Source organism: Pseudomonas sp. TE3899 (assembly GCF_056279105.1).
The window spans coordinates 4,244,669-4,302,103 of sequence record NZ_JBWBQR010000001.1 but is presented as its reverse complement, the minus strand read 5'-3'; the positions used below and the strand labels follow the sequence as shown (position 1 = coordinate 4,302,103).

At 61.8% G+C, this 57,435-nt stretch carries 47 protein-coding genes and 2 pseudogenes (2 of these 49 only partly in view); 19 read left to right on the top strand and 30 right to left on the bottom strand.

All coding sequences use genetic code 11. The features are described from left to right. The 7 genes from ACZ89E_RS19640 to ACZ89E_RS19610 all read left to right on the top strand — a co-directional run. Positions 1 to 1,114, top strand: partial view of a branched-chain amino acid ABC transporter substrate-binding protein gene (locus ACZ89E_RS19640; RefSeq protein WP_149660597.1) — the 3' portion only. It extends 20 nt beyond the left edge of the window; 1,114 of the gene's 1,134 nt are visible here — the last part of the coding sequence; its start codon lies beyond the left edge, outside the window; the stop codon is at positions 1,112 to 1,114. Between the two features lie 169 nt (positions 1,115 to 1,283). Continuing rightward, on the top strand, positions 1,284 to 2,198 hold the full coding sequence (locus tag ACZ89E_RS19635; RefSeq protein ID WP_123402406.1) for an ABC transporter permease subunit: 915 nt from the start codon (positions 1,284 to 1,286) through the stop codon (positions 2,196 to 2,198). 3 nt (positions 2,199 to 2,201) lie between these two features. Continuing rightward, on the top strand, positions 2,202 to 3,485 hold the full coding sequence (livM, locus tag ACZ89E_RS19630) for a high-affinity branched-chain amino acid ABC transporter permease LivM (RefSeq protein ID WP_149660598.1): 1,284 nt from the start codon (positions 2,202 to 2,204) through the stop codon (positions 3,483 to 3,485). Further along, entirely contained in the window at positions 3,482 to 4,357 is an 876-nt protein-coding gene (locus ACZ89E_RS19625; protein WP_213940975.1) for an ABC transporter ATP-binding protein, read from the top strand. The genes livM and ACZ89E_RS19625 overlap by 4 nt, the downstream gene beginning before the upstream one ends. Beyond that, a complete protein-coding gene (locus ACZ89E_RS19620) occupies positions 4,354 to 5,070 on the top strand; it encodes an ABC transporter ATP-binding protein (protein ID WP_123513958.1) in 717 nt (238 codons plus the stop codon). The genes ACZ89E_RS19625 and ACZ89E_RS19620 overlap by 4 nt, the downstream gene beginning before the upstream one ends. Before the next feature lie 849 nt (positions 5,071 to 5,919). Then, positions 5,920 to 6,690 (top strand): SDR family oxidoreductase, encoded by a 771-nt coding sequence (locus ACZ89E_RS19615; RefSeq protein ID WP_054044081.1) that lies wholly within the window; start codon positions 5,920 to 5,922, stop codon positions 6,688 to 6,690. Positions 6,691 to 6,949: 259 nt separating this feature from the next. Beyond that, positions 6,950 to 7,855 (top strand): cation diffusion facilitator family transporter, encoded by a 906-nt coding sequence (locus tag ACZ89E_RS19610; RefSeq protein ID WP_463259249.1) that lies wholly within the window; start codon positions 6,950 to 6,952, stop codon positions 7,853 to 7,855. Between the two features lie 129 nt (positions 7,856 to 7,984). On the opposite strand, the gene ACZ89E_RS19605 is transcribed toward ACZ89E_RS19610, so the two are convergent. The 7 genes from ACZ89E_RS19605 to ACZ89E_RS19575 all read right to left on the bottom strand — a co-directional run bounded on the left by ACZ89E_RS19605 (position 7,985) and on the right by ACZ89E_RS19575 (position 13,179). Then, positions 7,985 to 9,112, bottom strand: a complete 1,128-nt coding sequence (locus ACZ89E_RS19605; RefSeq protein WP_476256284.1) for an AGE family epimerase/isomerase — start codon at positions 9,110 to 9,112, stop codon at positions 7,985 to 7,987. A gap of 98 nt (positions 9,113 to 9,210) precedes the next feature. Then, on the bottom strand, positions 9,211 to 9,783 hold the full coding sequence (locus ACZ89E_RS19600; protein ID WP_463259251.1) for a HupE/UreJ family protein: 573 nt from the start codon (positions 9,781 to 9,783) through the stop codon (positions 9,211 to 9,213). Positions 9,784 to 9,812: 29 nt separating this feature from the next. Beyond that, positions 9,813 to 10,427: an urease accessory protein UreG gene (gene ureG / locus ACZ89E_RS19595; RefSeq protein WP_463259252.1), complete on the bottom strand. Its 615-nt coding sequence runs from the start codon at positions 10,425 to 10,427 to the stop codon at positions 9,813 to 9,815. 23 nt (positions 10,428 to 10,450) lie between these two features. After that, positions 10,451 to 11,125: an urease accessory protein UreF gene (locus tag ACZ89E_RS19590; RefSeq protein ID WP_149660605.1), complete on the bottom strand. Its 675-nt coding sequence runs from the start codon at positions 11,123 to 11,125 to the stop codon at positions 10,451 to 10,453. Then, positions 11,122 to 11,622: an urease accessory protein UreE gene (gene ureE, locus ACZ89E_RS19585; protein ID WP_149660606.1), complete on the bottom strand. Its 501-nt coding sequence runs from the start codon at positions 11,620 to 11,622 to the stop codon at positions 11,122 to 11,124. Before ureE ends, ACZ89E_RS19590 begins: the two co-directional genes overlap by 4 nt. Before the next feature lie 335 nt (positions 11,623 to 11,957). Further along, positions 11,958 to 12,590, bottom strand: coding sequence for a TetR family transcriptional regulator (locus ACZ89E_RS19580; RefSeq protein WP_149660607.1), 633 nt, complete (start codon positions 12,588 to 12,590; stop codon positions 11,958 to 11,960). Positions 12,591 to 12,756: 166 nt separating this feature from the next. Beyond that, positions 12,757 to 13,179 (bottom strand): hypothetical protein, encoded by a 423-nt coding sequence (locus ACZ89E_RS19575; protein ID WP_476256283.1) that lies wholly within the window; start codon positions 13,177 to 13,179, stop codon positions 12,757 to 12,759. 387 nt (positions 13,180 to 13,566) lie between these two features. Here ACZ89E_RS19575 and ACZ89E_RS19570 point away from each other — a divergent pair, with 387 nt between their 5' ends. After that, a complete protein-coding gene (locus ACZ89E_RS19570; protein ID WP_463259256.1) occupies positions 13,567 to 15,642 on the top strand; it encodes an AsmA family protein in 2,076 nt (691 codons plus the stop codon). A gap of 53 nt (positions 15,643 to 15,695) precedes the next feature. Here ACZ89E_RS19570 and ACZ89E_RS19565 read toward each other — a convergent pair whose 3' ends face one another. Together ACZ89E_RS19565 and ACZ89E_RS19560 are read right to left on the bottom strand one after the other, a co-directional pair. Continuing rightward, entirely contained in the window at positions 15,696 to 16,226 is a 531-nt protein-coding gene (locus ACZ89E_RS19565; protein ID WP_149660609.1) for a ferritin-like domain-containing protein, read from the bottom strand. A 135-nt stretch (positions 16,227 to 16,361) separates the two neighbouring features. Next, positions 16,362 to 17,288 (bottom strand): LysR substrate-binding domain-containing protein, encoded by a 927-nt coding sequence (locus tag ACZ89E_RS19560; RefSeq protein ID WP_476256282.1) that lies wholly within the window; start codon positions 17,286 to 17,288, stop codon positions 16,362 to 16,364. Between the two features lie 130 nt (positions 17,289 to 17,418). Here ACZ89E_RS19560 and ACZ89E_RS19555 point away from each other — a divergent pair, with 130 nt between their 5' ends. From ACZ89E_RS19555 to ACZ89E_RS19545, 3 genes are all read left to right on the top strand, one after another. Further along, positions 17,419 to 18,057, top strand: coding sequence for an FMN-dependent NADH-azoreductase (locus ACZ89E_RS19555; RefSeq protein WP_476256281.1), 639 nt, complete (start codon positions 17,419 to 17,421; stop codon positions 18,055 to 18,057). Beyond that, positions 18,058 to 18,363, top strand: a complete 306-nt coding sequence (locus tag ACZ89E_RS19550) for a DMT family transporter (protein WP_149660613.1) — start codon at positions 18,058 to 18,060, stop codon at positions 18,361 to 18,363. Positions 18,364 to 18,460: 97 nt separating this feature from the next. Continuing rightward, positions 18,461 to 19,351, top strand: a complete 891-nt coding sequence (locus ACZ89E_RS19545) for an esterase/lipase family protein (protein ID WP_149660614.1) — start codon at positions 18,461 to 18,463, stop codon at positions 19,349 to 19,351. A 102-nt stretch (positions 19,352 to 19,453) separates the two neighbouring features. On the opposite strand, the gene ACZ89E_RS19540 is transcribed toward ACZ89E_RS19545, so the two are convergent. Then, positions 19,454 to 20,329, bottom strand: a complete 876-nt coding sequence (locus ACZ89E_RS19540) for a DMT family transporter (protein WP_463259258.1) — start codon at positions 20,327 to 20,329, stop codon at positions 19,454 to 19,456. 98 nt (positions 20,330 to 20,427) lie between these two features. Between ACZ89E_RS19540 and ACZ89E_RS19535 the strand changes: the two genes are divergently transcribed. The 3 genes from ACZ89E_RS19535 to ACZ89E_RS19525 all read left to right on the top strand — a co-directional run bounded on the left by ACZ89E_RS19535 (position 20,428) and on the right by ACZ89E_RS19525 (position 22,786). Continuing rightward, positions 20,428 to 21,216, top strand: coding sequence for an AraC family transcriptional regulator (locus tag ACZ89E_RS19535; protein ID WP_476256280.1), 789 nt, complete (start codon positions 20,428 to 20,430; stop codon positions 21,214 to 21,216). Positions 21,217 to 21,288: 72 nt separating this feature from the next. Beyond that, positions 21,289 to 21,594, top strand: coding sequence for a PsiF family protein (locus tag ACZ89E_RS19530; protein WP_003221193.1), 306 nt, complete (start codon positions 21,289 to 21,291; stop codon positions 21,592 to 21,594). Between the two features lie 178 nt (positions 21,595 to 21,772). Then, positions 21,773 to 22,786, top strand: a complete 1,014-nt coding sequence (locus ACZ89E_RS19525; RefSeq protein ID WP_149660617.1) for an AI-2E family transporter — start codon at positions 21,773 to 21,775, stop codon at positions 22,784 to 22,786. Positions 22,787 to 22,889: 103 nt separating this feature from the next. Here ACZ89E_RS19525 and ACZ89E_RS19520 read toward each other — a convergent pair whose 3' ends face one another. Continuing rightward, positions 22,890 to 24,158 (bottom strand): Hsp70 family protein, encoded by a 1,269-nt coding sequence (locus ACZ89E_RS19520; RefSeq protein ID WP_476256279.1) that lies wholly within the window; start codon positions 24,156 to 24,158, stop codon positions 22,890 to 22,892. 299 nt (positions 24,159 to 24,457) lie between these two features. Between ACZ89E_RS19520 and ACZ89E_RS19515 the strand changes: the two genes are divergently transcribed. Together ACZ89E_RS19515 and ACZ89E_RS19510 are read left to right on the top strand one after the other, a co-directional pair. Then, positions 24,458 to 25,417, top strand: coding sequence for a DnaJ C-terminal domain-containing protein (locus ACZ89E_RS19515; RefSeq protein ID WP_476256278.1), 960 nt, complete (start codon positions 24,458 to 24,460; stop codon positions 25,415 to 25,417). Between the two features lie 27 nt (positions 25,418 to 25,444). Continuing rightward, complete coding sequence (locus ACZ89E_RS19510; RefSeq protein ID WP_149660622.1) at positions 25,445 to 25,750, top strand: chaperone modulator CbpM; 306 nt, start codon at positions 25,445 to 25,447, stop codon at positions 25,748 to 25,750. Between the two features lie 63 nt (positions 25,751 to 25,813). Here the strand turns inward: ACZ89E_RS19510 and ACZ89E_RS19505 are convergent, their stop codons facing one another. Continuing rightward, a complete protein-coding gene (locus tag ACZ89E_RS19505) occupies positions 25,814 to 26,938 on the bottom strand; it encodes a sensor histidine kinase (RefSeq protein ID WP_149660623.1) in 1,125 nt (374 codons plus the stop codon). Positions 26,939 to 27,170: 232 nt separating this feature from the next. Here ACZ89E_RS19505 and ACZ89E_RS19500 point away from each other — a divergent pair, with 232 nt between their 5' ends. Together ACZ89E_RS19500 and ACZ89E_RS19495 are read left to right on the top strand one after the other, a co-directional pair. Further along, on the top strand, positions 27,171 to 30,176 hold the full coding sequence (locus ACZ89E_RS19500; protein ID WP_476256277.1) for a dermonecrotic toxin domain-containing protein: 3,006 nt from the start codon (positions 27,171 to 27,173) through the stop codon (positions 30,174 to 30,176). Then, positions 30,121 to 32,439, top strand: coding sequence for an NEL-type E3 ubiquitin ligase domain-containing protein (locus ACZ89E_RS19495; RefSeq protein WP_476256276.1), 2,319 nt, complete (start codon positions 30,121 to 30,123; stop codon positions 32,437 to 32,439). The genes ACZ89E_RS19500 and ACZ89E_RS19495 overlap by 56 nt, the downstream gene beginning before the upstream one ends. A 55-nt stretch (positions 32,440 to 32,494) precedes the next feature. Here ACZ89E_RS19495 and ureC read toward each other — a convergent pair. The 11 genes and pseudogenes from ureC to urtA form a co-directional block, all read right to left on the bottom strand. After that, a pseudogene (gene ureC / locus ACZ89E_RS19490) lies at positions 32,495 to 34,196 on the bottom strand (urease subunit alpha). A 180-nt stretch (positions 34,197 to 34,376) separates the two neighbouring features. Then, positions 34,377 to 34,682 (bottom strand): urease subunit beta, encoded by a 306-nt coding sequence (locus ACZ89E_RS19485; RefSeq protein ID WP_149660627.1) that lies wholly within the window; start codon positions 34,680 to 34,682, stop codon positions 34,377 to 34,379. Further along, complete coding sequence (locus ACZ89E_RS19480) at positions 34,679 to 35,215, bottom strand: GNAT family N-acetyltransferase (RefSeq protein ID WP_149660628.1); 537 nt, start codon at positions 35,213 to 35,215, stop codon at positions 34,679 to 34,681. Before ACZ89E_RS19480 ends, ACZ89E_RS19485 begins: the two co-directional genes overlap by 4 nt. A 6-nt stretch (positions 35,216 to 35,221) precedes the next feature. Next, positions 35,222 to 35,755: a GNAT family N-acetyltransferase gene (locus ACZ89E_RS19475; protein ID WP_463259262.1), complete on the bottom strand. Its 534-nt coding sequence runs from the start codon at positions 35,753 to 35,755 to the stop codon at positions 35,222 to 35,224. 9 nt (positions 35,756 to 35,764) lie between these two features. Next, on the bottom strand, positions 35,765 to 36,067 hold the full coding sequence (gene ureA / locus ACZ89E_RS19470; protein WP_033055605.1) for an urease subunit gamma: 303 nt from the start codon (positions 36,065 to 36,067) through the stop codon (positions 35,765 to 35,767). Between the two features lie 164 nt (positions 36,068 to 36,231). Then, on the bottom strand, positions 36,232 to 37,071 hold the full coding sequence (locus ACZ89E_RS19465; protein WP_476256275.1) for an urease accessory protein UreD: 840 nt from the start codon (positions 37,069 to 37,071) through the stop codon (positions 36,232 to 36,234). A gap of 30 nt (positions 37,072 to 37,101) precedes the next feature. Beyond that, complete coding sequence (gene urtE / locus ACZ89E_RS19460) at positions 37,102 to 37,800, bottom strand: urea ABC transporter ATP-binding subunit UrtE (RefSeq protein WP_463259264.1); 699 nt, start codon at positions 37,798 to 37,800, stop codon at positions 37,102 to 37,104. A gap of 116 nt (positions 37,801 to 37,916) precedes the next feature. Beyond that, positions 37,917 to 38,786, bottom strand: a complete 870-nt coding sequence (gene urtD / locus ACZ89E_RS19455; RefSeq protein WP_149660633.1) for an urea ABC transporter ATP-binding protein UrtD — start codon at positions 38,784 to 38,786, stop codon at positions 37,917 to 37,919. 10 nt (positions 38,787 to 38,796) lie between these two features. Beyond that, a complete protein-coding gene (gene urtC / locus ACZ89E_RS19450; RefSeq protein WP_476256274.1) occupies positions 38,797 to 39,876 on the bottom strand; it encodes an urea ABC transporter permease subunit UrtC in 1,080 nt (359 codons plus the stop codon). Continuing rightward, positions 39,876 to 41,372 carry an urea ABC transporter permease subunit UrtB gene (gene urtB / locus ACZ89E_RS19445; RefSeq protein ID WP_463259266.1) on the bottom strand — a complete coding sequence of 499 codons (1,497 nt, stop codon included), beginning with the start codon at positions 41,370 to 41,372 and terminating at the stop codon, positions 39,876 to 39,878. Before urtB ends, urtC begins: the two co-directional genes overlap by 1 nt. A gap of 130 nt (positions 41,373 to 41,502) precedes the next feature. After that, positions 41,503 to 42,715 (bottom strand): annotated as a pseudogene (urtA, locus tag ACZ89E_RS19440) (urea ABC transporter substrate-binding protein). Positions 42,716 to 43,051: 336 nt separating this feature from the next. Between urtA and ACZ89E_RS19435 the strand changes: the two are divergent. Continuing rightward, complete coding sequence (locus ACZ89E_RS19435) at positions 43,052 to 47,545, top strand: hypothetical protein (protein WP_476256273.1); 4,494 nt, start codon at positions 43,052 to 43,054, stop codon at positions 47,543 to 47,545. Between the two features lie 38 nt (positions 47,546 to 47,583). Here ACZ89E_RS19435 and ACZ89E_RS19430 read toward each other — a convergent pair whose 3' ends face one another. The 7 genes from ACZ89E_RS19430 to ACZ89E_RS19400 all read right to left on the bottom strand — a co-directional run. Further along, the gene (locus ACZ89E_RS19430) at positions 47,584 to 48,594 is read right to left on the bottom strand and encodes a FecCD family ABC transporter permease (RefSeq protein ID WP_149660638.1); all 1,011 of its coding nucleotides are present in this window, start codon (positions 48,592 to 48,594) and stop codon (positions 47,584 to 47,586) included. Further along, on the bottom strand, positions 48,591 to 49,538 hold the full coding sequence (locus ACZ89E_RS19425) for an ABC transporter substrate-binding protein (protein WP_476256272.1): 948 nt from the start codon (positions 49,536 to 49,538) through the stop codon (positions 48,591 to 48,593). The genes ACZ89E_RS19430 and ACZ89E_RS19425 overlap by 4 nt, the downstream gene beginning before the upstream one ends. Continuing rightward, a complete protein-coding gene (locus tag ACZ89E_RS19420) occupies positions 49,535 to 50,323 on the bottom strand; it encodes an ABC transporter ATP-binding protein (protein ID WP_476256271.1) in 789 nt (262 codons plus the stop codon). The genes ACZ89E_RS19425 and ACZ89E_RS19420 overlap by 4 nt, the downstream gene beginning before the upstream one ends. Before the next feature lie 185 nt (positions 50,324 to 50,508). Beyond that, entirely contained in the window at positions 50,509 to 52,629 is a 2,121-nt protein-coding gene (locus ACZ89E_RS19415; protein WP_476256270.1) for a TonB-dependent receptor, read from the bottom strand. 675 nt (positions 52,630 to 53,304) lie between these two features. Beyond that, a complete protein-coding gene (locus ACZ89E_RS19410; RefSeq protein WP_476256269.1) occupies positions 53,305 to 54,681 on the bottom strand; it encodes a PepSY-associated TM helix domain-containing protein in 1,377 nt (458 codons plus the stop codon). Positions 54,682 to 54,833: 152 nt separating this feature from the next. Continuing rightward, positions 54,834 to 56,909 (bottom strand): TonB-dependent copper receptor, encoded by a 2,076-nt coding sequence (locus tag ACZ89E_RS19405; protein WP_476256268.1) that lies wholly within the window; start codon positions 56,907 to 56,909, stop codon positions 54,834 to 54,836. Positions 56,910 to 57,186: 277 nt separating this feature from the next. Then, a protein-coding gene (locus ACZ89E_RS19400; RefSeq protein WP_476256267.1) for a DUF2946 domain-containing protein crosses the window boundary here: on the bottom strand, positions 57,187 to 57,435 show its 3' portion. It continues 174 nt past the right edge of the window; only the last 249 of its 423 coding nucleotides appear in the window; its start codon lies off the right edge, out of view; it ends in the stop codon at positions 57,187 to 57,189.

Genomic DNA, 57,435 nt, shown 5'->3' with positions numbered 1-57,435 from the left:
GAAAGGCTTTCTGGCCCTCGCAGTGGCAACTGCGTTGGGTGTTTCTGCGTTTGCACAGGCTGATGTGAAAATCGGTGTGGCAGGTCCAATGACTGGCGCCAACGCGGCATTTGGCGAGCAGTACATGAAGGGTGCACAGGCAGCAGCCGATGCGATCAACGCATCGGGCGGCGTCAACGGGGAAAAAATCGTACTGGTCAAGGGCGATGACGCCTGCGAACCGAAACAGGCTGTGACGGTCGCCAAGGACCTGACCAACCAGAAAGTCGCCGGCGTCGTCGGTCACTTCTGCTCCTCATCCACCATCCCGGCTTCCGAGATCTACGACGAAGCGGGCATCATCGCGATCACGCCAGGTTCCACCAACCCACAGGTGACCGAGCGCGGCCTGAGCGCCATGTTCCGTATGTGCGGGCGTGACGACCAGCAAGGCATCGTGGCCGGCGACTACATCGTCGACGTGCTCAAGGGCAAGAAAGTCGCCGTACTGCACGACAAAGACACCTACGGCCAAGGCCTGGCGGATGCCACCAAGGCTCAACTGGTCAAGCGCGGTGTAACGCCAGTGCTGTACGAAGGCCTGACCCGCGGCGAGAAAGACTTCAGCGCCGTGGTCACCAAGATCCGGGCGGCCGGTGCCGACGTGGTCTACTTCGGTGGTCTGCACCCAGAGGCTGGTCCACTGGTTAAACAACTGCGTACCGAAGGCCTGAAAGACGTGAAATTCATGTCCGACGACGGCATCGTGACCGACGAACTGGTGACCACCGCTGGCGGCCCGCAATACGTCGACGGCGTGCTCATGACCTTCGGCGCCGACCCGCGCCTGCTGCCAGACAGCAAGACCGTCGTGGACGAGTTCCGCAAGAAAGGCACCGAGCCTGAAGGCTACACCCTGTACGCCTACGCGTCGGTCCAGACCCTGGCTGCCGCTTTCAATGGCGCCAAGTCCAACAAGGGCGAAGAAGCGGCTGCCTGGCTGAAGAAAAACCCGGTCAAGACCGTCATGGGCGAGAAGACCTGGGACAGCAAGGGCGACCTGAAAGTCTCCGACTACGTGGTTTACCAGTGGGACAAGGACGGCAAATACCACCAGCTGGAAAAACAGAAGTGATATGAACCGCTGATTGCCCGGTGCCTTGTGCGCCGGGCAGTCAGAGAACATGTCCGTGCAGTACCTGTCTTTTCTCGTAGAGCTGCACACACCGTGTTGCACTGGCGGCTGAACCCCGGTCCGTTGCAACCCGCTTCTGTGCAGTCTCTCAAATGCGTGAGATTGCGTTATGGATGGTATTTTCCTGCAGCAACTGGTCAACGGTCTGACCCTCGGGTCGGTCTATGGCCTGATCGCCATCGGCTACACAATGGTCTATGGCATCATCGGCATGATCAACTTCGCCCACGGCGAGGTTTACATGATTTCCGCTTACCTCGCGGCAATCAGTCTGGCTCTGCTGGCTTACTTCGGTATTGAATCCTTCCCTCTGCTGATGCTCGGCACACTGGTCTTCACCATCGTCGTCACGGCGGTGTATGGCTGGGTCATCGAACGCGTCGCCTACAAACCGCTGCGCAACTCCACACGACTGGCACCGCTGATCAGCGCCATCGGTATTTCCCTGATCCTGCAAAACTATGCACAAATCGCCCAAGGTGCGCGGCAACAGGGTGTACCCACACTCCTGACCGGCGCATGGCGCGTGGATGTCGGCACTGGCTTCGTCCAGCTGACCTACACCAAGATCTTCATTCTGGTCGCAGCGTTCGCCGGGATGGCCCTGCTGACCTATGTCATCAAGTACACCAAGCTCGGCCGCATGTGCCGTGCCACCCAGCAAGACCGCAAGATGGCCTCGATCCTGGGGATCAACACCGACCGCGTGATTTCCTACGTATTCATCATCGGTGCAGCGATGGCGGCTCTGGCCGGCGTGCTGATCACCATGAACTACGGCACGTTCGACTTTTACGCAGGCTTCGTCATCGGGATCAAGGCGTTCACCGCCGCGGTACTCGGCGGCATCGGTTCGCTGCCTGGGGCGATGCTCGGCGGGATCATCCTCGGGATTTCCGAGTCGCTGTTCTCGGGCCTGGTGAACTCGGACTACAAAGACGTTTTCAGCTTCTCGCTGCTCGTTCTCGTTCTGGTCTTTCGGCCCCAAGGCCTGCTCGGCCGTCCTCTTGTGTCGAAGGTGTAAGCGATGTCTTCAACCACTAAAAAAACCATTGATCTCAAAAGAAGCCTGGTTGACGCGATTCTTGCCGGCCTCGTTGCCCTGATTGTGTTCGGCCCGATTGTCGGCGTGGTCCTCGACGGCTACGGCTTCAACCTGCAACCGACCCGTGTGGCGTGGATTGTCGCCATCGTCATGGCTGGCCGTTTTGCCCTGAGCCTGTTCCTGCAAACCCCCAAGGGCCTGAAAATCCTCGAAGGTTTTGAAAGCACCGGTTCCGGGGTTCATGTACTGCCGCCCGATTACAAAACCCGCTTGCGCTGGATCATCCCGCTGGTAATCGTCATTGCCGTGGTGTTCCCGTTCTTCTCCAACTCCTACCTGCTGGGCGTGGTCATCCTCGGTTTGATCTACGTGTTGCTGGGCCTGGGCCTGAACATCGTGGTCGGCCTGGCCGGCTTGCTCGACCTGGGTTACGTGGCGTTCTACGCCATCGGTGCCTACGGCCTGGCGCTCGGTTATCAATACCTGGGCCTGGGTTTCTGGACGGTGCTGCCGCTGGCGGCGATCACGGCGGGACTGGCCGGGTGCATTCTCGGTTTCCCGGTGTTGCGCCTGCACGGTGACTACCTGGCGATCGTGACCCTGGGCTTCGGTGAAATCATCCGCTTGATCCTCAACAACTGGCTGTCCCTGACCGGCGGCCCGAATGGCATGGCGGCGCCACTGCCTACCTTCTTCGGCCTGGAGTTCGGTAAACGCGCGAAGGACGGCGGGGTGCCGTTCCATGAGTTCTTCGGCATCGCCTACAACCCGGACGTGAAGTATTACTTCATCTATGCGGTGTTGTTTCTGGTGGTCCTGGCCGTGCTGTACATCAAGCATCGCCTGGTGAAAATGCCGGTCGGCCGCGCCTGGGAAGCCCTGCGTGAAGACGAAATCGCCTGCCGCTCCATGGGCCTGAACCACGTACTGGTCAAGCTCTCGGCGTTCACCATCGGTGCCTCGACCGCCGGTCTGGCGGGTGTGTTCTTTGCGACCTATCAAGGTTTCGTCAACCCGACCTCGTTCACCTTCTTCGAATCGGCCCTGATCCTCGCCATCGTGGTACTCGGCGGCATGGGGTCGACCATCGGCGTGGTTATCGCTGCCTTCGTGCTGACCGTGGCCCCGGAACTGCTGCGTGGCTTCGCGGAATACCGCGTGCTGCTGTTCGGCATCCTGATGGTGTTGATGATGATCTGGCGACCGCGCGGCCTGATCCGGATCAGCCGTACCGGTGTGACCCCGCGTAAAGGAGTAGCGCCATGAGCGAAGTCGTACTCTCGGTCGAGAAGCTGATGATGCACTTCGGCGGCATCAAGGCGTTGAGCGATGTCAGCCTCAAGGTGCACCGCAACTCGATCTTCGCCCTGATCGGCCCCAACGGCGCCGGCAAGACCACCGTGTTCAACTGCCTGACCGGGTTCTACAAGGCCTCGGGCGGCAAGATTGAACTCAATGTGCGCGGCGAGCAGACCAACGTTATCCAGTTGCTGGGCGAGTCCTTCAAACCGGTGGATTTCGTTTCGCCGAAATCTTTCCTTAGCCGGATGTACTACAAGATGTTCGGCGGTACCCATCTGGTAAACCGTGCCGGTTTGGCGCGCACTTTCCAGAACATTCGCTTGTTCAAGGAAATGTCGGTGCTGGAAAACCTGCTGGTGGCCCAACACATGTGGGTCAACCGCAACATGCTCGCGGGCATCCTCAACACCAAGGGCTATCGCAAGGCTGAAAGTGATGCGCTGGACCATGCGTTCTACTGGCTGGAAGTGGTGGACCTGGTGGACTGCGCCAACCGTCTGGCGGGCGAGCTCTCCTACGGGCAGCAACGTCGCCTGGAAATCGCCCGGGCCATGTGCACGCGGCCGCAGATCATCTGCCTCGACGAACCGGCCGCCGGCCTTAACCCTCAGGAAACCGAAGCACTGAGCGCGATGATCAGGCTGCTGCGCGACGAGCACGACCTGACCGTGGTGCTGATCGAGCACGACATGGGCATGGTCATGAGCATTTCCGACCACATCGTGGTACTGGACCACGGCATCGTCATCGCCGAGGGCGGGCCTGATGCCATTCGCAACGACCCGAAAGTGATTGCGGCCTACCTGGGCGCTGATGAAGAGGAAGTGGTGCTATGAGCCAACCCATCCTCGAACTGAAGGATCTGGATGTGTTTTACGGGCCGATCCAGGCCCTGAAGAAAGTCTCGCTGCACATCAACGAAGGCGAAACCGTCAGCCTGATCGGCTCCAACGGCGCCGGTAAGTCGACCCTGCTGATGTCGATCTTCGGCCAGCCTCGCGCCGCTGACGGGCAGATCATCTATCAAGGGGTGGATATCACCCACAAGTCGTCCCACTACATCGCGTCCCACGGCATCGCGCAGTCGCCAGAAGGGCGGCGGGTGTTCCCCGACATGACCGTCGAGGAAAACCTGTTGATGGGCACCATCCCGATTGGCGACAAGTACGCCAAGGAAGACATGCAGCGCATGTTCGAGCTGTTTCCACGGCTCGAAGAGCGGCGCACACAGCGGGCCATGACCATGTCCGGCGGCGAACAGCAAATGCTCGCCATCGCCCGGGCACTGATGAGCCGGCCGAAGTTGTTGCTGCTTGATGAGCCGAGCCTGGGCCTGGCGCCAATCGTGGTGAAACAGATTTTCGCGACTCTGCGGGAACTGGCAAAAACCGGCATGACCATCTTCCTGGTCGAGCAGAACGCCAACCACGCGCTCAAGCTCTCGGACCGGGCGTACGTGATGGTCAACGGCGAGATTCGCCTAACAGGCACCGGCAAGGAGCTGCTGGTGAACGAGGAGGTGCGTAACGCGTATCTCGGCGGGCACTGAGCCTTCGGCCCCATAAAAAACGCCCTGACGCACTCCACGTCAGGGTGTTTTTTTATGCCCACACAAATCCCCCGGAGCTGTCGAGAGAAACGAGGCTGCGATCTTTTGATCTTGCTTTTAAACCGCAAAAGCAAAAGATCGCAGCCTTCGGCAGCTTCTATACGGGGCCGCGATTCAAGGCAAATGGAAATTGTGGAAAACAATATTCGCAAGCTCTCAAACCGCGACATAAAGCCGCTGCAAATAGTTGTTTTGTCACGGTTTTGACTTGTCCCCGTTTGCTGTGGAGCTGGCTGTGAATAACGTGGGAGTAGCTGGCTGAGAGCCTTTGAAACCGTGGCTTGCAGACGTGTGGTTGTTTTTTGATCAGACATTTTTCCCGGACCATGAGCTGTGGTTGTCAACCTTTTTGTTGTGGGCGAAAACGGCAGGAATGCAGGTGTGCCAGCCTGTGGATAAGTCTGTGGTTAAACTCTGGAAAGACTTGGCTGAGGGCCGTCGTTACTGGCTTGGCGCCATCGTTCTTGGGTGTGGCCAATCGTGCAAAATGCCATGGGGCTACACGGCGAGCGGTCGAGGGTCAAGCAAAAAACTTTCTGTGCTGCTCGCAAAGCCTTATACACAGCGGCTTGCAGCTTTTGCACTTGCCCCCAAAGACTGTGGACCGGCCTGTGGATAACGTGCGCGCACATGGCTGCAAGCCACGGTGGGTAAGGCGCCGCTTCGGCTGGTTGTTTTTTGTACAGAAAACACCGGGGAACGAGGTTGCCGGTCAGCGCCGCGCCGGGCATGCTGGCTGCTGATTTTCTATTCCAATGGCTGCCGATCAGCCGAAGCAAGGAGAACACGATGTCCAACACCCTGTTTATCACCGGCGCAACGTCCGGTTTTGGCGAAGCCTGTGCCCGTCGTTTTGCCGAGGCGGGTTGGAAACTGGTGCTGACGGGCCGTCGTGAAGAGCGCCTCAACGCCCTGTGCGCCGAGTTGTCGAAGCAGACCGAGGTCCATGGCCTGGTGCTCGACGTGCGTGATCGCAAGGCCATGGAGGAGGCGATTGCCAATCTGCCGCCGTCCTTCGCCAAGCTGCGCGGGCTGATCAACAACGCCGGCCTGGCCCTGGGCGTGGACCCGGCGCCCAAGTGTGACCTGGACGACTGGGACACCATGGTCGATACCAACATCAAAGGCCTGATGTACAGCACTCGCCTGCTGCTGCCGCGCCTGATCGCCCACGGTCGTGGCGCCGGCATCGTCAACCTCGGCTCCATCGCCGGCAACTACCCGTACCCAGGCAGTCACGTGTATGGCGCGAGCAAAGCGTTCGTCAAACAGTTCTCCCTGAACCTGCGCTGCGACCTGCAAGGCACGGGCGTACGCGTCAGTAACATCGAGCCGGGGCTGTGCGAAAGCGAGTTCTCCCTGGTGCGTTTCGCCGGTGACCAGGAGCGCTACAACGCCACCTACGCCGGGGCCGAGCCGATTCAGCCGCAGGACATTGCCGACACCATTTTCTGGGTCCTCAATGCCCCGGCGCATATCAACATCAACAGCCTGGAGTTGATGCCGGTGAGCCAGACCTGGGCCGGGTTCTCCATTGAGCGTAATGGTGGCAAGGCTTAATTGTGGCGAGGGGGCTTGCCTGTGGTGAGGGGGCTTGCCTGTGGCGAGGGGGCTTGCCCCCGTTGGGCTGCGTAGCAGCCCCTGAGCCAAACGCCACGTTTTGTCAGATATGCCGCATTCTCAGGTTTGCGGCTGCTGCGCATCCGAACGGGGGCAAGCCCCCTCGCCACAAAAACCGGGCAAAACAAGGCATAAGGTAGACTCCCGCCCAACAACCCCACCGCACCCCGCGGTTTCCAGGGTTTTCAGAGGAGGCTACGTGAGTAACCGAGGTGAGCAGTCACTGCTCAAACAATCGACCATCCTGATGTTCGCCGTGGCGATCGCCGGGATCGTTACCGGTTTTGTTTCGGGTGCCCAATCCATCCTGTTCGATGGTTTTTTCTCGTTGATCGCGACCTTTATCAAGGTCTTGATGCTGATCACCGCCAAACTGATCGCCAAAGAAAGTAACCACCGCTTCCAGTTCGGCTTCTGGCACCTGGAGCCCATGGTGTTGCTGATCGAAGGCAGCTTCCTGTTCCTGATCGCGATCTACGCCTTTCTCAACGGTGTGTTCGGCATCATCAATGGCGGCCGCGAGATCGAGCTGGGGTTGGTGATCATCTATGCGGCGGTGTTTACCGTCGTTGAGTTCGCCTATTTCTTCTACGTGCGCCATCGCAATCGCAAGCTCAAATCGACGCTGATCCAGTTCGACAACATCAGTTGGCTGGTGGACGCGATGCTTTCGGTGGGCCTGTTGGTCAGTTTCCTGACCGCGCTGCTGCTCAAGTCCCAGGGCTATGGCGAGTGGGCGGTGTATGTCGACCCCTTGATCCTGATTCTGCTGGCCCTGAGCATGCTGCCACCAGCCTTCAAAATCCTGCGTCCAGCGCTGCGCGATGTACTGGGGATTGTCCCGGATCAACTCAACGACAAGGTGCGCCAGGTGATGGACGCGGCGAAGGTCGAGCATGGTTTCGACGACTACATTTCCTACGTGCAGAAGCACGGGCGGGCGCGGTTTATCGAAATTCATGTGGTGTTGCCGGCGGACTATCCGCTGCACGGCGTGGGGCAGCTGGATGTATTGCGCGAGGAGATTTCCGCGAAGTTGGGCAAGGCGGATGCGGCGCGATGGCTGACCATCAGTTTTACCGGGGATCGGAAGTGGATTGCGTGATTGGCCGGTGACCGCTTCAAGGCCATTCGCGGGCGAGCCTCGCTCCTACAGGTTATGTGTCGTTCGCATTACCGCGTTCAAACATAAATCCTGTAGGAGCGAGGCTTGCCCGCGAAAGCGATCTCGAACTCAGCGCAAATATTCAACCAGCCCGCGGTAACAAGTCGCCAAGTGATAAGGCGTAGTCGAAGGCATGTCCTTGCGGCTGACTTCGCCTTCCTCATCCCGACACTCATACCAACCGCCAACATGCAGAAACCGCTGCTGCAACGCCTGCAATTGGCGCAGCACCGCTGCCTCGCCGTCCGGCCGCAACGTCAGTGCCCGCAGGTATTCAGCCTGGGCCCAGATTCTTTCAGTGCCGTCCTTCGCGTGGCCATCCAGATCGAGCATCGCTCGAACAGCGTTTGTCTGTGGATCAACACCCAGGTGCTCAGTGAAAGCAAAGGCCCGGTCCAGCGAGGCATGCAGCTTCGATCCGCGCAGCAATGGCGAGGACTCCAGCAGGAAATACCATTCGAATTGATGCCCCGGTTCAAACCAGTTATCCACAGCCCCCAGCGGTTTTTCCATCAACACACCGGTCTGTGGATCGATGAACCGCTTGTGCATGGCTGTGCATAACTTGACGAGCGCAGCTTGGGCGCCAGCGTCTTCGCGTACCGACAGGGTGGCGAGGAAGGCTTCGGCCAGGTGCATCAACGGGTTTTGCAGCGGGCCGGTGTCGAGGGATGACCAGTCGCGCTCAAGGCACGCTTCGTACAGACCGTCGTCCGTGGCGAAGCGCTGGGCCACGACTTCCAGCGCGGCATTGAGCACCGATTCCACCAGCGGTTCGCGCACCTTGTCCCAGTAATGGGCGCAGGCGAACAGGATGAAGGCGTGGGTATAGAGGTCTTTGCGCTGATCCAGCGGCGCGCCTTGCGGGTCGATGCTGTAGAACCAGCCACCGTGCTCGGCATCGTGGAAATGCTGCTGCAAGGAACGGAACAACGCCGCCGCGCGTTCTTCGGCCGCTGGCACCTGGCCGATCAGGCTGGAAAACAGATACAGCTGGCGGGCGCAGGCCATGGCTCGATAGCGTTGTGGCGCCAGCGGTTGATGCCCGGCGTCCAGCGCTTCATACGGCAGCGCCATGTCGGCGTTCCAGCCGGGGACTTGCCAAAGCGGCACGATCACGTCCTGGAAATGCTGTTGCACCGAAGCGAACAGGGCGGTTAATTCAGGCTGGGAGGCAGAGCGGGAAGCATGGGGCATTGGCTGGCGTCGTCACGGCAGGGGCGATTGCGCGACATGGTAGCAGAGTGAGCGGGTCGATCGTTCCCATGCTCCGCGTGGGAACGATCTCTGGGGGCTTAGCCCGCCAACAACCAGACCCCGGTCGCCGCGGAAGCCGCACCCGCGACGCGAATCAACGGCGCCGCCGCCTGAGGCAGCACGCGCACCACCGCATAACCGGCTGCATGCAATGCCGCCGTCGCCGCCACAAACCCTGCGGCATACGCCCAAGGGCTGGACATGTCCGGCAATTCCAGACCATGGGCTACGCCGTGGAACAGCGCAAACAACGCCGTCGCACCCACCGCGACGCTCAACGGCGGACGCACCGCCAAGGCCACGGCCAGGCCCAGCGCCAGCACCGAGGCCGCAATCCCGCTTTCCAGCGCCGGCAGGTTCAGCCCTTCAAACCCCAGTAAGCCGCCGATCAGCATGGTGCCGACAAAGGTGCATGGCAGAGCCCAACGCGCCGCGCCTTTTTGCTGCGCGGCCCACAAACCCACCGCGACCATCGCCAGCAGGTGATCGATGCCACCAATCGGGTGGCTGATGCCGGCGATCAAACCGTTGTCGCCATGCCCCGGGTGGGCGAAGGCGATGGCTGGGGTCAGCAGCAGGGCCAAAGCGCCCAGGATGCGTTTGAGTGTCATGGATAAGCTTCCTTGTTGATAAGTCGTGATCAGGCTGCGATCAGCAGGCCTTGGCGTTCGATGAAGGCAATGATGTCTTCCAGGCCCAGGCCGGTTTTCTGGTTGCTGAAGACGAATGGCTTGCCGTTGCGCATGCGTTTGGTGTCGCTGTCCATCAGCTCCAGCGAGGCGCCCACCAGCGGCGCGAGGTCGACCTTGTTGATCACCAGCAGATCGGATTTACAGATCCCCGGCCCACCCTTGCGTGGCAGTTTGTCGCCGGCGGAAACGTCGATCACGTAGATGGTCAGGTCGGACAGTTCCGGGCTGAAGGTCGCCGAGAGGTTGTCGCCACCGGACTCGACAATGATCAGGTCCAGCCCCGGAAAGCGCCGGTTCAACTGGTCGACGGCTTCGAGGTTGATCGAGGCGTCTTCGCGGATCGCCGTGTGCGGGCAGCCGCCGGTTTCCACGCCGATGATGCGTTCCGGTGCCAAGGCTTCATTGCGCACCAGGAAGTCGGCGTCTTCGCGGGTGTAGATGTCGTTGGTCACCACCGCCAGGTTGTAGCGGTCGCGCAGAGCCAGGCACAGGGCCAGGGTCAGGGCGGTTTTTCCGGAACCGACCGGGCCGCCGATGCCGACGCGCAGGGGTTGAGTGTTCATATGCTTCTCCAAAATAAAGGGCCCTAGGAGCGAAACAGACGGCTGTACTGGCGTTCATGGGCCATGCACGCCAGGGACAGGCCGAAAGCGGCGCTGCCATAGTGTTCGGGGTTGATTCGAGTGGCGTGCTGCTGGGCTTCCTGCAGCAGCGGCAGCAATTGGCTGGTCAGGCGCTGGGCGGCTTGCTGGCCCAGGGGCAGGGTTTTCATCAGCACGGCCAATTGGTTTTCCAGCCAGCTCCAGAGCCATGCGGCCAGCGCATCTTGAGGACTGATCCCCCAGGCGCGAGCGGCCAGGGCCCAACCGAGGGCGAGGTGCGGTTCGGGGCGTTGCTCAAGAAAGGCCCGGGCCGGCGCATCGAGTTCGGGCAAACCGTTGAGCAATTGCTGCAACGAATAGCCCATCTGCCGGCTTTCCTGATGCAACTCGCGGGTTTCGCGGCTGGCGCGATGTTCCTCGCAGCGTTGCAGCAAGTCTGCCCAGTTTTCGTCCGCCGCCGCTGTGCAATGGGCAAGCAGCAACGGCGCTTCGAAACGCGCCAGGTTGAGCAGCAATTGATCGCTGATCCAGCGTCGCGCGCTGTCGGCATCCGTCACTCGCAAGTTATCCACCGCCATTTCCAGGCCTTGGGAATAGCTGTAGCCGCCAATCGGCAATTGCGGACTGGCCAGGCGCAGCAGCGCCCAGGCTGGGTTCATAAGCGCACGCCGAACTGGTGCAGTTTCGGCGGGTAGTTGAAATCTTCATCGCCGTGGCGCGAGTGGTGATGGCCGCCGCCATAGGCGCCATGTTCCGGCTGGAACGGCGCCTCAATGTTTTCCACCTTGGCATCCAGCTGTTCGAGCATGGCCTTGAGCACGTAGTCGTCAAGCAGGCGCAGCCAACCGTCACCGACTTGCAGGGCGACGTGGCGATTGCCCAGGTGATAAGCGGCGCGGGTCAGTTCGAAGGCATTGGCGCAGGTGACGTGCAGCAGTTGCTCAGGACGGGCGCAGACGCGGACGATGCGCCCGTCTTCGGCCTGCAGGCATTCGCCGTCATACAGCGGCGGCTGGCCGCGCTCCAGAAACAACCCGACGTCTTCTTGTTCGGCACTGAAACAGCGCAAACGGCTTTTGCTCCGGGCTTCGAAGGTCAGGTGCAACTCGGCGGCCCAGACGGGTTGAGGCTCGATTCTGCGATGAATCACCAGCATCGGAATGCTTCCAGCAAAGGACAATGCTCAGGCTAGAGCAAGGGGCTTGCCAATCGGGGTGATGCGTAGGAAAACCCTGTCGGAGCTTAGTAGTTGTTGCAGGATGTTGCGGGGTTTTGGTGCATGTTGGTGCGTGAAGGATTCTTCATGCACCAAATTGGGGGGGGGTATGTGTGGCGAGGGGGCTTGTCGGAATGCCGCACCACCCCGTTCGGCTGTGAAGCAGTCGTAAAATCTGAGAAACGCGGTGCGCTGATAGGACGCGAGGGAGCGCTTCACACTCCAGCGGGGGCAAGCCCTCTCGCCACACAAGCCGCTCCCACAGAGGATGTGTGTTATTCCGTACTGCCGAGCCCCTGCCAATGCTTCAACCCAATAAAGATAAAACGCAGTTGCTGAGTGATCTTCGCCTGGGGCGTCAGATGCTCCGGCAACGCTTCCACCGGCGGATCGATAATGTCCGGCAACGTGGCGAATACGCTTTTAACGATCAGGTCGGCCATGACGCTCAGCCCGTCGATGCCCAGATGCTGCAATTTCGGCATCAGCGATAAATCGGAGGCAAGATCGGAACTGATGCCTTCGCGCAAACGGCCAATGGCCTGGCGCACCGGCAGCGAACCACCGTATTGCTCGCGGGCCAGAAACAGGAATTGCGAGCGATTGGCGCTGACCACATCGAGAAAGATCCGCACCGACGCATCAATGATGCCGCCCATGACGAATTCGTTGTGGCGTACCAGGCGGATGGTTTCGCGGAAGGTCTGGCCGACTTCGCTGACCAGCACCAGGCCCAGTTCGTCCATATCGGCAAAATGCCGATAGAAACCGGTGGGGACGATCCCGGCGGTTTTCGCCACTTCGCGCAGGCTCAGGCTGCCGAATCCTCGGCCGCATTCCATCAAATGGCGGGCGGCGTCCATCAGGGCGTTGCGGGTCTGTTGTTTCTGTTCGGCGCGGGGCAGCATCGCAAGGGTGTTTTCTGGACAGGACAGCGGCGCACTCTAGCAAATCGGCTTTGCCGGCGTCGAACGGGGATCAGGGATCAGGGATTCAAGCGAGGAAGAAGGGCGCTGCTGTAAAAGTCAAAAGCCCAATCCAGTGATTGGGCTTTTTTTCAGGGCCGCCACAGGCTCAGCTCACAGCGCTGTTGCGTTCGATAACACGGTCACCACCACCTTCGGCAACGGCTTGGCCTTGTGGGGTTTTGTCGTAGCCATCTTCAACCAGGCCTTTTTCTTCAAGACGGTTGCGGCCGTTTTCAGCGACTTGGCCTTGTGGGGTTTTATCGTAACCGTCTTCGGCTACAGCCTGACCTTGTGGAGTTTTGTCGTAGCCATCTTCAGTGATCAGGCCTTTCTCTTTCAGGCGATCATTACCACCTTCAGCAAGGGTCTGGCCTTGTGGAGTGCGGTCCGAACCATCGGCGGCAACGGTTTGGCTGAATACAGAGTGATTGTCTTTGACTTGCGGAGTGGCCTGATCAGCGGCTGGCAGAGCAAAAGCGGTGCTGGCTAGCATCGAGAGGGTCAGGCTAAGCAATAATTGGCGTTTCATGATGGGTTGCTCCTTGGGAGGGCGATAAAGTGGGTACGAGGGCAATGCTACTCTCGATAAGTCGATATAAAAGTTCATAAACGCAATGGTAATAATCAACAGAATTGATTGTTCCGCGTAGAGGCTCTAGATCGGGCTTCTCCGGCCGGTGGTTTTGCACCGAGGTGGGTATTTTCGACCCACTCGTGCCGCACAAAAGTGCGGGGCCGGTAACGTCGGTAGCGGGCGCACTGTGTCGCCGGACGATTATTTGAGCGTTAAGGAGACTTTCGGTTAAACCTGCGAGCCGTTTTCCAGTCGTAGATTTCATGGCGCGCCGCTTCTGGCCCGCCGTTTCAAACGTGCGTCGCAGTCAGGGCGCTCAGTCGTATTCAGGAGCCCTGTGCAATGACGCGCACTGCAAAAATAATCAGCTGGACCGTCGCCAGCCTTGTTGTACTGCTGGCGGTACTGGTTCTGGTCATCGTGTTCTTCGATTGGAACCGGATCAAACCCACCCTCAACACCAAAGTATCCGAAGAGCTGCACCGTCCGTTCGCCATTAATGGCAACCTCGCGGTGGTCTGGCAGCGTGAGCCCGATGAGGGCGGCTGGCGGGCCTGGGTGCCATGGCCGCATGTGGTGGCCGAGGACTTGAGCCTGGGCAACCCGGACTGGTCGAAAAAGCCGCAGATGGTCACGCTCAAGCGCGTCGAACTGCGGATTTCGCCGCTGGCCTTGCTGGCGCAGCGCGTGGTCATCCCGCGCATCGACCTCACCGAACCCAATGCCGACCTCCAGCGCCTGGCCGACGGCCGCGCCAACTGGACCTTCAAGTTCGATCCGAAAGACCCGAACGCCGAACCGTCGAACTGGGTGGTGGACATTGGCGCCATCGGCTTCGACAAAGGCCACGTGACCCTCGACGACCAGAGTCTGAAGACTCAGCTCGACCTGTTGATCGATCCACTGGGCAAACCGATTCCGTTCAGCGACATCGTCGGCGACAAAGCGGCAAAAACCGCGGTCGAGAAGGGCGGCGCCCCCCAGGACTACGCCTTCGCAATCAAAGTGAAGGGCCAATACCACGATCAGAAACTCGCCGGCGAAGGCAAGATTGGCGGCTTGCTGGCCTTGCAAGACGCGGCCAAGCCGTTCCCGCTGCAAGCCCAGGTCAAGATCGCCGACACCAGCGTCGAACTCGCCGGCACCCTGACCGACCCGCTGAACCTCGGCGCGTTGGACCTGCGCCTGAAACTGGCCGGCAGCAGCCTGGCCAACCTGTATCCACTGACCGGCGTAACCCTGCCGGACTCCCCGCCCTATGCCACCGACGGTCACTTGATCGCCAAACTGCATGACGCGGCAGGTGCACAGTTCCGCTACGAGGGTTTCAACGGCAAGATCGGCGCCAGTGATATCCACGGCGACCTGGCCTACGTCGCCAGTCAGCCCCGGCCGAAACTCAGCGGTGCGTTGGTTTCCAATCAATTGCTGTTTGCCGACCTCGCGCCGTTGATCGGTGCCGACTCCAACGCCAAGCAAAAGGCCCGTGGCGGTGAAAGCAAACAGCCGACGGACAAGGTGTTGCCGGTCGAGGAATTCAAGACCGAGCGCTGGCGCGATATGGACGCCGACGTCGAATTCACCGGCAAGCGCATCGTCCACAGCGAGAAGCTGCCGTTCACCGACCTCTATACGCATCTGGTGCTGACCGACGGCGTGCTGAGCCTCGAACCCCTGCGTTTCGGCGTCGCCGGCGGCAAGCTCGATGCACAGATTCGCCTCAATGGCCGCACCGAACCGCTGGAAGGCCAGGCCAAACTCACCGCGCGCGGTTTCAAACTCAAGCAGTTGTTCCCGACCTTTGAACCGATGAAAACCAGTTTCGGCGAGTTGAACGGCGACGCTGATATCGCCGGTCGCGGCAATTCAGTGGCCAAGCTGCTGGGCACAGCCAACGGCAAGCTGAAAATGCTGATCAATGACGGCGCCATCAGCCGCGAGTTGATGGAGCTAGCCGGGCTTAATGTCGGCAACTACGTGGTCGGCAAGATCTTTGGCGACAAGGAAGTGAAGATCAACTGCGCGGCGGCGGATTTCGACATCAAGACTGGCCTGGCGACCACGCAGTTGTTCGTCTTCGATACCGAGAACGCGATTATCTATATCGACGGCACGGCGAACATGGCGACTGAACAACTGGACTTGACCATCACCCCGGAATCCAAGGGCTGGCGTTTGATTTCCCTGCGCTCGCCGCTGTATGTGCAGGGCAAGTTCATCAAGCCGAGCGCGGGCGTGAAAGCCGTGCCGCTGTTGTTGCGCGGGGCCGGGATGGTTGCGCTGGGCGTGATTGCCGCGCCGGCGGCGGGGTTGCTGGCGTTGGTGGCGCCGAGCGGTGGCGAGCCGAACCAGTGTGCGCCGTTGCTGGAACAGATGAAGCAGGGCAAGGCGCCGGTGACCGTCAAGCCCACCCGATAAATGTGCGGCGTCTACAAGATCGTTCCCACGCGGAACGTGGGAACGATCAGGGGTTAGAGGTCTTTCAGAATGTCGGCCATATCATCCGCATGCTCTTCTTCCTGGGCCAGGATGTCTTCGAAGATGCGGCGGGTGGTCGGGTCTTTTTCGCCGATGTACTGAATGATTTCGCGGTAGCTGTCGATGGCGATCCGCTCGGCGACCAGGTCTTCGTAGACCATCTCCTTGAGGTCTTTCCCGGCCACGTATTGGGCGTGGGAGTTTTTCGACAGCAGGTCGGGGTTGAATTCCGGCTCACCGCCCAGTTGCACGATGCGCTCGGCCAGGCGGTCGGCGTGTTCGGCTTCCTGGGTCGCGTGTTCAAGGAACTCGTCGGCGGCCACGTGGGCCTTGAGGCCGTTGGCCATGAAGTAGTGGCGCTTGTAGCGCAACACGCAGACCAATTCAGTGGCCAGCGATTCGTTGAGCAGGCGCAGCACTTCTTCGCGGTCGGCGCTGTAGCCTTCGGTCACGGCGCCGTTCTCGACGTTCTGGCGAGCCCGTGCGCGAAGGGTGGTTACATCAGACAAATGCATGTCGCTCATCTCGATCTCCTGGAGGCTAATCCGGTGGGCGTCACGCCTCTGGGGACGTGATCGCTACTTAAGATGTGAGTAATGAGCGTCGCGAAAAGTTTGATGTATTTGACGGGCGTGAAAGATCGCAGCCTTCGGCAGTTCCTACGGGGAGGTGGGTTGAGCCTTTGATCTTGGCAATAGACCAGACGCCGCTGCTTCTTCCTGCAACCACGCAAAAAATGCGCGTACCGGTGGATGCCGTTCACGCCCCGGCACACACAACGCGGCATAGCCGGCGCCATCCACTTGAACCTCGCCCTTGTAAGGCACCAGCAACCCGCTGGCCACGCTTTCGGACACCAGGATATTGCTCGCCAGCACCAGCCCTTGCCCGGCAATCGCCGCTTGCAGGGCGTAATGCTCTTCGTCGTATTCACGCACCGCCGGTCGCCCGGCCAGCCAGGTTTCGCCGGACTTCGCGCACCAGGCTTCCCAACCGTGGGCGTAGAGCTTGGAGTTATGCCAACGCACGCTGATCAGCGTCGGCACCCGACTGGCCGCCGACGCTACCTGCTCGGGAGAGCCATAAACGCCGAAGGATTCATCGAACAGGCACAGCCCATACAGGTTCGGGTAATCGTCGAGGCTGTAGCGCAGCACCAGATCGACGCTGGCGTCCTGATGCAAATCGATGACTTCGCAATGGGTATCGAGCCGCAGGCTGATGGTCGGGTGCCGGGCATAAAAGCGCCCGAGTCGCGGTACCAGCCACAACGCGGCGAAGGCGGCGGTAGTGGAAAGCGTCAGGCTGGCGCCGCTGCGTTGCGGGCGCAGGGTGTCGACGCTCTGCGCCACTTCCAGCAAGGCACCGTGCAGGCTTTGGAACAGGCGTTCGCCGCCGTCGGTGAGGCGCACCTGACGTGGCAATCGCTCGAACAGCGCAATGCCAAGCCAACTCTCCAGCGAACGAATCTGATGGGAAATCGCCGTGGGCGTTACCGAGAGTTCTTCGGCGGCGGCCTTGAAACTCAATAGGCGCGAGGCGGACTCAAAGGCGCGCAGGGCGGTTAGCGGCAGTGAGGCAAACATGGGAACTCCATGGATGAAATGAATTCATCCTGACTGACTTTTGTTCATTTGAAGAGGAACAGCTACGAGCTGCAAGCTGCAAGCTGCAAGCTGCAAGCCTCAAGCAGTTTAGCCATTAAGGAGTTTTCAGATGAGCACAGTTCTTGCGGTTCACGCCAGTCCCCGTGGGGAGCGTTCCCATTCCCGGCGTTTGGCCGAGGTGTTTTTGTCGGCGTGGCAGGCCCGTCATCCGCAGTCGCAGTTGACCCGACGTGAAGTCGGTCGGGCGTTGATCCCACCGGTCAATGAGGCGTTTGTCGCGGCGGCGTTTTACCCCGAGCCGGAGGCCCGGCCGTTGTCGATGCAGGCCGATCTGGCGTTCAGCGATGAACTGGTGGGTGAATTGCTCGGCCACGATGTGCTGGTGATTTCCACGCCGATGCACAACTTCAGTGTGCCCAGCGGCCTCAAGGCCTGGATCGATCAGATCGTGCGGCTCGGGCTGACCTTCAATCACACCCTGGACAATGGCGTGGCGCAGTACGAACCGTTGGTGCGGGGCAAGAAAGCCCTGATCGTCACCAGTCGCGGCGGCTTCGGTTTTGGCCCGGGTGGTGAGCTGGAAGCGATGAATCACGCCGATTCGTTGTTGCGCACCGCGCTGGGTTTCATCGGCATCACCGACATCACGGTGGTCGCCGCCGAAGGTGAAGAGTCCGCCGAACGTACTTTCCAGATCTCCGCCGCCGAGGCCGAACAGCGTCTGTTGGCGCTGGCCAGGGAGTTCTAGATGGCCTGGGTGTTTCTGCTGATCGCCGCCGGCTTCGAAGTGACCTTCGCCATGGGCATGAAGTACGCCGAAGGTTTCACCCGGCTCTGGCCGTCGCTGATCACGGTGGCGGCGGCGGTCGGCGGGATTTATTTCCTGACCCTGGCCATGCGCGAGTTGCCGGTGAGCATCGCCTACCCGATCTGGACAGCCATCGGGTCGCTGGGCACGGTGTTTCTCGGGTTTGCGCTGCTGGGCGAGAGCCTGACGGCGCTCAAACTGGTCTCGGTCGGGTTGATCGTGGCGGGGGTGGTGGGCTTGAAGTAACGCGGATGTCATAGACTGGTCATGTTCGGTGGCGATGCTTGGCTGATGTCTTGCATCCCGCCTTGCGTCATCTCACCGATCACAAGGATGTCCGCCCATGTCGCAAGGTTCCGCCACGCGTTACCCGTTGGTGCTGGTTCCCGGAATGCTCGGGTTCATCCGTTTGCTGCTGTATCCGTACTGGTTCGGGATCGTCGCGGCGTTGCGCCGTGGGGGTGCGGTGGTGTTTGCGGTGCAGGTGTCGCCGCTCAATTCCAGCGAAGTGCGCGGCGAGCAGTTGCTGGCGCGGATCGACGAGATCCTGCGCGAAACCGGAGCCGAGAAGGTCAACCTGATCGGCCACAGCCAGGGCTCGCTGACCGCGCGTTATGCCGCCGCCAAACGCCCGGATCGGGTGGCGTCGGTCACGTCGGTGGCCGGGCCGAACCACGGTTCGGAATTGGCGGATTACCTGCACAAACACTATCCATCGGACAGCGCCAAGGGGCGCGTACTGGCGGTTTTGCTGCGCCTGATCGGTGGCTTGATGAGTGTGTTGGAAACCGGTTATCGCGGGCCGAAACTGCCGGTGGATATCCATGCCTCCCACGAATCCCTGACGACCACCGGCGTGGCGCTGTTCAACCAGCGTTATCCACAGGGCCTGCCGCAAACCTGGGGCGGGCACGGGCCGGAGGAGGTCAACGGCGTGCGTTATTACTCCTGGTCCGGGACCTTGCAGCCGGGCAAGACCGATCGCGGCGGCAATCTGTTCGATGGGACCAACCGGTTTTGCCGGTTATTCGCGACAACTTTCGTGCGGGAAAAGGGGCATTGCGACGGGATGGTCGGGCGCTACAGCTCGCACTTGGGGACGGTGATCGGCGATGAATACCCGATGGATCACTTCGATATCGTCAACCAGTCGTTGGGGCTGGTGGGGAAGGGCGCGCAGCCGGTTCGGTTGTTTGTCGAGCATGCGGCGCGGTTGAAAGCGGCAGGTCTTTAGACCGCCTGTGGCGAGGGGGCTTGCCCCCGTTCGAGCGCGCAGCGGTCGCAAAATGGGGCCGCTACGCAGCCCAACGGGGGCAAGCCCCCTCGCCACAAAGGATTAGGTGCGCCCCAAAACGGTGGTCCACCGCTCCGACAAAATCACCCCACCCAACGTCAACATCCCGCCGACCAGGTGATACATCGCCAACTGCTCATGCAACACCACCGCCGCAATCAGTGCGGTAATCAGCGGCAGCAGGTTGAAAAACTGCGTGGTCCGGCTCGGCCCCAGGCGCACCACGGCTTGCATCCACGCCAAGGGCGCAATCATTGAGGCCAGCAGGCAGGCGTAGAGCACCAGCGGGATGTTCTGCCAGGTCGGGCCGATTTTTGGCGAGGCCACGAACAGCGGAAACAGCACCACCACCGCCACCAGCACCTGCAAATACAGCAACACCAGCGGCGGCAGGCGCAGCTGCCATTTTTTCAGGAGCGTGCTGTAGATCGCGTAGGCCAGGGTCGCGATCAGCATCATCGCGTCGCCCAGGTTCACCCCGTGCTCCAGCAATGCGCTCAGGCTGCCGGACGACACCACCACCAGCACCCCGGCAAACGACAGCACCGCACCGGCCAGCGCACCGGCCGTCAGGCGCTGGCCGAGGCTGATGATCGCCATCGTCAGTGACATCAGCGGCATCAACGACAGGATGATGCCCATGTTGGTGGCGGTGGTCAGGCTCGCCGCGAAGTACGCCAGGCTCTGATAAACCGCCATGCCGAGCACGCCGAGGACGAAAATCTTCCACAGGTTGGGGCGGATCATCGGCCAGTGGGCGATCACCGGTTTGAGCATGAAGGGCGTGAACAGAATCCCGGCCAGCAGCCAGCGATAAAAACCGATCTCGGCGGGGAAGATCGCGCCGGCCGACATCTTGGTGATCACGGTATTGCCGGCCCAAATGAAAATGGCCAGCAGGGGAAACGCATATTGCATGGGAGAGAAACCAGAACGTTGATGAGGCGCAATTATCCGCCTGTCTGGATGCAAGCCTATACTCCGATCCAGACAATCGGCCCTTGATGACGGACAGCATGAGCAGTAAACACATCGATCTGCTGGATTTCAGCGAACTGCCGGCCCCGGTGTACTTCCGCTACGCCGACTTCGACACCCACGAATACGCCTCGGCCCACCGCCACCCGTGGGGCACCCTGGAGTATTCGGCCAATGGCGTGTTGCACATGGAAATCGGCAGCAGCCGCTTCATGTCGCCGCCGCAGTACGCGGTGTGGGTGCCACCGAAGACCGAGCACAGTTTCTACAGCAACCAGCCAATCAACTACCGCGCGGTGTGCCTGGCGCCGTCGCTGTGCCGGGATCTGCCGCAACAAGCGTGCACCCTGGCCATCAGCGACATTCTCAAGGCGATCCTCAAGGACTTCGCCGCTCGCGACGTGAAGATTCCCGAACAGGACACCGACGTGCGCCTGGCCCAGGTGTTGGTGGATCAATTGCAACAGGCCCCCGAGCACGCCTGTTATTTGCCTTACGCCAGCAGTCCGGGGCTGCTCGGGATACTTGAAGCCTTGCAGGCCGAGCCCGGGGATAACCGGCCCTTGGCAGCGTGGGCGACGCAGATTCACGTCAGCGAACGCACCCTGGCCCGGCAATTCGTGCGTGAATTGGGCATGAGTTTCGGCGAGTGGCGCCTGCGCCTGCGATTTCTCGCGGCGATTGAAGCGCTGGGCAGCCAGCGCAGCATTCAGGACATCGCCTTCGACATGGGCTACAGCACCGGTTCGGCCTTTATCGCCATGTTTCAGCGCCAGGCCGGGTGCACGCCGGAACAATATCGCCGCAGCCACCTCGAGACCAGGTGAAGGTGTTACAGGGTTTGTCTACACTTCAGGGCGAGGCCGCATCCATCGGTGCGGCAACAAGGAGAAAACTCCATGAAGATGTTGCGTGTCCCTTTGTTGATGATCGGTTTGCTGCTCTGCTCCCAGGGCTTCGCCGCCACGGCCCAACAGAACAAAATGACCACCTGCAATGCCGACGCTACCGCGAAAAGCCTCAAGGGCGATGAGCGCAAGACATTCATGAGCACCTGCCTCAAAGCCGCCCCGGCCGCCAATGACGCGAAAGTCCTGACCCCGCAGCAGGAAAAAATGAAAACCTGCAACGCGGACGCCAAGACCAAAGCCCTCACGGGCGATGCGCGCAAAACCTTCATGAGCGATTGCCTGAAGAAGAAATAATCCGGCCCTGTAGGCGCATGGCTCGCCCGCGATGAACGATAACGCGGTGTGTCATGGGTATTCGCGGCGCGCCCATTGCGGGCAAGCCTTGCTCCTACAGGTTATGCACAATTCCTAGTGCTGACCTCGGATCGCTGGCAGACTGCCCATCCTTTTACGCCGTTCGTTTTGAGGCTGTATGCCAACGTTTTCTCAGCGTCATGTATTGCTGTTGGTCAGTTGGGTGATCATTTTTGGCGGGCTGCTGCTGGTGATCCCGCTGCGCCTGTTGCCCAGCCTGCTGGCCGGGTTGTTGGTATTTGAACTGGTCAACATGCTCACGCCGCAGTTGCAGCGGCTGATCGAAGGTCGCCGCGCCCGTTGGCTGGCGGTGGCGTTGCTCGGCACATTGGTGGTCAGCGTGCTGGCGCTGATCTTTGCCGGTGCGATCAGTTTTCTATTGCACGAAGCGGAAAACCCCGGGGCTTCCCTCGACAAATTCATGCACGTGGTCGACCGCGCCCGCGGGCAGTTGCCGCCGTTCATCGATGTGTACCTGCCGGCCAGCGCCGCCGAATTCCGCGTGGCCATTGGCGAATGGATGAGCAAACACCTCAGCGATTTGCAACTGGTGGGCAAGGACGCGGCGCACATGTTCGTGACGTTGCTGATCGGCATGGTGCTGGGCGCGATCATCGCCTTGCAGCGGGTACCGGACGTGACCAAGCGCAAACCGCTGGCCGCCGCGCTGTTCGACCGCTTGCACCTGCTGGTCCAGGCGTTTCGCAACATCGTGTTCGCGCAGATCAAGATTTCCCTGCTCAACACTTTCTTCACCGGGATTTTCCTGGCGGTGATCCTGCCGATGTTCGGCATCAAGCTGCCGCTGACCAAAACCCTGATCGTGCTGACCTTCCTGCTCGGCCTGCTGCCGGTGATCGGCAATCTGATGTCGAACACCCTGATCACCATCGTCGGCCTGTCGCTGTCGATCTGGGTCGCGGTGGCGGCGCTGGGTTACCTGATCTTTATCCACAAGCTCGAATACTTCCTCAACGCGCGCATCGTCGGCGGGCAGATCAGTGCCAAGTCGTGGGAGTTGCTGCTGGCAATGCTGGTGTTCGAGGCCGCGTTCGGCCTGCCGGGGGTGGTGGCGGGGCCGATTTATTACGCGTATTTGAAGAGTGAGTTGAAGCTGGTAGGGATGGTTTAAAAGCAGTTGCAAGCCGCAAGTTTCAAGCAACAAGTCAAAGCAGTGGCGGTGTTCGCTCCTGCTTTTTACTTGCCGCTTGAAGCTTGCAACTTACCGCTGCTTCTCAGCAGCCGTAACGCTTCATGGCTTCAATCGCCAAACCACTGCCGATGCTGCCAAAGATATTCCCTTCCACATGCCGCGCCTTCGGCAGCATCGCCGAGACGCTGTTGCGCAGCGCCGGGATGCCGCTGGAACCGCCGGTGAAGAACACCGTATCGACCTGATCAACCCGCACGTTGGCATCGCTGAGCAGTTGCGTGACGCTGTTGCGCACGCGCTCCAGCAGGTTGTCGATGGCGGATTCGAACAAGGCGCGGGTCAGTTCCACGCTCAGGCCCGGCTCGATGCGGTCCAGCGGTACATGGCGGCTGTCGGCGTGGGTCAGCTGGATCTTGGTTTCTTCCACTTCCATGGCCAGCCAGTGGCCGGCGCGCTGGTCGATCAGCTTGAACAGGCGATCGATGCCGCCCGTGTCTTCGATGTCGTAGCGCATGCTGCCCAGGGCCAACGTCGACTTCTGCGAGTACACCGAGTTGATGGTGTGCCAGGTCGCCAGGTTCATGTGGTGGCTGGTGGGCATGTAGGCGCCGCTCTTCATGCGGCTGCCGTAACCGAACAGTGGCATCAGGCCTTGCAGGCTCAGTTGCTTGTCGAAATCGGTCCCGCCGATGTGCACGCCGCCGGTGGCGAGGATGTCGTCGTGGCGGTTGTCGTGCATGCGCCGCTCAGGGGACAGGCGCACCAGCGAGAAGTCGGAGGTACCACCGCCGATGTCGACAATCAGCACCAGCTCCTCTTTTTCGATGGTCGACTCGTAGTCGAACGCCGCCGCAATCGGCTCGTACTGGAACGACACGTCCTTGAAGCCGATGGCGCGGGCCACGTCCACCAGGGTATTTTCGGCTTCCTGGTCCGCCAGTTCGTCGTCATCGACGAAGAACACCGGGCGACCCAGCACCACTTCTTCGAACTCACGACCGGCTTCGGCTTCGGCGCGCTTCTTCAACTGGCCGATGAACAGGCCCAGCAAGTCCTTGAACGGCATCGCCGTGCCGAGGACGCTGGTGTCGTGCTTGATCAGCTTGGAACCCAGCAGGCTCTTGAGCGAGCGCATCAGCCGGCCTTCGTAGCCTTCCAGGTACTCGTGCAGCGCCAGCCGGCCGTACACCGGGCGGCGTTCTTCGATGTTGAAGAAGACCACCGAGGGCAGGGTGATCTTGTCGTCCTCCAGCGCGATCAGCGTTTCCATGCCGGGGCGTAGCCAGCCGACGGTGGAGTTGGACGTGCCGAAGTCGATACCACAGGCACGGGCTGGGGATGCGTTTTTCATGTCTTTCGAGTTCCGGTTAAAAAACGGCCGCGCAGTGTATGCCAGTGCGGCGAAGATTCGAAGGCCGACTATCCGCTAAATCACCGGCAATAGCGCCTTGATAAGCGGGCACGATGCCCCAAACTTGTCTGCATCGACCCTGGCAGCCATTTGGCGGTCGCAAGAACCGCCCGCCGCTGCCGATAAACTTCTGATGCGCTGCCCGGTCACAAACTTGAGATCGGTCAACCCGACAGCCTGCAATGCGCGCATGCTGTCGGGGTAGCGGCGCGATTTTGATAACGGATGGTGATCCTTAGATGGACTTCAAAGACTATTACAAGATTCTCGGTGTGGAACCGACCGCGGACGATAAGACGATTAAAGCCGCCTATCGCAAGCTGGCCCGCAAATACCACCCCGACGTCAGCAAGGAAAAAGACGCCGAGGCCAAGTTCAAGGACGCCTCGGAAGCCTATGAAGCGCTGAAAAGTGCCGACAAGCGCGCCGAATACGACGACTTGCGCAAATACGGCCAGCACGGCCAACCGTTCCAGGGCCCGCCAGGCTGGCAGGGGCGTGGCGGCGGCGGCGGCGGCGGTGGTTTCGGTGGCGGTCAGGACACGGGCGATTTTTCGGACTTCTTCAGTTCGATCTTCGGCAACCGTGGGCCTGGTTTTGGGGGTGGAGAGTCGCGTCGCAGTGCCGGACGTCGAGGGCAAGACGTGGAAATGGAACTTGGAATTTTTCTGGAAGAAACCCTCTCGAACGAATCGAAGAAGGTCACTTTCCAGGTGCCGCAGTACAACGCGGCTGGGCAGCATGTCAGCAACACCTCGAAAAGCCTGAACGTGAAAATCCCGGCCGGCGTGGCCGACGGCGAACGTATTCGCCTCAAGGGCCAGGGCGCGCCGGGTACCGGTGGTGGCGCCAATGGCGACCTGTTCCTGATCATCCGCTTCGCCCCGCACCCGAAATTCGACGTGGAAGGCGAGAACCTGATCATCACCTTGCCGCTGGCTCCTTGGGAGCTGGCGCTGGGCGCCGAAGTCGCGGTGCCGACCCTGACCGGCAAGATCAACCTCAAGGTCCCGGCCGGCAGCCAGAACGGCCAGCGCATGCGCGCCAAGGGCCATGGCTTGCTGAACAAGAAGGGCGAGCGTGGCTTCCTGTTCGTGCAGCTCAAGGCCGTGATGCCGAAAGCCTCGGACGATGAGGTCAAGGCGTTGTGGCAAGAGCTGGCGCAGAAAGCTGCGTTCGACCCACGGGAAAATTTTTGATCCGCTAGAACCCTGGAGCTACTGACAATGAGCAGTCCCCTGATCGTTCAACTGGACATGGCAGAATTCTGTGAGGCGACCGAGCTGTCGGACGTCTACGTGATCGAAATCGTCGAACACGGCATCCTCGAACCTCAGGGCTCTGCGCCCAAGGACTGGCGTTTCAACGATTACGAACTGGCCCTGGCCAAACGCGCCGCCAAGCTGCGGCGCGATCTGGAGCTGGAGTGGGAAGGCGTCGCGCTGGCGCTGGACTTGCTGGAAGAAGTGCAGCAACTGCGGGCCGAGAACCGAATGCTCAAGCAGCGGTTGGGGCGGTTGGTCGTTGAGTAGCGGCAGGCACTGAACCTGTGGCGAGGGGGCTTGCCCCCTCGCCACAAAAGCGGTCCCAAGTCATCACACCTTCCTGGGCAACACCACCGTAAACAACGTCCCCTCCAATTCGCTGGAGCTGACCTCAATCGTGCCCCGGTGAGCGTTTACCACTTCCTTGACGATAAACAAGCCCAAACCGAGGCTGGTCGACGGCTGCCCGAGTTCTTCGTCGGCGTTGCGCACCAGGGGATCGAAAATGGTGCCGAGCGCCTCTTCCGGAATCGGCACGCCATAGTTATGCACCGTCAGGCGCACCGAGTCGGCCTCGCCGCTGAGCACTACACTGACGTCACGCTTGTTCGAGCCATGCTGTAACGCGTTGCCGATCAGGTTCTGCAACAGCTGATTGATGCGCCCGGCATCCCAGGTGCCGTGGGTATCGCCCTGCACCGTGATCGTCGGATCGCATTCGGGGTTGCCGGCGCAGGCCTGGGCAATGGCTTCGCGCGCGGCGTCGGCCAGGTCCATCGGTTTTGGTTCGATGGGCAAACTCTTGCCCAGGCGACTGCGCACCAGTTCCAGCAAATCACTGACCATCGCCGCCATGTGCCGGGTGCCACGCTTGATGTGGTGCGCGCAGGTCAGGGCGTCACCTTCGAGGTTGGCTTTGCGCATCAGCATTTCGGTGGACATGCTCACCGCCTGCAACGGTGCGCGCAGGTCGTGGCCGAGGATCGCCAGGAAAATATCCCGGGAATGATTGACCTGCTCGGCGTAGGCCGCAGTCGACTCGGCCAGGGCTTCGTCGATGGCTTCGTTGAAGCGGATCATGTCCTGGAAGTAGGCGAGGTCCGGCGATTGCAGGCTCTCGACCCAGAGCCGGATGACACAGGCGCGCAGATGACGGAACTCTGAGGTCATCTGCACCAGGTCAAAGCCGACGTTGTGCCGCAATTCGCCATGGCTGGCGGCGGCCTTGTCCAGGCTGGGGGTTTTCTCCGGGCCGTCACCCTTGGCCTTGGCGGCCTGTTCCTGGGCGGTCTGCGCGGTGGTCATGTCCCGGGCGGCGGCCAGCAGGATGGAGCGGGCATGATCGCGCAAGGTGGCGCGATCCAGGTTGTCGTCAGGGGTGATCGCGCGGGCGAACTGCTCCCATTCATCGACGACACGATCGACCTCTACCACGATGAATTCGCTTAAACGCATGGAGCAGAATCCTGAGCAGGTACGGCGGAAAGTGACCCGCATCTTAGCGCCTTCCCGGTCAGGTAAACACCGCACAAATGGAGAGGCGCCCGGTGGTATTTATATATAGTCGGCTTTTGGAATGTTGAAAGGTCGACGTTGTTTAAGGGCGGGGACACTTCGTGTTTTTGCATTATTGTTGATGAACAATAATCGCTAGCCTGATGGCTTTGTCATCAAGGACGATAGCGATATGCAAGATTCACCAGACACCCGCACGCCAGTGCCTGCTTATATTCCCGGTATTAATGAAAATGCAGGCGCTTATGAGCGTGTTGCACAGTCCCTCCAACATTGGCAGGGGCAGGCTCCCGCGGCCCACCTGCTGGCGGCCGAACCCGTGCGGGGCGCCTTTCCAGACTGGTACCTCAAGGCGCGAAAGATTGATCGAGAAAGTCTCAAGGACTTGTTCAGTCGCCGCTGGTTCTTACAAGGGCAACTCGACACGTTGACCGGCACGTTGCAACAGGATGTTCGCAAGTTTGCCGAACCGTTATTGGTCAACGCACTAAAAGAACACTTAAACCTGACGCTGGATGTGCGCGAAGCCGAGTTGCGCCTGTATATCCCCGATACCTTGATCTTTGGCATTGACCGCGATGCCAGCCGGTTCAGACAACTGAGCCTGCTGGATGCAGCCCTGCACAATTTCGAAGCCAGCGAAGCCGAGCCCAAGGCCTGGCGTGAGGGTTCCGGGATTTTCACCCGCGATGCCGATGGCGCGCCGGTGCGACATGCCCTGACGGTGGCGCAGTTTGTCGCGTTGTGCCGGCGCCTTGACCTGGGGGCGCAGTACCAGGCGCATATCCAGGCGATTTTGCAGCCGGTCGCGACCACGGCCAGGATGACCTTGCAGCAGCAATCGTTGGACAGCGATAAAGCGGCGTTCAAATACGCGGCGTTCCGGGCGTTGCTCAAGGGCGAGATTACCTCCCACGGTTATGCCTGCCTGCTCGCCGTCCACGACGGCACCCCTGGGCAGCAGCTCAATGGCGCGCCCATGCTCAACCATTGCCTGTCGCTGATGGGCTTCAGGATGAGCGGCATTACCTTGTTCAGCGCCGTGGCTGAACCGGGCTGGGCGAAGCAAGCCGTCGACGCCATGGCCGGGCCTTTGCTCAGCGTGGTGCTGGATGTCTCGCAACAACTGCCGATCCTGCCGGGCCAGGAATACGAACGGATCAAACTGCTCAGGGCCTTTTTCGCCAACGGGCCCAGGGGCCTGTCCGAGGCACTGGCGCGCAACCAGGACACGTATCGCCAAAGCCGTTTGGTGGGCAGCCTGCTGGTGTACATCCCGGATGATCCCGACCATCCGCTCAAGCAGTACGACTCGTTCACCGACTTCATGAAAACCCTGGTCAGCCAGTTGAACAGGCCCGACTACCAGGCGTTCTTCAGCCGGTTTGTCGCGCAGAACGACAAGGGTGTGTTCTTCAGCCGGGTCAAGGAACGCCTCAGGACCTTCACCTGGCAGCAGCGCGAACCCCTGGACATGGGGCCATGGTGGCGCGAAACAGCGGTGGAAAATCCCGACCCGGAACCGATCACCAACATCATCACCGGCAATCTGTGGAGCCACCGGTACGTCGAGCGCCGGGACAAGTTGATCAGCGATGCCCGGCTGATTGCCGTACCCACCGGCGACGAGGACGCCCAAAGCCGCTGGAAGCGCCTGACCAGCTACCTCGACATCGCCTGGAATGTCTTCAACTTCGCCGCGATGCTGGTGCCGGGCGTCGGCGAGGCCGTGCTCGTGGTCATGGCGGCGCAGCTCCTCGAAGAACTGGCCGAAGGCCTTGAGGACTGGAGCAAGGGCGACCGCGATGAAGCGGCGGGGCACATTATTTCGGTGCTGATCAACGGCGCCCAGTTGGCGATGATGGGCGCCGGGCATGTGCTGCCCGGCGGCGTCACGCCGATCCGGCCCTCGCCGGTGCTCGACAGCCTGCGCCCGGTGGAACTGCCCGATGGCCAGCCCAGCCTGTGGAAACCCGACCTTGCGCCCTATGCCCATGACCAGCCGTTGCCCGACACTTCTGGCCCCGACGAACTGGGTTTGCACCACCAGGACGACAAAACCCTGTTGCCCCTGGAAAACACCCGCTATCGGGTGAGCACCGAACCCGCAACGGGCGAGTACCGCATCGAACACCCGACCCGAGCCAACGCCTACCGACCCCGACTTGCCCATAACGGCGCCGGCGCCTGGGCCACCGAACTGGAGCAGCCGCTGACCTGGGACGACGCCAAGGTTTGGCGGCGCCTGGGGCATGCGCTGGAGGCGTTTGCCGAGCCGACCCAGGCGCAGATTCGCACGGTCAGCGGCGTCGATCAGCGCGTATTGCGCCGACTGCACGCCGAGCATGAAAGCCCGCCACCGTTGCTCAGCGACACCCTCAAGCGGTTCAAGGCCTACGCCGAGGCCGAAGCCGTGGGGCGGCAGATCCTCGATAACCGGATGTCGGAAACCCTGGAAGGGTTCCTGCCGACCTTTGTCACCGAACTGCCTGGCTGGCCCGAAGCCCGGGCGATTGAACTGTTTGATACGCAGGCCCTGTCCGGCCCCTCGATCAAGTACGGGAATGTCCACGCGACGGCGCCAGACACGATCAAGCTCAGCCGCGCGCATCTCAAGGGCGGGGACTTGCCCGGGCGCGTACTGGATTCGCTCAAGGAACACGAAATCCACGACCTGCTCGGCACGCGGCTGTCGGTGGATCGCAACCCACGCCTGGAGGCATTGCGCGCACGCCTGGCCATGCATGCCGGGCGCCAGACCCGGCGTCTGTTCGATTCGCTTTATCACGCCGCTGAACGGACTCGCGATGCCCGGTTGATCGTGCTTCAGGACAAATACCCCGGGTTGCCGGGCAGCGTCGGCCAACGATTGCTGGAGCAGGCGCATGCCGAGGACTTGAGGTTCATGGCGCAAAAAGGTCGCCTGCCGCTGCGCCTGGACGCCCAGGCACGCCAGGCCCTGGAGGAGGTGCGGGTGGTGCGCGCCTACGAGGGTTTGTACCTCAAGGACCTGGCCAGCGCGGACGCCGATCGCCTGGCGCTGCACAGCATCGCGGCGTTGCCGGGGTGGTCGAAAAACGTGCGGATCGAGGTGCGCCTGTTTTCATTCAATGGCGCGCTGCGTGAACAGCGTCGGCCCGGCGGATGCACCGATTCGCAAAGTACTGGTGCTCAATGAGGACGGCACCTTCGAGACCCGCGATGCCCGGGATCAGCATTTGCACGGCGCGGATGATCTGTACGGTGCGCTGCTGCATGCCTTGCCCGATACCGAACGCAAGGCGCTGGGCTATGAAATCAATCAGGGGGCCCAGCTCAAGTTGCAGGTGCAGCAAGCCCCCTTGGCCCATGATCGACTGGCGCTGATCCTGCAGGACTCACCGCAGCGCAAACCGGCTTACGACCCCCAGACCATGAAGTTGCGCGGCGGCATGCAGAGCGGCCATGGGTATGTGCCGGACGTGGGGATTCTGCGCCATCGCGCCAGGTCCCTGTACCCCGGATTTTCCGAGGCTGACCTCGATTGGTTGATCGCGAAGTTCCAGCAAAGAGGCACTTCGATATCCGTGCAGATGCGCGCACTGGAAGCCGAGTTCAACGACCTGAACAACCGATTGTCCCGTTGGGTCAATTCGAGGGTGTTGAACCTGACCTCGCGCAGCATGGCGCAGTGGGATGCCCGTAACAAAGTGGCGACGGCGCTGCGTCGCTGCTGGCAGCGCCTCGGGCCCCGAGGCCCTGAAGTGATTGGGGAGGATCATCCGCAGTTGCTTGATCTCGACAATCACAACCTGGGCGAACTGCTGGCGACCATGCCGCCGCTCCGGGCCAATTTCGATCACGTGACCGGCCTGAACCTGCGCAACAACGGTTTGCTCACAGGCCAGATGGATTTTCTCAGGCCGTTTGGCCGGGTGCGTTGGCTGAGCCTGACCGGCAATCGGTTGAATCGCCTGCCCGCAGCGGTGGGTGACATGCGTTACCTCACCGAATTGTCGCTGAGCAATAACCAGATCGAGTTGACGGACCTCGCGGTGGCGCAGCTGCGCAAAATGGTCCGCCTGGAATCCATTTCGCTCAGCGGCAATCCATTGCGTCGCCTGCCGGATGTCAGCGGCATGGCGCGTTTGCAGGTGCTGCTGCTCAACAGCACCGGGATCGACACCTGGCCCATGGGGCTGTTTGCCAGCCCGCGCCCGCGCAATATCTACCTCGACCTGCGTAACAACCCCATCAGCCTGGTGCCGGTCGTGGCGCCAGGGTCGGCGCGTGCCGAATTGCTCGCCCGCACCCATGTGAGCCGCAGCCCACAGTGGATGTCGGCCGAAACCCTGGAGCAACTGAGGATGTATATCGAGTCCGTGGGCATGGATCCGGATCGTCCGTATCCGCCTCGCAGTTCCGTGGATGGGGTCTACTGGGCCGCAGGCATGTCCGAAACCCAATGGAGTAGGCGCATGCCGGTGTGGGACGCGCTGGAAGATGAGTGGGGTTCCGAACCGTTTTTCAATCGCATCAGGTCCCTGACCCAGACCGCCGACTTCAAGGCTGCCGGCGCTTACCGTGCCGACCTGACGGCCAAAGTCTGGCGCATGCTGGAGGCCATGGCCGAGAACGCCGAGCTGCGGGAAAAGCTCTTTGCCGAAGCCCTGGCGCCCACCGAGTGTGTGGATGGGCTCACTCAGGTGTTCAACGCGATGGGTATCGAAGTCTTGACCCACGAGGCGTATCAGTTGACCAATCCGGCCCTGATCGAGGCGGAACTGGTGACGCTGGCGCGGGGCAAGTCGCGGCTGAACCAGCTCGATGCCATCGCCCGGCGCCGCGTCTCCGAGCGCTTGGCGGCGGGTGAAACCTACCGCCGTGTCAACGAGCAGGGTGACGTCGTCGGCACGATCGACGTGGTGGAAGTGCATCTGGCGTACATGACCGACCTGGCCGCACGCCTTGATCTGCCCTGGCAGGCCCGGGGCATGCAGTTCCGCAACATCGCCGGAGTCACGCAAGCGATGATTGATGCGGCGTATGAGCGAGTGCTGGCGTTGGAGGAGGGGGATTTGCTGCGCGATGCGATTGCCGAGGTGCCGTTCTGGAAAACCTGGGTCGAGGGGCAGAACCGCGAGGCGTTTGATGTGTTCAGGCGCAAGGTCGACCTCACCACCGAATTCAAGGTGGCGATGGATGAGCGAGCCGACGCTGACGTGACGCCGGACGCCTTGGCACGCTTGAATGAACAACTCAAGGAACTGGCCGCGGCGCTGGATCTACCGGATAGCGAGATTGCCGCGGGGCAGGTCATGACCGACGAAGCCTATGACGCTCAGCTCAAACTCATCCTCGATGACATGGATGCCTTGCTGAAAAAAATGACCCAGGAAGCCATGGACCGGGCCAGGCTGCAGCGGGTTGAATTGCCGTTCACGGTGGTCACCGAATCCTGATCGCCACAAAAAATCTGTGGGAGCACGCTTGCTCCCACAGGGGTTTTGCGGGGTGTCAGAACAGGAAGTAACGCTGGGCCATCGGCAAGGTTTCTGCCGGTTCGCACCACAACAAAACCCCGTCAGCCTTGACCTGATACGTCTGCGGATCGACGTCGATGTTCGGCAGGTAGTCGTTGTGGATCAGGTCGGTTTTCTGCACGTCACGGCAGCCCTTCACCACGGCGATTTTCTTCTTCAAACCCAGGGCTTCGGGCAATCCGGCGTCCTGGGCGGCCTGGCTGATAAAGGTCAGGCTGGTGGCATGCAGCGAGCCGCCGTAGCTGGCGAACATCGGGCGGTAGTGCACCGGTTGTGGCGTCGGGATCGAGGCGTTGGCGTCGCCCATCAGGCTCGCCGCAATGGCGCCGCCCTTGAGAATCAGCGTTGGCTTGACCCCGAAAAACGCCGGGCGCCACAGCACCAGATCCGCCCATTTCCCGACTTCGATTGAACCCACCTCATGACTGATGCCGTGGGTGATCGCCGGGTTGATGGTGTACTTGGCGATGTAGCGTTTGGCGCGGAAGTTGTCGTTGCCTTCGCCGTCGCCCGGTAGCGCGCCGCGCTGTTTTTTCATCTTGTCGGCGGTCTGCCAGGTACGGGTGATGACTTCGCCGACCCGGCCCATGGCCTGGCTGTCGGAGCTGATCATCGAGAACGCGCCGAGGTCGTGGAGGATGTCTTCGGCGGCAATTGTTTCGCGGCGAATGCGGCTTTCGGCGAACGCCACGTCTTCGGCAATGCTCGGGTCCAGGTGATGGCAGACCATCAGCATGTCCAGGTGTTCGTCGATGGTGTTACGGGTGAACGGCCGGGTCGGGTTGGTCGAACTCGGCAACACGTTCGGGAAGCCGCAGGCCTTGATGATGTCCGGCGCATGACCGCCGCCCGCGCCTTCGGTGTGGTAGGTGTGGATGGTGCGGCCCTTGAACGCGGCGAGGGTAGTTTCGACGAAGCCGGACTCGTTCAGGGTGTCGGTGTGGATCGCCACTTGCACGTCGTACTGATCGGCGACGGTCAGGCAGTTGTCGATGCTCGCCGGGGTGGTGCCCCAGTCTTCGTGCAGCTTCAGGCCAATGGCGCCAGCCTTGACCTGCTCGATCAACGGCTCCGGCAGGCTGGCGTTGCCCTTGCCGGTGAGGCCCGATGTTCATCGGGAACGCATCCGCTGCCTGGAGCATGCGCGCCAGGTGCCACGGCCCAGAGGTGCAAGTGGTGGCGTTGGTGCCGGTGGCCGGGCCGGTGCCGCCGCCGATCATGGTGGTGACGCCGCTCATCAGCGCTTCTTCGATCTGCTGCGGGCAGATGAAATGGATGTGGGTGTCGATGCCGCCGGCGGTGAGGATCATGCCTTCCCCGGCGATGACTTCGGTGCTGGCGCCGATGGCGAGGGTCACGTTCGGTTGCACGTCCGGGTTACCGGCCTTGCCGATGCCGGCGATGCGTCCGTCCTTGAGGCCGACGTCGGCTTTGACGATGCCCCAGTGATCGATGATCAGGGCGTTGGTGATGACCGTGTCGACCACTTCGGCCGCGAGCAACTGGCTCTGGCCCTGGCCGTCGCGGATGACTTTGCCGCCGCCGAACTTCACTTCTTCGCCGTAGGTGGTGAAGTCTTTTTCCACCTCGATCCACAGCTCGGTGTCGGCCAGGCGCACCTTGTCACCGACGGTAGGGCCGAACATGTCGGCGTAGGCCTGACGGGAAATCTTCAATTACTCGTTCCTCGTAATTGAGTTGCAAGCTTCTAGCTGCAAGCCTCAAGTAAAAGCGGATAGGGGGGGCCGCAAACTGCTCTTTCTTGCAGCTTGCAGCTTGCAGCTTGCAGCTTGCAGCTTGCAGCTTGCAGCTTGCAGCTTGCAGCTTGCTGCTTGTTACTGGCTGCTGAAGCCGATCTATAAGTCGCCCATGATTCTTCCCGCAAACCCAAAGACCCGGCGCAACCCCGCGAGCTCGACAAGCTCGACTTCCCGACTCTGTCCCGGCTCAAAGCGCACGGCGGTGCCGGCCGGGATGTTCAGGCGCATGCCGCGGCTGGCGGCGCGGTCGAAGGTGAGGGCGTCGTTGGTTTCGAAAAAATGGTAATGGGAGCCGACCTGGATCGGCCGGTCGCCGCTGTTGGCCACTTTCAGGCTGACCGTGCGGCGACCGACGTTGAGTTCGATGTCGCCGGGCTGGATCTGGTATTCACCGGGAATCATCCATTCACTCCTTGCAGAATCTTGTAGTAGAGGGCGGTCGGCCGGTAATTGCCGGCGGGATCGCAGGCGTAATCCGGGATCTGGCCGGCGCGGGTGTAGCCCAAGGCCTTGTAGAAATCTTCGGCGGGGGAGCCGGCCTCGGTGTCGAGGTAGAGCATGCCGCGCTTGTGCTGGCGGGCGGCGAGTTCCAGGGCGCTCATCAATTGTTGGCCCAGGCCGCGACGACGGGCGTGTTCACGCACCAGCAACTTTTGCACTTCGGCGCGGTTCAGGCCATTGGCTTTCTGGCACAGGGTCAATTGCACGCTGGCTTGCACCTGCTCGTCCTTGACCACCACCCACAGCAGCACATTGCCCTGGTTCAGGTCGGCCTGGACCTCATCGAAATAAGCCCGGGCCTGTGTCGCATCCAAATCAGCCATGAAACCGACGCTGGCGCCGTAACCCACAGCATCCAGCAGCAAATCGATCAAACCCTGGCGATAGTGCGCAAAGCTTTCAACATTCACGCGGCGCAGTTGGGCGGCGTTCATCGGGTGTCACTCCTTGTTGGCGATTGGCGGCTCCGCGCCAGGATTGAGGGTCAGTTGCATGAAGGTCAGGTCCAGCCAGCGGCCGAACTTGGTGCCCACTTGGGGCATCTGTCCGGTGATGATGAAACCGGCGCGTTCATGCAGACGAATAGAGGCGGCATTCCCGCTTTCGATGGCGGCGACCATCACGTGCTTGTCGCAGCCCTTGGCGCGTTCGATCAGCTCGGTCATCAATTGCGGGCCGAGGCCGTTGCCGCGCTGGTCGCTGCGCACGTAGACCGAATGCTCGACGGTGTGGCGAAACCCGTCGAACGGCCGCCAGTCACCGAATGAAGCGTAGCCCAGTACTGCGTTGTCACCGTCGACGATCACCAGGATCGGATAACCCTGGGCCTGCCGGGCGCTGAACCAGGCCTGGCGGTTGCCCAGGTCCACGGCCTGTTCGTTCCAGATCGCGGTGGTGTTGAGCACCGCATCGTTGTAGATGTCGCGGATCGCCGGCAGGTCGGCGTGCAGCGCATCACGAATCAGATAAGTCATGGCGCGGCCTCAAGCGATCGGTTGGTGGACGGTGACCAGTTTGGTGCCGTCGGGGAACGTCGCTTCGACCTGGATCTCCGGGATCATTTCCGGGATGCCTTCCATCACTTGTTCACGGCTCAACAGGGTGGTGCCGAAATGCATCAGCTCGGCCACGGTGCGACCGTCACGGGCACCTTCGAGCAGCGCCGCGGAGATGTAGGCCATGGCCTCCGGGTAATTGAGTTTCACGCCGCGAGCCAAACGCCGCTCGGCGACGAGGCCGGCGGTGAAGATCAACAGCTTGTCTTTTTCGCGTGGGGTCAGGTCCATCGTTGGAATCCATATCGGCAGATAAAAGGTCACTACAACCCTGTAGGAGCGAGGCTTGCCCGCGAAGGGGACCTTGAGGCCGCCAAAAGCTTCGCGGGCAAGCCTCGCTCCTACAGGAGATCGGTGATCAGGAGATCCGTGGATCGATGATCAAGGATCGGTATTCAGGTGCTCCATATTCTGGGGGGGACGGCTTCGCGTCCGAGCAATGCGGGCCGCAGCAACCGCCACAAATCAATCAGCCAACCCCGCGCCAGCAGCGCCTCACTGGCCAGGCACCGCACCACCAACAGCCCCGGCAACTGGGTCAGATCCCCGCGCACGTCATTGGGCAGTGAGCGGCACTGTTCCAGCAAATCGCTATCAATCTCCCCGGTCACCAGCAACGTCGCAAACACCGGTTGCCCATCGAGCCCGATCGGCGAGTCGAGCAAGCCATCATCCCCGACAATGCGCTGGCGTTCGTGCCAGAGCAACTGGCCGTCGCGGCGGATATCCAGTGTTGCCTGAAAGTGCCCGAGGTCGAAACGCTCGCCGCTGGCCGGACGCCCCAGCGCGACCACGTCCCAATAGAACAACCGCGCATTGCCTTCAAGGTTGATCGAGGTGCTGAGTTCAGCCTGGGCGGCGCTGAAGATGATCGTCTCCTGGGGCAGCCATTCCAGTGTTGCACCGGCCGCCACCTGCAAGTCCAGCTGCTGATAGGCGGGGCCGGCGGCGCGGTACCACTTGGCGGCGCCCGGGCTGGTGATCTGGGCCCAGGCATCGACGCCGACGCTGGCGCTGATGTCCAGCCGATCACCGCCGGCAATCCCGCCCGGCGGGTGGACGATGATGTGCTGGCACACCTCGGGCCCTTCGGCGTACAGGTGCTTTTGCACCCGCAGCGGACCTTGGTGCCGCCGCAGGACCGGGCGCGTGCTGTCGCCGAAACGGGCGTAGCCCAGCTCCAGCTCGGCGTGCCAGCTCGGGGTAAACAGGACAGTGGGTGCAGGTAAATTCATGGTTTCTAATTATCGTTAGGACGCTACAGGTTAGATCGTAACCAGACCGCGCACACCTTCGGCTTCCATATTTTCACCGCGCCCCTGTTGCACGATCTCGCCCCGGGACATCACCAGGTATTGATCGGCCAGTTCGGCGGCGAAATCGTAAAACTGTTCCACCAGCAAAATCGCCATGTCGCCCCGGGCCGCGAGCTTCTTGATCACCGCGCCGATTTCCTTGATCACCGACGGCTGGATGCCCTCGGTGGGCTCGTCGAGGATCAGCAGGCGCGGACGGCTGGCCAGCGCACGGCCAATCGCCAATTGCTGCTGTTGCCCACCGGACAAGTCCCCGCCACGGCGCTGCTTCATTTGCAGCAGCACCGGGAACAGCTCGTAGATGAACGCCGGGACTTCCTTGGCTTCAGAGCCGGGAAACCGCGACAGGCCCATCAGCAGATTCTCCTCGACGGTCAACCGCCCGAAAATCTCCCGGCCCTGGGGCACGTAGGCAATCCCGGCGTGCACCCGTTGATGCGGCTTGAACGTGGTGATCGGCTTGCCTTCCCAATTCACCGCGCCTTCCTTGGACGGCAACAGGCCCATCAGGCACTTGAGCAGGGTGGTCTTGCCCACGCCATTGCGCCCGAGCAGGCACGTGACTTCGCCGACCTTCACCTCAAACGAAAGGCCGCGCAGGATGTGGCTACCGCCGTAGTACTGGTGAAGGTGTTGGACCTGTAGCATCGGAACTCCGTTAGTTGGGCTTCAAGCGCCAAGCTTTAAGCTGCAAGTGAGAGCGGAACGGTGTACGGCTTTGCTTCAACTTGCCGCTCGATGCTTGCGGCTTGAAGCTGGCCGATTCACCTCCCCAAATAAACTTCAACAACTCGTTCATCGGCCTGCACCTGCTCCAGCGACCCTTCCGCCAGCACGCTGCCCTGGTGCAACACGGTGACGTGGTCAGCAATCGAGCCCACAAACCCCATGTCATGCTCCACCACCATCAGCGAATGCTTACCGGCCAGGCTTTTGAACAGTTCGGCGGTGAACTCGGTTTCGGCGTCGGTCATGCCCGCCACCGGTTCGTCGAGCAGCAGCAATTGCGGGTCTTGCATGAGCAACATGCCGATCTCCAGGAACTGCTTCTGCCCGTGGGACAACAGCCCGGCAGGGCGATTGACCGAGGTGGTCAGGCGAATGGTGTCCAGCACTTCAGCGATACGGTCACGTTGCTCGCCGCTCAATCGTGCCCGCAGGCTGGCCCACACCGACTTGTCGGTTTTCTGCGCCAGCTCCAGGTTTTCGAACACGCTCAAGGCTTCGAACACCGTCGGTTTCTGGAACTTGCGCCCGATGCCGGCCTGGGCAATTTGCACTTCGCTCATCTGCGTCAAATCCAGGGTTTCGCCGAACCAGGCCTTGCCGTGACTCGGGCGGGTCTTGCCGGTGATCACGTCCATCAACGTGGTCTTGCCCGCGCCGTTGGGGCCGATGATGCAGCGCAATTCGCCGACGCCGATGTACAGGTTCAGCGCGTTCAACGCCTTGAAGCCATCGAAACTGACGCTGATGTCTTCCAGGGTCAGGATCGTGCCGTGGCGCGTATCAAGGCCGGGGCCGACACGTTGGCCGAAGCCGATGTTGTCGCGGCTGGTGCCCGCGTCCTTGTTCGGTTCCACCGGGAAAAACGCGGGTTCGAGCATAAATTCCGCCGTCGCAGTGACTCTCATTTTACAAGCCTCATTGTTCGCCCCTTTTCTTCAGCAGACCGATCACGCCCTTGGGCAGATACAAGGTCACGACGATGAACAGTGCCCCGAGGAAAAACAGCCAGTATTCCGGGAACGCCACGGTGAACCAGCTCTTCATCCCGTTGACCACACCGGCGCCGAGCAGCGGTCCGATCAGCGTGCCGCGACCGCCCAAGGCCACCCAGACGGCGGCTTCAATCGAGTTGGTCGGCGACATCTCGCTCGGGTTGATGATCCCCACTTGCGGTACGTACAACGCACCCGCCAGCCCGCAGAGCACCGCGCTCAACACCCAGACAAACAACTTGAAACCACGGGGATCGTAGCCGCAAAACATCAAACGGTTTTCCGCGTCCCGCAGCGCGGTCAACACCCGGCCAAACTTGCTCTGCGCCAGGCGCCAACCGATAAACAGGCTCGCCACCAGCAACACCACCGTGGCAAAAAACAGCACCGCGCGCGTCCCCGGTTCGGTGATGCCAAACCCGAGAATCGTGCGGAAATTGGTGAAGCCGTTGTTGCCGCCAAACCCGGTTTCGTTGCGAAAAAACAGCAGCATTCCGGCGAAGGTCAGGGCCTGGGTCATGATCGAGAAATACACGCCCTTGATCCGCGAACGGAAGGCGAAGAAGCCGAATACCAGGGCCAGCAATCCCGGCGCTAGCACCACCAGACACATCGCCCACAGAAAGCTGCTGGTGCCGGTCCAGTACCACGGCAGTTCGGTCCACGACAGGAAGGTCATGAACGCCGGCAACGCATCCCCCGAAGCCTGGCGCATCAGGTACATGCCCATCGCATAACCGCCGAGGGCGAAGAACAAGCCGTGGCCGAGGGACAGCAGGCCGGCGTAGCCCCAGACCAGATCGAGGGCAAGGGCGACGATGGCGTAGCAAAGAATCTTGCCCACCAACGTCAAGGTGTAGGCCGAGACGTGGAACACGCTGATCGGCGAGAGCAGCGACATCAACGGCAGCGCCAGCAACAAAACAAGGATCACTGCGCCGACGGCAATCGTGACCCTCGGGCCGGCCTTTTGTGTTGCGGTAACGAGCAGGGGCTGGTTCATCAGTCGATCACCCGTCCTTTCAATGCGAAGAGGCCTTGCGGACGTTTCTGGATAAACAGAATGATCAGCGCGAGGATCAGGATTTTGCCGAGCACCGCACCGATCTGCGGTTCGAGAATTTTGTTGGCGATACCCAGGCCGAACGCAGCGAGCACGCTACCGGCCAACTGCCCGACACCGCCGAGCACCACCACAAGGAAGGAGTCGATGATGTAGCTCTGGCCGAGGTCCGGGCCGACGTTGCCGATCTGGCTCAACGCGACGCCACCGAGGCCGGCGATGCCCGAGCCGAGGCCGAAGGCGAGCATGTCCACCCGCCCGGTGGGCACGCCGCAGCAGGCGGCCATGTTGCGGTTCTGGGTGACGGCGCGCACGTTCAGGCCCAGGCGCGTCTTGTTCAGCAGCAGCCAGGTCAACACCACCACAAACAGCGCGAAAGCGATGATCACGATGCGGTTGTATGGCAGCACCAGGTTCGGCAACACCTGAATCCCGCCCGAGAGCCAGGCCGGGTTGGCGACTTCGACGTTCTGCGCGCCGAACAGCAAACGCACCAACTGAATCAGCATCAGGCTGATGCCCCAAGTGGCGAGCAGGGTTTCCAGCGGGCGGCCGTAGAGGTGGCGGATCACCGTGCGCTCCAGCGCCATGCCGATGGCGGCGGTGACGAAAAACGCCACGGGCAGGGCGATCAGCGGGTAGAACTCGATGGCCTGCGGGGCGAAGCGCTGGAACATCAGTTGCACGACGTAGGTCGAGTAGGCGCCGAGCATCAGCATCTCGCCGTGGGCCATGTTGATCACGCCGAGCAGACCGAAAGTGATCGCCAACCCGAGGGCGGCGAGCAGCAGGATCGAGCCGAGGGACATGCCGCTGAAGGCCTGGCCGAGCATCTCGCCGATCAGCAGTTTGCGTTTGACTTGAGCGAGGCTGGTTTCGGCGGCAGTGCGCACGCCGGCATCGGCTTCGACGCCGGGTTCGAGCAAGCCTTCGAGGCGTGTACGGGCCAACGGGTCGCCGGTTTCACCGAGCAAACGCACGGCGGCGAGACGCACGCTCGGGTCGCTGTCCACCAGTTGCAGGTTGGCTAACGCCAGGCTCAACGCGGCGTGAACGGTGTCGTCTTTTTCGCCAGCCAGTTGCTGGTCGAGGAATTTCAGCTGCGCGGGTTTGGCGCTTTTCTGCAATTGCTGCGCGGCGGCCAAGCGGGTTTTCGGGTCGGCGGCGAGCAATTGGTGGCTGGCCAACGCGGTGTCGATCAGACCCCGCAGGCGGTTATTCAGGCGCAGGGTTTTCGGTTGGCCGTCGACGGTCAGTTCGCCTTGTTGCAGGGCGTTGATCAGCTCGACACGGGCCGGATCGGGCTGCGCGGCCCAGGTTTCCAGAAGCTTGGCTTGCTGCATGGGATTGGCGGCGACGAAGTCTTCGGCGTCGCTGGCGTGGGTGGCCATCGGCAGCAAGAGTGCGATGGCGAGAAATAGACGATAAAGGGACATGGCAACGTCCTGAAAGGCGATGAGTAACCTGTAGGAGCGAGGCTTGCACGCGAAGCTTTTGGCGGCCTTGAGGTCCCCTTCGCGGGCAAGCCTCGCTCCTACAGGTTTCGTGTGAGTTCAGTCAGGTGCCTCAGTTGCTCTTCACCGCATAATCCGGCTTCTTGTCGTTACCCGCGATAAACGGGCTCCACGGCTCGGCACGGATCGGACCTTCGGTCTGCCACACCACGTTGAACTGACCGTCGGCCTGGATCTCGCCGATCATCACCGGTTTGTGCAGGTGGTGGTTGGTCTTGTCCATGGTCAGCGTGTAACCCGACGGCGCGGCAAAGGTCTGGCCGGCCAGGGCTTCGCGGACTTTGTCGACGTCAGTGGACTTGGCTTTCTCCGCCGCTTGCGCCCACATATGAATGCCGACGTAGGTGGCTTCCATCGGGTCGTTGGTCACCGCTTTGTCGGCGCCCGGCAGGTTGTGTTTCTTCGCGTAGGCTTTCCAGTCGGCGACGAATTTCTTGTTCTGTGGGTTCTCCACCGATTCGAAGTAGTTCCACGCCGCGAGGTTGCCCACCAGCGGTTTGGTGTCGATGCCGCGCAGTTCTTCTTCGCCCACCGAGAACGCCACGACCGGTACGTCGGTGGCTTTCAGGCCCTGATTGGCCAGTTCTTTATAGAACGGCACGTTGGAGTCGCCGTTGACCGTGGAGATGACCGCGGTCTTGCCCCCGGCCGAGAATTTTTTGATGTTGGCGACGATGGTCTGGTAATCGGCGTGGCCGAACGGGGTGTAGACCTCTTCGATGTCCTTGTCCGCCACGCCTTTGGAGTGCAGGAACGAACGCAGGATTTTGTTGGTGGTGCGCGGGTAGACGTAGTCGGTGCCGAGCAGGAAGTAACGCTTGGCGCTGCCACCTTCTTCGCTCATCAGGTATTCCACCGCCGGGATTGCCTGTTGGTTCGGCGCGGCGCCGGTGTAGAACACGTTCGGCGACATCTCTTCGCCTTCGTATTGCACCGGGTAGAACAGCAAGCCGTTGAGTTCTTCGAACACCGGCAACACCGATTTACGCGACACCGAGGTCCAGCAACCGAACACCACGGCGACCTTGTCCTGGGTCAGCAACTGCCGGCCCTTTTCGGCGAACAGCGGCCAGTTCGAGGCCGGGTCGACCACCACCGGTTCCAGCATCTTGCCGTTCACGCCACCCTTGGCGTTGATCTCGTCGATGGTCATCAACGCCATGTCTTTGAGGGAGGGTTTCGGAGATCGCCATGGTCCCGGACAAGGAGTGCAGGATGCCAACCTTGATGGTCTCGGCGGCCTGGACCGTCCAGGTCATGCCCATCGCGGCAATGCTTGCCGTGAGTGTGAAAGCCTTGATCAAGCTGCGACGCTTCATTGTGCGATCTCCATGAACATTGATATTTTTTTTGATGGCAGAGGCGGACTACTGAAGGCTGTTTTGCAAGGGCTGTGCCCGGTCAGGGTTTGGCCGGTAAATGTCGTGCCAGAGCGGTTGCCCGCGAGTGCCGGCGCACCAGGAAGGAACGCCGAGGATGCACGGGTGCGTCGGGTTGCGCCACATTGGGGCGCGGGCGCTGTCTCGCCACGCGATACATATGTACCGCACGCCACGCTTGGGGATGTCGATCATGAAGGCTCTTCTTCCGGTGAGCCGTTTATGGACAACTCGACTATCCCACTCCCTCCTCTTTCCTCCGGTGGTGCGGTTTTCCCCGCGCTGGGCCCCACCTTCATCAGTGCGGACGACGCCGCCTATTGGGCGCACTTGCAAACCGGTCAGCGGCGTGACCGGGCGTACGGTGCCGTCATCGTGCAAAGCGGCGATGGCAAGTACCGGGCGACGCTGCCGGTGGCGGGTAAGCGCACGCTGTATTTCGACTTCGACGACCTGCTGGCCCACGAGCCGGATTCCCAGCGTTACGTGGTGCCCGAAGGCTATGTGGGGGTGGGCTATTACATTTCCCACGCCGCCGACCGTGCCGAGCCGCGACGCGTGCACCCGGAGTGGACGGAGGAGCAAATCAGCCTGTACCTCGGTTTCTTTTTCATGGGGCACCTGGCGTCCCACCTCCAGGACCCCGGCCCCTACGGGCAGCGCCATTACCTGTCGGGGCCGGATGGCTCGCTGATCAAGTACGAATCCACCGAACCTGGCCGGGAACGGCAACTGTTTACGCCGGGCTTTACCCGCCTGGGCTCCTTCAGCGATGTCGAGCGCCTGATCCAGCACCTGGCGCACATCGGCACCCTGCAAGTGCTGGTGGCCAATGCCGCCTGGGGTGGGCGCGCGGGCACGGTGTCGGGCAACTGGACGCTTGGCACGCCGGCGCTCAACACCACCGCGCACATCGAAAAAGCGTTCTATGGACCGGTCGCCGATTACACCAGCCAGGCCATCATCGCGGCGGGCAGTGCGCAGGCCCTTGAGCCGAACAGCCGCTACCTGGGCTTCGTCCTGCGGTCGGCGGACGGTCGCGACTGTCTCGCCACTTACCCGATCGTCTCGACCACACCGAGCGCCGAGCTGACGCGGCGGCTGCGGTTCGACGACCTCAACCGGCTCAAACTGGCCGAGCCCCAGGCTTACCAACTCGACGGCGTGTATTTCATCTCCCGTGGGGACGCGCTCCCCGGTGTCCAGGAACCCTGGATGTACCCGCATTTCTTCACGCCGGACGAGTTGGCGGACGGCATACGGTTCGTCCATGAGAACAGCCACCGGCGCCGGGAAAGCGACGAGTTGCGGGTGTTCACCTGGACCCGCGAGGGGGCGGTGTTGCAATACGGTCCCGCGCTCGATGTGGCCGAACAGGCCCTGCGCAACAGTGCGACCTTCAACGAGCAACTGAGCAGCGGGACACTCCGCCCCACCGACTATGTGCGACGAGTGGCGGGCCATGGCGAACTGTCGGTGCTCCTTGGCAGCCCGCTATGGGACGTCGCCGGGCGCGTCGCGCAGGATTGGCGACCTTACGCCGGGGCCAGCCGTTTGAGCCCGGTGTTCATCACCGACGACGACGCGGCGCGCTTCGCCCAGCAGGCCATTGGCAGCCTGCGCGATCAGGCGTATGTCGGGTTGATCCTGCGCTCGGCGGACAACGGGTTTGTCGCGACCTTGCCGGTGCCCGCCTTCGGTCCCCGGTTTGTCCTCGACCGATTGTGCCCCCGGGACAGCAGCGGTGCGCCCATCGTGTTGGCCGCCGGTTATTCGCTGCACGGGCTGTACGCGTCGCGTTGGCAGGGCGATGCCAGGCCCGGCGGCGCCGACGAGGCGCATCAGCGCAGGGCGGCGCAGATGTTCACCGACGCGGATATTCACGCGCTGCTGGACAGCCGTAATGCGGTCAGCGTGGCGTACCTGTGCGGGGCGGCGGACAGCGTGCTGGCTTATCGCGGCGACGAGCGAGCACAGAGCGCCCGCACCCGGTTGCGAGAGCGCATCGCCAATCCCCACGTGAGCGATCCGCTGCCCGTGTCGGAGCTGATCACCGCCCTGGCGATCACCGGGGAATTGCGGGTCGTCGTCGGCAGTGACCTGTGGGGCGAGCGGGGCAGCCTGTTGGGTGGCGGCGTGCATCGCGGGCCCTTGGCGCCCGTGCTGGGGCCCCGATTCGCCTCGGCGGAGCAGGCCGTGCTCGACGCCCGTCAGCGCGCCCGCGCCGATTATCGGGCGGCCAGTGGCGGGCTGGGTTTTATCCTCAAGCACAAGACCCGGCAGGAATACGTGGCGACCGAAACGGTGCCGGCCAAGGACCTGAATCGCTTGAACCTGGCGAGTGATTTCGGCGCTGCGGTGCTGATCGACGAATATCGCACCCACTGCGTCTATTACGCCGCCAGTTGGCTGCTGCCGGGCCTGTACACGGCCGATGCCTGGTTCGCCCGACACTTCTTGGCCCTGACGGACCTGTTCGCTGCGCTTCACGACGACGAGGGTACGCAACGGCTGACCCATCACCAGGACCTGACCCTGTACATCGCCGCCCTGGACGGTGCCTTGCTGCGCTATCGCTATTCGAGCACCTCGACCTTGTTCGACCTGGCACAGGGCGGCCTGGGCGCCGACGACTTGCTGGCGCGCATGAGCCGTGACACACCACCCTTTGCCTCGGTCATGAACAGCATCGCGGCAGGGGGTGAATTGCAGGTTCGGATCAGCAGCGAATGTTGGGACGAAAAAGGCCGGGTGACCGCGCAATGGCAACCCTTTGCCTTAAGGCAGCGACGTCCGCTCAGCCCGGTGTTCCTCGGGCCGGATGACGCGGTGCGTTTTGTCATCCAGCACGTCGGACCGGACCGCGAGCGGGTCTACGGTGGGCTGGTGCTGCGCCGCCGGGACGGTCGGTTCGTTGCGACCATGCCGGTGGCGGTGGATGTCGAGGATTTCCCGCCCGCCTGGATTCAGCCGGACACCGTGGCCGGCAGCACAGTAGTGGCCCGGTACCATTCGCGGCGGCGGGTCGAGCCGGTGTTTGCCTTGTCCGGCGAGCAGCGGGCGCTGTATCAGAACCTGTTTTCCACGGACTTTCTGGCCGCCATCGTCTTGCCGCCGCTTAGCGGTCCGCGCTGGTCGCCGGGTGATGAATACCTGATCGGGCTCGATGACAGCCTTCTGCGCTACCGCCTCGGCGACAACGTGCAAACACGGCCACTGGCTACGGCACTGGCGACGCCCAGCCGCTTGCAGCAACGCCAAACCGTGCTGGAGTTGCAGATGCGCGCCGGGACGCTGACCCCGGGGGATCTGGTACAGCGACTGGCGAGCGCCGGACAGTTGCAGGTGGTCCAGGGCAGCCCGGCATGGGGGCGCCCAAGGCCTGTGGTGCAATGGACCGGTCCGGTATCGGCGCAGGCGCTGCAGCGGTTTGCCGTTGTCGAACCGGCGTTGAGTCCGTTGTTCACCCAACTGGATGACGCCGCCCGCCATGTGCATCGCCTGGCCCAGTCCCGTGGGGCGCTGAGGTTCGGTTATTTCCTCAAGTCCCAGGGCGCCGAGCGGTATATCGCAACGCTGCCGATCCCCGCCACCGAGGGCCCGTTGAGTGTGGAGCGGGTGTTTCCACAGGCGCAACTGCCGCCAGGGTTTTCGGTGCAGGGGCTTTATCTGCTGGCGCCGTCGGCGATCCGCCAGGACGACCTGCACCGCAGCTTCGTCTCGGTTCGGGAGCTGACGCGGGCGCTGGATGCGGTGCGGGTGTCCAGCGCCGAGGGTGACACGTACCTGGGGCTGTATCTTTCGTGTGCCGACGGTGCGTTGCTGCACTACAGCGCCACCCGGATGGCCACCGAATGGGCGAGTTTTCCGGCGACCCATGTCTACGACACATTGCTCCAGTCGGGCCACGAACCGCTGCTCGAATTCGTTCGCAAACTGATCAAGACCGGTGGGCTGCGTGTGCTGGAGCGCAGTCGCTACTGGTCGCCACTGCGGGTGGACGCCCATGGCGTGAAAACCGGTATCGGACTGGTGCGCTGGCCGCGGGAAAAACGCCAGGCGCTCGGGCCGCTGTTCGCCCATGCCGATGATGCGGCGCGGCATGCCCAGCACCGTTTGGGACCGTTCACGGGCAAGCCATACCTGGGCGGGGTGTTAGTGCTGCCCGACGCCGATTTGTGCGTAGGGATCGAGCCGTTGGAGGACAGCCCCGACAGCGACCCGGCATCACGCCTGTTTTATTCGGGGCCCGGCGGGCCGATTGCGCCGGTCACCGTGCCGGGGGCACCGTCCTTGCCGATACCGGAATTTCCAGCCGGGTTCAGGCTGGGGGCGGTCCACCAGTTTTATAAGGTCGCCCGGGTGATCAACCCGACCACCGAGGAAGAACAGCAATTGATGAATAACCTGGCCCTGGGCGATCTGTATTTCAGCGTCGATGTCCTGAAAAAAAATGCCGTGGTGGGGGCTTGTTGTTACCTGAGCGGTCGCGGGGGAGCCTTGCTCAAGTTCACCCCCAATTTCACCGCCGAGGAAACCGCGCTGCTCAAGGAAGACATGGGCGCGGGCGTCGGCCGGTTCTTCAAGCGCTTGATCGGTATCAGCCGGTTGCAGGTGCTGGAGGTGGATGGGTACTGGACGCGTCCCGGCCCGGTCACTCCGTCAGCGCTGCCTTACCCGGTCGTGCCGCCGCAACCCGCGCACGACGAACTGTAATCCACCGACCTGTTGGCTGAGCCCTTGGTGACAGGGGCTCAGCGACGACGCATCAGGCCGATGAAAAACAAGCCGCCAATCGCGGCGGTCGCCACGCCGATGGGCAGGTCTTCCGGGGCGATGAGCGTGCGTGCGGCGACGTCGACCCAGACCAGGAAGATGCTGCCGAGCAACACGCACACCGGTAGTAATCGCCGGTGTTCAGCCCCGACCAGGCGCCGGGCGATGTGCGGCACCATCAGCCCGACAAAGCCGATGGAGCCGCTGATCGACACCAACACGCCGGTCATCAACGACGCGATCAAAAACACCCGCAACCGTACGGTGCGAGCATTCAGCCCGAGTGTCACGGCCGTCTGCTCGCCCGCCATCAAAGCGTTAAGCGGCCGAGCCATCCCCAGCAACAAAACCAGTCCCAGCAACACGCTAGCCGCCGGCACCGCCAGCAATTCCCAACGGGCCAATCCGAGCCCGCCGAGCATCCAGAACATCACCGCCGAACTCGCCCGATGATCCCCCATAAACAACAGCAAATTGGCAATCGCCATCATCACGAACGACACCGCCACGCCACACAGCAACAGCCGATCACTGTCCAGCCGCCCGTTGCGATTGGCGATCATCAGCACGATCAGCATGCTCGCCAGCGCGCCGATAAACGCGGCAATCGGCAAGGTCAGCAGGCCGACGATTTCACCCACATGCAGCACCACAATCACCGCGCCCAGGGTCGCGCCGGAGGTGACGCCGAGCAGGTGCGGATCCGCCAGCGGATTACGCGTGACCGCTTGCAACACCGCACCGATCAACGCCAACCCGGCGCCGACCAACGCACCGAGCAACATGCGCGGCACGCGAATCAGCCACACGATATGTTCCTGGCCCGCCGCCCAATCCGGCACGCCGATGCCGAAGAGCTTGTGCAGCAGAATCCGCCACACCACGTCCACCGGCACCCGCGCCGGGCCGAAGCCCAGAGACACCACGCACGACACCAGCAACAGTGTGCCCAGGGCGATCAGCAGCAAGGCGTAGCGACGGTCGATCATTCGCCGTGGAACCCTTTGGCCAGGGTTTCCACCGCCAGCACGTTGTCGATGCCTGGCGTGGCTTGCACGTAGGGGATGACGATAAAGCGCTGGTGCTTGATCGCGTCCACCGATTGCAGGGCTTTGTTGTCGAGCAGGAATTGCTGTTTCTGTTCGGCGGTGACTTCGCCGTAGTCGACGATCACGATCACCTGCGGGTTGCGCTCGACCACGTTCTCCCAGTTCACACGCGTCCAGCTGGCCTCGACGTCATCCAGAATATTGCGCCCGCCCGCTGCATCGATCAGCGCTTGCGGCATGCCCAGGCGTCCGGAGGTCATGGCCCGGTCTTCGCCGCTGTCGTAGAGGAATACGCGAAGTTTGTCCGCCGGCAGATCCTTGCGCACCGCGGCGACTTGCGCCTGCATCTGGGCGATCAAGGCGTTGGCGCGGTCCTGCACGTCGAAGATTTTGCCGAGGTTGCGCAGGTCGTTGTAAGTGTCTTCCAGGGTCGCGGCGGGGCGCTTCATGACGAAGGCGCAGGACTCGGTCAACTCGTAGACATTGATGCCCAGCGGTTGCAAGGTTTGCGGCGTCAGGTCACCGCCGACGCGCATGCCGTAGTCCCAACCGGCGAAGAAGAAATCGACGTTGGCATTGAGCAGGGTTTCCACCGATGGGTACTTGGCCGCCAGTTCCGGCAGTCCGTCGAGCAACGACTGCATGGCCGGGGTGACGGACTTCCAGCCACTGACGCCGCTGTAGCCGACCATGCTTGGCTTGAGGCCGAGGGCGAGCATCATCTGGGTCATGTTGATGTCGTGGCTGACGGCATGTTTCGGCGCTTGCTTGAACGTCACTTCGCGGTTGCAGCTTTGGACGGTCAGTGGGTATTTCGTTGCTTCGGCAAAGGCGTGAGTACTGCCCAGCAGCAGGGCGAGGCACAGCAGGGAGCGCACAGTCATGGTTGGGTTATCCAGGTGATTCGGGGGTAGCCGTGAAGGGGGTGGTCGTCGATCAGCGCTTCGACGCCAAATACATCGTGCAGCAGCGACGTGGTCAGGACTGCTTTTGGCGTGCCGCTGGCGACGATGCGGCCGTGGTTGATCACGTACAACCGATCGCAAAAAGCGGCGGCCAGATTCAAATCGTGGATGCTCGCCAGAGTGCCGATGTTCAGGCGCTTGACCAGTTGCAACAGCTCCAGCTGATAGCGCGGGTCGAGGTGGTTGGTCGGCTCGTCGAGGATCAGCAATTGCGGTTGCTGGGCCAGGGCGCGGGCGAGGATCACTCGCTGTTTTTCGCCGCCGGAGAGCGTGGCGAAGGCATGGTCTTCGAAGCCCTTGAGGCCGACGGATTCCAGGGCTTGGGTAGCGAGGTGGCGGTCTTCGAGGGTGTCGCCATCGAACAGGCCTTTGTGCGGCGTGCGACCCATGGCGACCACTTCCTCGACGGTCAGGCCGAAGGCATCGGGGAATTCCTGCAAGACCACGGCGATGCGTTGCGCGCACCAGCGTGAGGATTGTTTCCAGACGTTGTGGCGGTCGAGCCGGACCTCGCCGCTTTCCGGTTTGCTGAAGCGATAGGCACAACGCAACAGGCTGGTCTTGCCGCTGCCGTTGGGGCCGATCAACCCGACAAACTCACCGGCGGCCACGTGCAACGAGGCGTCACGCAGTTGGAACTGGTGATGGCAGTGGCCGTGGCCCAGGGGTGTCCAGGCGAGGTGGGTGAGGTTAAGCGAGGTCATTGAATTCCTGATGATCATTTTGGGGCGGTACACATCCCTGTGGCGAGGGAGCTTGCTCCCGCTCGGCTGCGCAGCAGTCGCAAATTCAGCCGACGCGGTGTGTCAGGGACAACCTGGTTGTCGGGTTTGGGGTCGCTTCGCAACCCAGCGGGAGCAAGCTCCCTCGCCACACAAGCATTCCAACTTTAAAAGGTGTAATCAGCCGTGACGAAGAACGACCGCGGCTCCCCCAAAATCCACTGCTGCCCCTCATTGTATTGGCTTTGCGCGTACTGCCGGTCAAACAGATTGTTCACCTGCAACCCCAGCGTCGTATTGCGTTGCGCCTGCCACGACAACGTGGCATCGACCACGGTGTAGCTCGGCAGCTCATTGCGGTTGGCCATGTCCGCAAAACGCGCATCGACGTAACGCACACCGGCCCCGGCCTTCAGGTCATCGTTGATCGCCTTGCTCAGCCACAGATTCGCGGTGCGGCGCGGTACATCGGTCGGGCGGTTGCCGTTGTACGACACGGTCTCACCGTTCACCACCGCCGAGAAATCGTCGTACCGGGCTTTAACGATGGCCGCGTTCGCCTGCAGTTGCCAGGCGTGTGGCAGTTGCAGGTCGAGGCTGGCTTCCAGGCCATTGGACGATTGCTGGCCGACCTGTTGCTTGAGCGTCGGGTTGCCCGGGTCGTCGGTCAGCAGTTTCTTCTTGACGATGTGATAGGCCGCCAACGTGAACTCGCCGCGCTGATCCCAGAACAATTGCTTCAGGCCGATTTCGGTCTGTTTGGCGGTGGCCAGGTCGTATTGCTGCTGGCTCGGGCTCAAGGAAATCAGGCCGCCGACGCCGTCCGTGCTGGTGGCGTACTGGCCGTACAACGAAGTGTCCGGGGTCAGCGCGAAAACCAATCCGGCCTTCCAGTTGTTGCCGGTCAGGGTCTTGTCGCTCTGGCTGTCCTTGACCAGATCGGTGCGGTCGACATGTACGTAATCGCGGCGCACACCAGTCACCACAGACCAGCGCTCGCTCAGTTGCGTGCGGTTTTCGGCGAAGGCCGACATCTGCTTCGTCGTCGACTGGAACTGGCCACGGTACGGATTGGTACTTTCAAACTGACCGGGTTGCGGGTGATACAGATCCAGCGGTTGGCCATTCGGCAGCACGTCGTTGAACGGCGAATTGCTCTCGAGCTGGAAGCGGATGCGGTTGTAATCGATGCCGGTCACGGTCTGGCTGTCGAGGCCGAACAGGGTGTGTTTGAAGGTGAAGGTCTGGCGGTCGCCGACCTGTTCCTGGGTGTGGCCGATGCCGAAATAACCGCTACGGCTGAGTTGCTGGCTGTCGCGGTCGAAGTTGTAGTTCTCCGCGTTCTGCCAGCGGCGCTGGGCCTTGAGGTAATACAGCTCGTTGCTCGAACTGACGCTGTCGGTGATCTGCCAGTCGCTGGTCAGCCGCGTCCATTGATCGTTGTAGTGCTGTTTATCGTTGCTGACGTTGTAGTTCTTGTCCCGCAGGCTGTCCTTTAGGCGGCCATTGATCAGTGGCGTGCCAAAGTAATTCATCGGCTTTTGGTCGCCGTAATCGTGGGCGAGGGTGAACGACAAATCATCCGTCGCCTGCCATCGCAAAGCGGCGCTGATGAAGTCGCTGGCGGAGTCGCCGCGATCGATCCAGCCATTGCTGCGCAGGCGATTGAGGTTCAGGCGATAGCTCAGGGTATCGGTCAGCGAGCCGCCGCTGTCGAACGCTTGCTGCCGACTGTCGTAGGAACCGTAGCCAACGCGCAGGTGGTTTTCGATCTCGCCCTCGAAGGGTTTTTTCGGGATCACGTTGACCACCGCGCCCGTCGCGCCTTCGCCGTACAACACCGACGCCGGGCCGCGCAGCACATCGACGCGCTCCGCCGACCAGGTGTCCACCGGGAACGTCGCGGTGCCCATGCCGGTGTACATCCGATTGCCGTCATACAGCTGCATCACCGAGCTCTGCCCGGTAAATCCCCGCGCCTGCAACGACGTGCCGCCATCCCCCGGCGTGCCGGTGCGGCTGATCCCGGTGCTGCGCGACACCGCGTCCTGCACGTTGCGATCACCCCGCGCGCGAATCTGTTCGCCGCTCAGGCTTTCGACGCTGGCCGGGGTTTGCATCGCCGTGAGGTTCAGGCGCGAACCGGCGGTGGTCGGTGTGTTGAGGCTGACGGTTTCGTCATCGACGGCCGCTGCGGTGATGGTGCCGGTGGGCAGCGTCAACGGTTGCGCCTGGGCGTCGTTGTTCAGGGCGAGCAGGCAAAGACTGGACAAGAGGTACTTGTTCATCGGGGCGGTGAATCACTTCTGCAAAGAAAACCCGCGACATTCCTGTTGCGGGCGGGGCGGCGCATTTGCGTTATACAGTAACACTAAAAATGACCGAGGGATAAGCGCGCGAAGTCTACAGATCCCTCTAAGGCGCGCATCTCGGCTGATTCATGGTGAAGGTGAGGCGGATTCAGGTTGCGTGGTGCGTCGAGTTTTTTATCTCCAGACGGTCTAGCCGACTGTCACTTTTGACAGTAGATCGAATTCTCTGGCGGCGTTAGTTTTGAGCCTTGTTGATAGTGAAAGGGAGTGCTGATCATGTCCGTATCAGGGATCAGCAAAGTCATCGGTCTTTTGGCTTTTTGTGACTGTGCGACGCTCATGGCGGAGCAGGATTGCCTCAGTCTTTGGCAGCAGAATCCCGTCAGCGAGAGTTGCAGGTCCTACGTCAGTGCCACCGCGCCGGATCAGGTCACACCGATGCTCGTTGATCTGGAGAATGGCCAGTGTCGGATGATGACGCTCCTTTGCAAAAACCGGTACGGCGCCAGCACACCGAACCTCGCGCGGGATGTCGAAAAAACCGAGTTAAAAAAATCCACAACTGCAACGGCGAGCTGCAGCTTGAGCCCTGCCCGGTCATTCAATCTGAACAGGGCCAGTGAGGGTGCTGGCCCTGAATCAGATCAATATTCAGGCCGCCGAACCCGGTTCAGCTTGCCGGTTCAGGCGTGTCAACAGCAGCCGATCCAGGACCCATACGACCACCAGCGAAGCCCCCACCAACGGGAACAGCACCGCCAGCGCCAGCATGATCGCCACCCCGGTTTTCCATTTCGGCAGGTCATGGCGCAGTGGTGGAACGCCGAATTTGCCTTGCGGGCGACGCTTCCACCAGATCACCACGCCGCTGACCGCGCTGAGCAGAATCATCAGGCAGATCAGCAGCACGATGATCTGGTTGAACGCACCGAACATCTTGCCTTCATGCAACATCACGCCGATTTCCGTGGCGCGAGCGACGCTGCCGTATTGCTCGAAGCGCACGTCGGCGAGAACGTCGCCGGTGTATTGATCGACGTGCAGGGTGGCGTCGTTGCGCGGGTCATCGGCGAATACCGCGATGGTGAACACGCCGGTGGCGGTGGTGGGCAGGGTGATGCTGTAGCCCGGCTCGACCTTGCGTTGCACGGCGATGTTCTGCACGTCTTGCAGGCTGATGGTCGGCGCGGCGGGACCGGCTGGTGCGGCGCCGTGGGCCATGTGTTCGGCGTGGTCGCCGGACATCGGCATCGGCGTGTTTTCCATCGCCCAAGGCACGGTCTGGCGCGTGGCGCTGTTGAGGCTGCGGGCTTCGACGTCGGACTTCGGCACGTTGTCCCACATCGCCGCCGGGAAGGTGTTCCAGACCTCGGCGTATTGTTTGCCCCAGAACCCGGTCCAGGTCATGCCGCTGAGCAGCATCACCAGCAGGAAGGCGGCGCCCCAGAACCCGGTCACGGCGTGCAAATCACGCCACAGCACGCGACCGCGACTGCTCAAGCGTGGCCACAACACGCCGGCGTACTGACCTCGCGGCCACCACAGGAAAACCCCGGACACCACCAGCACCACGCCCCAGCCGGCGGCGAGTTCCACCAGCCGATCACCGACGGTGCCGATCATCAGCTCGCCATGAATCGCCCGGGCGAGGGCTTGCAGGTTTTTCTTGGCGTCTTGCTCGCCGAGGATGTCGCCGTGGTACGGGTCGATGAAGACGTTCAGCTCCTGGCCGCCGTTGATCACCACAAACTGCGCGCTGCGTTCGGCGTTGATGGGCGGCAGGTATTGCTTGATCTGACCTTGTGGATAAGCCGTTTTTACCCGCTTGAGCAGGTCGTCGGCGGACACCGTTTGATGCCCCGCCGGGACGTTCATCAGGCTGCCGTACATCAGCGGGTCGAGTTGCGGTTTGAACAGGTAGATGAGGCCGGTCAGGGCCAGCATGACCATGAACGGTGCGACGAATAATCCGGCGTAGAAATGCCAACGCCAGGCCAGGTTGTAGAAGTTGGGTTTGGGCTGTTTCATCACGTGTGCTCCGCTTTGGCTTGGTTCTTTGTTGTTGTCCGGTGACTGCTGCGCAGTCGTTCGCGGGCGAGCCTCGCTCCTACAGGTCCAGGGTGTTCGCATCGTTTGTAAACGACGCAAATCCGTAGGAGCGAGGCGTGCCCGCGAAGCTTTTAAAAGCTCATATCCACCTTGGTCCAGAGCGTGCGCCCCGGTTCGTTGATGGCTTGCGGGTCATTGGCCGGGTAGCCGAAACCGGCATTCCCCGCCAGGTTCAAATGCTCGGCGTAAGCCTTGCCGAACAGGTTGTCGACGCCCGTGCTGACCTTCCAGTTTTTGTTGATGCGGTACGCGCCGTTGAGCGAGAACACGCCGAAACCGGAGCTCTTGTCGAAGTCCTTGCCGACCACGTTGCCCTTGTTCTGGTCGATGCGGTTCTGCGCCGCCACCACTCGCCACAAGGCCCCGGCGCTCCAGTTGTCTTCGCTGTAGGTCAGGCCGAAGCGTGCGTCCAGCGGCGGCATTTGCGGCAGTGCCTTGCCGTCGCTGCTGTTCTTGCCCCAGGCATAGGCCAGGGTCGCGTCGGCTTTCCAGTTCGAGGTCAATTTGTAAGCGGCCCCGAGTTCGCCGCCCATGATTCGCGCGTCGATGTTCTGCGCTTGTGACGTACTGCCCATCATCCCCGGCGTGTAGTTGAACAGGATGTAATCGCGCACCTGGCCGACGTAACCCGAGGCCCAGGCTTCGAGGTCGTCGGTCTTGTATTGCAGGCCGAAGTCGAGCTGGGTGGTTTTTTCCGGTTTGATCGAGTCGAAGGCGTTCACCGAACCGGCGGGACCGGCATCCGGGGAAAACAGCTCCCAGTAATCCGGGAAGCGCTGGCTGTGACCGAGGCCGGCGTACAGCGTGGTCGGGCTGTCCGCCAAGTCGTGTTCATAGCGGACGAAACCGCTGGGCAGGGTGTCGGCGCGGGTTTTGTCGGCGGTCGGGTTCGGCATGCTCATCATCCCGGAACCGGTGCTCTGCCGATAATCCTTGGCTGAGGCACGGTCCACCCGCGCACCGGTAATCAGCCGATCACGGTCGGCGGCGTACCAGGTCAATTCGCTGAACACCCCGTAGTTATGGAAGTCGGCGTCTTTGGTGTAGGGCAGGTCCTTGTAGGTGTCGATGCCCATGCTGCTGCGCTGGCGGTGTTCGTTGGTCTGGGCGTCGAGGCCGCTGATCAATTGCACATCGGCCCAGCGCCAGGTCGCCTTGATCCGCGCGCCGAGGGTGCGCCGGTCGACGTTGGACGCCATTGGCCCCGCCATCATCCCGGTGCCGGACGGCGTGCGCAGGGTGTAGTTGTCCATCACGTGGTCGGCGTAGTTGTAGTAGACCTGGGCCTCGATCTTATCCAGCACGTCGCCGATGTTGGACTTCTCGAAACGCAGCCCCAGGCTTTCGCGTTTGAACTGCGAACCGTCCATGCCGCGTCCGGCGTACCGCGCCTCGCCGTCGCCCTTGCCGGCGGTCAGCTCCAGCAGGGTGTCGGCGTCCGGGGTCCAGCCCACCGCGACGTCGCCGTTCCACTTGTCGTAGCGCGACGCCACGGTGTCGTTGTTACCGTCCTTGTAGTCATCGGAATGGGCGGTGTTGCCGATCACTCGCACATAGCCCAACGGCCCGCCCGCTGCGGCGTCCACCACTTTGTCGAAGCGGCCGTTGGAGCCGGCCAACACGCTGGCGTTCACCCGGGTGCCGAGTTCGCCGAAGCTTTCCGGTTCACGGTCGAACAGGACGGTGCCGGCCGATGCGCCCGGGCCCCACAGCACGGTTTGCGGTCCTTTGATCACGGTGAGCTTGTCGTAGGTTTCCGGGGAAATGTACGACGTCGGCGCGTCCATGCGGCCCGGGCAGGCGCCGAGCATCATGCTGCCGTTGGTGAGGATGTTCAGCCGCGAGCCGAACATGCCGCGCAACACCGGATCGCCGTTGGTGCCGCCATTGCGCACGAGGGCGAAGCCGGGGATGGTCTTCAGATAATCGCCACCGTCACTGGCCGGCACTGGTTGGCGCGGGTCCTTGGGGTTGGTGACGATGGTCAGCGGCGAGCTTGGCGCGATGGCGGTAATCACCGTCGGGCTCAATTCTTCGGCGTGGCCGGCGTGATCATCGGCCAGCGCCAAGGGGGCCAGCAAAACGCCGCAAAGGACGGCGGAGGCATGGGTGTAAAAAAAGCGTGTGTCAGCAGAAAACCTGGACATGACAATTTCCATCGAACAGTCGTAAACGACACGGCCGGCAGCGTTCGCATTCCCTGTGGGAGCGGGCTTTATGGTGAGGCGCTTGTGTGGCGAGGGGGCTTGCCCCCGTTCGGCTGCGAAGCAGTCGTAAACCATTGCGTGCGGTGTATCTGATACACAGCAATTGCCGGTTTTGGGGTCGCTTAGCGACCCAACGGGGGCAAGCCCCCTCGCCACAAATGCCCGCTCCCACAAGTTGCTACGGCTACTTCTAAACCGTGTGAGATCGGTGTGGTGTTTACGACGTGATGGGCGGGGCGCGGGTTCGGGCGCCAGGGAAGAACGACAGCCGGGCGTGGCCCAGGCGGGTGGCAGGCGTGGTGAAGGTCGTTACGTGAGGTGTGTTGAACGCGACGAAGGATTGGCCGCCGGTCAGCGCCGGGCAGTTGAACAGCAGGCTGCAGTAGCCACACTTTTCCCAGAGCGCGTGATGCTCTGCTTTCGCAGGGCAGTGTTCTTGCGCCTGCTCACCGTGGCCGTCCATGCT

Excerpts from the sequence above, each read along its gene's own strand:
- ACZ89E_RS19590 (WP_149660605.1), bottom strand. The coding sequence starts at position 11,125 with ATGAACCCAGCCTGGGCGCTGCTGCGCCTGGCCAGTCCGCAATTGCCG.
- ACZ89E_RS19435 (WP_476256273.1), top strand. The coding sequence starts at position 43,052 with ATGGACAACTCGACTATCCCACTCCCTCCTCTTTCCTCCGGTGGTGCG.
- ACZ89E_RS19515 (WP_476256278.1), top strand. The coding sequence starts at position 24,458 with ATGGACTTCAAAGACTATTACAAGATTCTCGGTGTGGAACCGACCGCG.
- ACZ89E_RS19635 (WP_123402406.1), top strand. The coding sequence starts at position 1,284 with ATGGATGGTATTTTCCTGCAGCAACTGGTCAACGGTCTGACCCTCGGG.
- ACZ89E_RS19580 (WP_149660607.1), bottom strand. The coding sequence starts at position 12,590 with ATGCTGCCCCGCGCCGAACAGAAACAACAGACCCGCAACGCCCTGATG.
- ACZ89E_RS19535 (WP_476256280.1), top strand. The coding sequence starts at position 20,428 with ATGAGCAGTAAACACATCGATCTGCTGGATTTCAGCGAACTGCCGGCC.
- ACZ89E_RS19550 (WP_149660613.1), top strand. The coding sequence starts at position 18,058 with ATGGCCTGGGTGTTTCTGCTGATCGCCGCCGGCTTCGAAGTGACCTTC.
- ACZ89E_RS19510 (WP_149660622.1), top strand. The coding sequence starts at position 25,445 with ATGAGCAGTCCCCTGATCGTTCAACTGGACATGGCAGAATTCTGTGAG.
- ACZ89E_RS19410 (WP_476256269.1), bottom strand. The coding sequence starts at position 54,681 with ATGAAACAGCCCAAACCCAACTTCTACAACCTGGCCTGGCGTTGGCAT.
- ureA (WP_033055605.1), bottom strand. The coding sequence starts at position 36,067 with ATGGACCTGACCCCACGCGAAAAAGACAAGCTGTTGATCTTCACCGCC.
- ACZ89E_RS19615 (WP_054044081.1), top strand. The coding sequence starts at position 5,920 with ATGTCCAACACCCTGTTTATCACCGGCGCAACGTCCGGTTTTGGCGAA.
- ACZ89E_RS19565 (WP_149660609.1), bottom strand. The coding sequence starts at position 16,226 with ATGAGCGACATGCATTTGTCTGATGTAACCACCCTTCGCGCACGGGCT.
- ACZ89E_RS19605 (WP_476256284.1), bottom strand. The coding sequence starts at position 9,112 with ATGCCCCATGCTTCCCGCTCTGCCTCCCAGCCTGAATTAACCGCCCTG.
- ACZ89E_RS19530 (WP_003221193.1), top strand. The coding sequence starts at position 21,289 with ATGAAGATGTTGCGTGTCCCTTTGTTGATGATCGGTTTGCTGCTCTGC.
- urtC (WP_476256274.1), bottom strand. The coding sequence starts at position 39,876 with ATGAACCAGCCCCTGCTCGTTACCGCAACACAAAAGGCCGGCCCGAGG.
- ACZ89E_RS19600 (WP_463259251.1), bottom strand. The coding sequence starts at position 9,783 with ATGACACTCAAACGCATCCTGGGCGCTTTGGCCCTGCTGCTGACCCCA.
- ACZ89E_RS19625 (WP_213940975.1), top strand. The coding sequence starts at position 3,482 with ATGAGCGAAGTCGTACTCTCGGTCGAGAAGCTGATGATGCACTTCGGC.
- ACZ89E_RS19575 (WP_476256283.1), bottom strand. The coding sequence starts at position 13,179 with ATGAAACGCCAATTATTGCTTAGCCTGACCCTCTCGATGCTAGCCAGC.
- ACZ89E_RS19425 (WP_476256272.1), bottom strand. The coding sequence starts at position 49,538 with ATGACTGTGCGCTCCCTGCTGTGCCTCGCCCTGCTGCTGGGCAGTACT.
- ACZ89E_RS19525 (WP_149660617.1), top strand. The coding sequence starts at position 21,773 with ATGCCAACGTTTTCTCAGCGTCATGTATTGCTGTTGGTCAGTTGGGTG.
- ACZ89E_RS19480 (WP_149660628.1), bottom strand. The coding sequence starts at position 35,215 with ATGAACGCCGCCCAACTGCGCCGCGTGAATGTTGAAAGCTTTGCGCAC.
- ACZ89E_RS19500 (WP_476256277.1), top strand. The coding sequence starts at position 27,171 with ATGCAAGATTCACCAGACACCCGCACGCCAGTGCCTGCTTATATTCCC.
- ACZ89E_RS19485 (WP_149660627.1), bottom strand. The coding sequence starts at position 34,682 with ATGATTCCCGGTGAATACCAGATCCAGCCCGGCGACATCGAACTCAAC.
- ACZ89E_RS19545 (WP_149660614.1), top strand. The coding sequence starts at position 18,461 with ATGTCGCAAGGTTCCGCCACGCGTTACCCGTTGGTGCTGGTTCCCGGA.
- ACZ89E_RS19555 (WP_476256281.1), top strand. The coding sequence starts at position 17,419 with ATGAGCACAGTTCTTGCGGTTCACGCCAGTCCCCGTGGGGAGCGTTCC.
- ACZ89E_RS19560 (WP_476256282.1), bottom strand. The coding sequence starts at position 17,288 with ATGTTTGCCTCACTGCCGCTAACCGCCCTGCGCGCCTTTGAGTCCGCC.
- urtD (WP_149660633.1), bottom strand. The coding sequence starts at position 38,786 with ATGAGAGTCACTGCGACGGCGGAATTTATGCTCGAACCCGCGTTTTTC.
- ACZ89E_RS19475 (WP_463259262.1), bottom strand. The coding sequence starts at position 35,755 with ATGACTTATCTGATTCGTGATGCGCTGCACGCCGACCTGCCGGCGATC.
- urtE (WP_463259264.1), bottom strand. The coding sequence starts at position 37,800 with ATGCTACAGGTCCAACACCTTCACCAGTACTACGGCGGTAGCCACATC.
- ACZ89E_RS19465 (WP_476256275.1), bottom strand. The coding sequence starts at position 37,071 with ATGAATTTACCTGCACCCACTGTCCTGTTTACCCCGAGCTGGCACGCC.
- ACZ89E_RS19520 (WP_476256279.1), bottom strand. The coding sequence starts at position 24,158 with ATGAAAAACGCATCCCCAGCCCGTGCCTGTGGTATCGACTTCGGCACG.
- ACZ89E_RS19405 (WP_476256268.1), bottom strand. The coding sequence starts at position 56,909 with ATGTCCAGGTTTTCTGCTGACACACGCTTTTTTTACACCCATGCCTCC.
- ACZ89E_RS19430 (WP_149660638.1), bottom strand. The coding sequence starts at position 48,594 with ATGATCGACCGTCGCTACGCCTTGCTGCTGATCGCCCTGGGCACACTG.
- ACZ89E_RS19540 (WP_463259258.1), bottom strand. The coding sequence starts at position 20,329 with ATGCAATATGCGTTTCCCCTGCTGGCCATTTTCATTTGGGCCGGCAAT.
- ACZ89E_RS19505 (WP_149660623.1), bottom strand. The coding sequence starts at position 26,938 with ATGCGTTTAAGCGAATTCATCGTGGTAGAGGTCGATCGTGTCGTCGAT.
- ACZ89E_RS19420 (WP_476256271.1), bottom strand. The coding sequence starts at position 50,323 with ATGACCTCGCTTAACCTCACCCACCTCGCCTGGACACCCCTGGGCCAC.
- urtB (WP_463259266.1), bottom strand. The coding sequence starts at position 41,372 with ATGTCCCTTTATCGTCTATTTCTCGCCATCGCACTCTTGCTGCCGATG.
- ACZ89E_RS19620 (WP_123513958.1), top strand. The coding sequence starts at position 4,354 with ATGAGCCAACCCATCCTCGAACTGAAGGATCTGGATGTGTTTTACGGG.
- ureG (WP_463259252.1), bottom strand. The coding sequence starts at position 10,427 with ATGAACACTCAACCCCTGCGCGTCGGCATCGGCGGCCCGGTCGGTTCC.
- ureE (WP_149660606.1), bottom strand. The coding sequence starts at position 11,622 with ATGCTGGTGATTCATCGCAGAATCGAGCCTCAACCCGTCTGGGCCGCC.
- ACZ89E_RS19415 (WP_476256270.1), bottom strand. The coding sequence starts at position 52,629 with ATGAACAAGTACCTCTTGTCCAGTCTTTGCCTGCTCGCCCTGAACAAC.
- ACZ89E_RS19570 (WP_463259256.1), top strand. The coding sequence starts at position 13,567 with ATGACGCGCACTGCAAAAATAATCAGCTGGACCGTCGCCAGCCTTGTT.
- livM (WP_149660598.1), top strand. The coding sequence starts at position 2,202 with ATGTCTTCAACCACTAAAAAAACCATTGATCTCAAAAGAAGCCTGGTT.